This is a genomic window from Pantoea sp. XAF26B01_ASV70 (genome assembly GCF_054512635.1).
Genome location: NZ_JBTNCJ010000002.1, coordinates 459807 through 515665, shown reverse-complemented (window position 1 = coordinate 515665; position 55859 = coordinate 459807). Strand labels below are relative to the sequence as shown.

Annotated in this window: 57 protein-coding genes and 2 pseudogenes (2 of these 59 cut by a window edge); 30 read left to right on the top strand and 29 right to left on the bottom strand. The window is 51.5% G+C overall.

Going from position 1 to position 55859, the window contains the following annotated elements; all coding sequences use genetic code 11:
• Positions 1-731, top strand: the 3' portion of a protein-coding gene (locus tag ACX8ZY_RS21955) for a hypothetical protein (protein WP_459261270.1). The gene continues 196 nt to the left of window position 1, outside the view; 731 of the gene's 927 nt are visible here — the last part of the coding sequence; its start codon lies off the left edge, out of view; the stop codon is at positions 729-731.
• 227 nt (positions 732-958) lie between these two features.
• Positions 959-1375, top strand: coding sequence for a GNAT family N-acetyltransferase (locus ACX8ZY_RS21950; protein ID WP_033786822.1), 417 nt, complete (start codon positions 959-961; stop codon positions 1373-1375).
• A gap of 81 nt (positions 1376-1456) precedes the next feature.
• Here ACX8ZY_RS21950 and ACX8ZY_RS21945 read toward each other — a convergent pair whose 3' ends face one another.
• Entirely contained in the window at positions 1457-1915 is a 459-nt protein-coding gene (locus ACX8ZY_RS21945) for a GNAT family N-acetyltransferase (protein WP_073970613.1), read from the bottom strand.
• Between the two features lie 178 nt (positions 1916-2093).
• Here ACX8ZY_RS21945 and ACX8ZY_RS21940 point away from each other — a divergent pair, with 178 nt between their 5' ends.
• Positions 2094-2690 carry a glutathione S-transferase family protein gene (locus ACX8ZY_RS21940; RefSeq protein WP_158149983.1) on the top strand — a complete coding sequence of 199 codons (597 nt, stop codon included), beginning with the start codon at positions 2094-2096 and terminating at the stop codon, positions 2688-2690.
• Positions 2691-2830: 140 nt separating this feature from the next.
• On the opposite strand, the gene ACX8ZY_RS21935 is transcribed toward ACX8ZY_RS21940, so the two are convergent.
• Together ACX8ZY_RS21935 and ACX8ZY_RS21930 are read right to left on the bottom strand one after the other, a co-directional pair.
• On the bottom strand, positions 2831-3748 hold the full coding sequence (locus tag ACX8ZY_RS21935) for an arginase family protein (RefSeq protein ID WP_158132204.1): 918 nt from the start codon (positions 3746-3748) through the stop codon (positions 2831-2833).
• A gap of 144 nt (positions 3749-3892) precedes the next feature.
• Positions 3893-4102, bottom strand: a complete 210-nt coding sequence (locus ACX8ZY_RS21930; protein WP_158132205.1) for a DUF6434 domain-containing protein — start codon at positions 4100-4102, stop codon at positions 3893-3895.
• Positions 4103-4337: 235 nt separating this feature from the next.
• Here ACX8ZY_RS21930 and ACX8ZY_RS21925 point away from each other — a divergent pair, with 235 nt between their 5' ends.
• Positions 4338-4826 (top strand): DinB family protein, encoded by a 489-nt coding sequence (locus tag ACX8ZY_RS21925; RefSeq protein ID WP_033761040.1) that lies wholly within the window; start codon positions 4338-4340, stop codon positions 4824-4826.
• A 119-nt stretch (positions 4827-4945) separates the two neighbouring features.
• On the opposite strand, the gene ACX8ZY_RS21920 is transcribed toward ACX8ZY_RS21925, so the two are convergent.
• Complete coding sequence (locus ACX8ZY_RS21920) at positions 4946-5398, bottom strand: acyltransferase (protein ID WP_033761045.1); 453 nt, start codon at positions 5396-5398, stop codon at positions 4946-4948.
• A 248-nt stretch (positions 5399-5646) separates the two neighbouring features.
• A complete protein-coding gene (locus ACX8ZY_RS21915; protein WP_158132206.1) occupies positions 5647-6549 on the bottom strand; it encodes a LysR family transcriptional regulator in 903 nt (300 codons plus the stop codon).
• Positions 6550-6667: 118 nt separating this feature from the next.
• Between ACX8ZY_RS21915 and ACX8ZY_RS21910 the strand changes: the two genes are divergently transcribed.
• Entirely contained in the window at positions 6668-7393 is a 726-nt protein-coding gene (locus ACX8ZY_RS21910; RefSeq protein ID WP_158132207.1) for an SDR family NAD(P)-dependent oxidoreductase, read from the top strand.
• Between the two features lie 406 nt (positions 7394-7799).
• Here the strand turns inward: ACX8ZY_RS21910 and ACX8ZY_RS21905 are convergent, their stop codons facing one another.
• Complete coding sequence (locus ACX8ZY_RS21905) at positions 7800-8147, bottom strand: ArsR/SmtB family transcription factor (RefSeq protein WP_033768664.1); 348 nt, start codon at positions 8145-8147, stop codon at positions 7800-7802.
• Positions 8148-8198: 51 nt separating this feature from the next.
• Here ACX8ZY_RS21905 and ACX8ZY_RS21900 point away from each other — a divergent pair, with 51 nt between their 5' ends.
• Together ACX8ZY_RS21900 and ACX8ZY_RS21895 are read left to right on the top strand one after the other, a co-directional pair.
• Complete coding sequence (locus tag ACX8ZY_RS21900) at positions 8199-9191, top strand: threonine ammonia-lyase (protein WP_185964202.1); 993 nt, start codon at positions 8199-8201, stop codon at positions 9189-9191.
• Positions 9192-9399: 208 nt separating this feature from the next.
• Entirely contained in the window at positions 9400-9840 is a 441-nt protein-coding gene (locus tag ACX8ZY_RS21895) for a GNAT family N-acetyltransferase (RefSeq protein ID WP_182504906.1), read from the top strand.
• Between the two features lie 152 nt (positions 9841-9992).
• Here ACX8ZY_RS21895 and ACX8ZY_RS21890 read toward each other — a convergent pair whose 3' ends face one another.
• Complete coding sequence (locus tag ACX8ZY_RS21890; RefSeq protein WP_010259809.1) at positions 9993-10613, bottom strand: protein phosphatase CheZ; 621 nt, start codon at positions 10611-10613, stop codon at positions 9993-9995.
• 340 nt (positions 10614-10953) lie between these two features.
• Positions 10954-11637, bottom strand: a complete 684-nt coding sequence (locus ACX8ZY_RS21885; RefSeq protein WP_158149981.1) for a hypothetical protein — start codon at positions 11635-11637, stop codon at positions 10954-10956.
• 631 nt (positions 11638-12268) lie between these two features.
• Here ACX8ZY_RS21885 and ACX8ZY_RS21880 point away from each other — a divergent pair.
• Positions 12269-12598, top strand: a complete 330-nt coding sequence (locus ACX8ZY_RS21880; protein ID WP_022624631.1) for a hypothetical protein — start codon at positions 12269-12271, stop codon at positions 12596-12598.
• Here the strand turns inward: ACX8ZY_RS21880 and ACX8ZY_RS21875 are convergent.
• Positions 12570-13391, bottom strand: a complete 822-nt coding sequence (locus tag ACX8ZY_RS21875; RefSeq protein WP_421665430.1) for a DUF4225 domain-containing protein — start codon at positions 13389-13391, stop codon at positions 12570-12572. The genes ACX8ZY_RS21880 and ACX8ZY_RS21875 overlap by 29 nt on opposite strands.
• Positions 13392-13826: 435 nt before the next feature.
• On the opposite strand from ACX8ZY_RS21875, the gene ACX8ZY_RS21870 reads away from it, so the two are divergent.
• Positions 13827-14138: a cupin domain-containing protein gene (locus tag ACX8ZY_RS21870; protein WP_010259799.1), complete on the top strand. Its 312-nt coding sequence runs from the start codon at positions 13827-13829 to the stop codon at positions 14136-14138.
• Here the strand turns inward: ACX8ZY_RS21870 and ACX8ZY_RS21865 are convergent, their stop codons facing one another.
• Together ACX8ZY_RS21865 and gstA are read right to left on the bottom strand one after the other, a co-directional pair.
• Entirely contained in the window at positions 14139-14876 is a 738-nt protein-coding gene (locus tag ACX8ZY_RS21865; RefSeq protein WP_158132210.1) for an alpha/beta hydrolase, read from the bottom strand.
• A gap of 168 nt (positions 14877-15044) precedes the next feature.
• A complete protein-coding gene (gstA, locus tag ACX8ZY_RS21860) occupies positions 15045-15650 on the bottom strand; it encodes a glutathione transferase GstA (RefSeq protein WP_158132211.1) in 606 nt (201 codons plus the stop codon).
• Positions 15651-15778: 128 nt separating this feature from the next.
• Here gstA and ACX8ZY_RS21855 point away from each other — a divergent pair, with 128 nt between their 5' ends.
• Complete coding sequence (locus ACX8ZY_RS21855) at positions 15779-16669, top strand: LysR family transcriptional regulator (RefSeq protein ID WP_199267458.1); 891 nt, start codon at positions 15779-15781, stop codon at positions 16667-16669.
• Between the two features lie 196 nt (positions 16670-16865).
• On the opposite strand, the gene ACX8ZY_RS21850 is transcribed toward ACX8ZY_RS21855, so the two are convergent.
• The 4 genes from ACX8ZY_RS21850 to ACX8ZY_RS21835 form a co-directional block, all read right to left on the bottom strand.
• A complete protein-coding gene (locus ACX8ZY_RS21850; RefSeq protein ID WP_158132212.1) occupies positions 16866-18383 on the bottom strand; it encodes a hypothetical protein in 1518 nt (505 codons plus the stop codon).
• A 247-nt stretch (positions 18384-18630) separates the two neighbouring features.
• On the bottom strand, positions 18631-19599 hold the full coding sequence (locus ACX8ZY_RS21845) for a YiiG family protein (protein ID WP_062759322.1): 969 nt from the start codon (positions 19597-19599) through the stop codon (positions 18631-18633).
• 135 nt (positions 19600-19734) lie between these two features.
• Positions 19735-21612 carry a M48 family metallopeptidase gene (locus ACX8ZY_RS21840; RefSeq protein WP_158132213.1) on the bottom strand — a complete coding sequence of 626 codons (1878 nt, stop codon included), beginning with the start codon at positions 21610-21612 and terminating at the stop codon, positions 19735-19737.
• Positions 21613-21970: 358 nt separating this feature from the next.
• Positions 21971-22408, bottom strand: a complete 438-nt coding sequence (locus ACX8ZY_RS21835) for a DUF2628 domain-containing protein (RefSeq protein WP_158132214.1) — start codon at positions 22406-22408, stop codon at positions 21971-21973.
• A gap of 401 nt (positions 22409-22809) precedes the next feature.
• On the opposite strand from ACX8ZY_RS21835, the gene ACX8ZY_RS21830 reads away from it, so the two are divergent.
• On the top strand, positions 22810-23151 hold the full coding sequence (locus tag ACX8ZY_RS21830) for a hypothetical protein (protein ID WP_010670649.1): 342 nt from the start codon (positions 22810-22812) through the stop codon (positions 23149-23151).
• Positions 23152-23181: 30 nt separating this feature from the next.
• Positions 23182-23781, top strand: a complete 600-nt coding sequence (locus tag ACX8ZY_RS21825) for a hypothetical protein (RefSeq protein ID WP_421665429.1) — start codon at positions 23182-23184, stop codon at positions 23779-23781.
• A gap of 243 nt (positions 23782-24024) precedes the next feature.
• On the opposite strand, the gene ACX8ZY_RS21820 is transcribed toward ACX8ZY_RS21825, so the two are convergent.
• Entirely contained in the window at positions 24025-25143 is a 1119-nt protein-coding gene (locus ACX8ZY_RS21820) for an ABC transporter ATP-binding protein (RefSeq protein WP_052271250.1), read from the bottom strand.
• Between the two features lie 325 nt (positions 25144-25468).
• On the opposite strand from ACX8ZY_RS21820, the gene ACX8ZY_RS21815 reads away from it, so the two are divergent.
• The 6 genes from ACX8ZY_RS21815 (at position 25469) to ACX8ZY_RS21790 (ending at position 33044) form a co-directional block, all read left to right on the top strand.
• Positions 25469-26689, top strand: coding sequence for an extracellular solute-binding protein (locus ACX8ZY_RS21815; RefSeq protein ID WP_459261257.1), 1221 nt, complete (start codon positions 25469-25471; stop codon positions 26687-26689).
• Positions 26690-26730: 41 nt separating this feature from the next.
• Positions 26731-28038, top strand: a complete 1308-nt coding sequence (locus ACX8ZY_RS21810; RefSeq protein ID WP_158132217.1) for a carbohydrate ABC transporter permease — start codon at positions 26731-26733, stop codon at positions 28036-28038.
• A 10-nt stretch (positions 28039-28048) separates the two neighbouring features.
• The gene (locus ACX8ZY_RS21805; RefSeq protein ID WP_010259151.1) at positions 28049-28900 is read left to right on the top strand and encodes a sugar ABC transporter permease; all 852 of its coding nucleotides are present in this window, start codon (positions 28049-28051) and stop codon (positions 28898-28900) included.
• Positions 28901-28903: 3 nt separating this feature from the next.
• Positions 28904-30097 carry a glycoside hydrolase family 53 protein gene (locus ACX8ZY_RS21800; RefSeq protein ID WP_187512064.1) on the top strand — a complete coding sequence of 398 codons (1194 nt, stop codon included), beginning with the start codon at positions 28904-28906 and terminating at the stop codon, positions 30095-30097.
• 41 nt (positions 30098-30138) lie between these two features.
• Positions 30139-32214 (top strand): beta-galactosidase, encoded by a 2076-nt coding sequence (locus ACX8ZY_RS21795; protein WP_418795454.1) that lies wholly within the window; start codon positions 30139-30141, stop codon positions 32212-32214.
• Between the two features lie 506 nt (positions 32215-32720).
• Complete coding sequence (locus tag ACX8ZY_RS21790) at positions 32721-33044, top strand: glucose PTS transporter subunit EIIB (protein WP_010259145.1); 324 nt, start codon at positions 32721-32723, stop codon at positions 33042-33044.
• Between the two features lie 83 nt (positions 33045-33127).
• Here ACX8ZY_RS21790 and ACX8ZY_RS21785 read toward each other — a convergent pair whose 3' ends face one another.
• Positions 33128-34390 (bottom strand): maltoporin, encoded by a 1263-nt coding sequence (locus tag ACX8ZY_RS21785; RefSeq protein WP_022624645.1) that lies wholly within the window; start codon positions 34388-34390, stop codon positions 33128-33130.
• A 265-nt stretch (positions 34391-34655) separates the two neighbouring features.
• On the opposite strand from ACX8ZY_RS21785, the gene ACX8ZY_RS21780 reads away from it, so the two are divergent.
• Both ACX8ZY_RS21780 and ACX8ZY_RS21775 read left to right on the top strand, forming a co-directional pair.
• Positions 34656-35726 (top strand): LacI family DNA-binding transcriptional regulator, encoded by a 1071-nt coding sequence (locus ACX8ZY_RS21780; RefSeq protein WP_031594605.1) that lies wholly within the window; start codon positions 34656-34658, stop codon positions 35724-35726.
• A 185-nt stretch (positions 35727-35911) separates the two neighbouring features.
• On the top strand, positions 35912-36238 hold the full coding sequence (locus tag ACX8ZY_RS21775; protein ID WP_010259140.1) for a hypothetical protein: 327 nt from the start codon (positions 35912-35914) through the stop codon (positions 36236-36238).
• A gap of 101 nt (positions 36239-36339) precedes the next feature.
• Here the strand turns inward: ACX8ZY_RS21775 and ACX8ZY_RS21770 are convergent, their stop codons facing one another.
• The 5 genes from ACX8ZY_RS21770 to ACX8ZY_RS21750 all read right to left on the bottom strand — a co-directional run bounded on the left by ACX8ZY_RS21770 (position 36340) and on the right by ACX8ZY_RS21750 (position 40756).
• The gene (locus ACX8ZY_RS21770; RefSeq protein ID WP_158149972.1) at positions 36340-37113 is read right to left on the bottom strand and encodes a COG4705 family protein; all 774 of its coding nucleotides are present in this window, start codon (positions 37111-37113) and stop codon (positions 36340-36342) included.
• Positions 37114-37518: 405 nt separating this feature from the next.
• Complete coding sequence (locus ACX8ZY_RS21765) at positions 37519-38262, bottom strand: SDR family oxidoreductase (RefSeq protein WP_033761021.1); 744 nt, start codon at positions 38260-38262, stop codon at positions 37519-37521.
• Between the two features lie 54 nt (positions 38263-38316).
• Positions 38317-39420 (bottom strand): alkene reductase, encoded by a 1104-nt coding sequence (locus tag ACX8ZY_RS21760; RefSeq protein WP_089415193.1) that lies wholly within the window; start codon positions 39418-39420, stop codon positions 38317-38319.
• 52 nt (positions 39421-39472) lie between these two features.
• Positions 39473-40054, bottom strand: a complete 582-nt coding sequence (locus ACX8ZY_RS21755) for a TetR/AcrR family transcriptional regulator (RefSeq protein ID WP_029519282.1) — start codon at positions 40052-40054, stop codon at positions 39473-39475.
• A gap of 60 nt (positions 40055-40114) precedes the next feature.
• A complete protein-coding gene (locus ACX8ZY_RS21750) occupies positions 40115-40756 on the bottom strand; it encodes a TetR/AcrR family transcriptional regulator (RefSeq protein WP_421665428.1) in 642 nt (213 codons plus the stop codon).
• 234 nt (positions 40757-40990) lie between these two features.
• On the opposite strand from ACX8ZY_RS21750, the gene ACX8ZY_RS21745 reads away from it, so the two are divergent.
• Together ACX8ZY_RS21745 and ACX8ZY_RS21740 are read left to right on the top strand one after the other, a co-directional pair.
• The gene (locus ACX8ZY_RS21745) at positions 40991-41374 is read left to right on the top strand and encodes a nuclear transport factor 2 family protein (RefSeq protein ID WP_033786812.1); all 384 of its coding nucleotides are present in this window, start codon (positions 40991-40993) and stop codon (positions 41372-41374) included.
• A 433-nt stretch (positions 41375-41807) separates the two neighbouring features.
• On the top strand, positions 41808-43055 hold the full coding sequence (locus ACX8ZY_RS21740) for a sensor domain-containing diguanylate cyclase (RefSeq protein ID WP_033780070.1): 1248 nt from the start codon (positions 41808-41810) through the stop codon (positions 43053-43055).
• A gap of 358 nt (positions 43056-43413) precedes the next feature.
• On the opposite strand, the gene ACX8ZY_RS21735 is transcribed toward ACX8ZY_RS21740, so the two are convergent.
• On the bottom strand, positions 43414-43797 hold the full coding sequence (locus ACX8ZY_RS21735; protein ID WP_421665427.1) for a winged helix-turn-helix transcriptional regulator: 384 nt from the start codon (positions 43795-43797) through the stop codon (positions 43414-43416).
• A gap of 98 nt (positions 43798-43895) precedes the next feature.
• Here ACX8ZY_RS21735 and ACX8ZY_RS21730 point away from each other — a divergent pair, with 98 nt between their 5' ends.
• A complete protein-coding gene (locus ACX8ZY_RS21730; RefSeq protein ID WP_421665426.1) occupies positions 43896-44624 on the top strand; it encodes an SDR family NAD(P)-dependent oxidoreductase in 729 nt (242 codons plus the stop codon).
• 252 nt (positions 44625-44876) lie between these two features.
• Here the strand turns inward: ACX8ZY_RS21730 and ACX8ZY_RS21725 are convergent, their stop codons facing one another.
• Entirely contained in the window at positions 44877-45263 is a 387-nt protein-coding gene (locus ACX8ZY_RS21725; RefSeq protein WP_033773735.1) for a hypothetical protein, read from the bottom strand.
• Positions 45264-45608: 345 nt separating this feature from the next.
• Positions 45609-45809, bottom strand: a pseudogene (locus ACX8ZY_RS21720) (amidase family protein); the annotation flags it as partial.
• A 171-nt stretch (positions 45810-45980) separates the two neighbouring features.
• Between ACX8ZY_RS21720 and ACX8ZY_RS21715 the strand changes: the two are divergent.
• The 4 genes and pseudogenes from ACX8ZY_RS21715 to hemH all read left to right on the top strand — a co-directional run bounded on the left by ACX8ZY_RS21715 (position 45981) and on the right by hemH (position 48726).
• Positions 45981-46433: a GNAT family N-acetyltransferase gene (locus tag ACX8ZY_RS21715; RefSeq protein ID WP_022624663.1), complete on the top strand. Its 453-nt coding sequence runs from the start codon at positions 45981-45983 to the stop codon at positions 46431-46433.
• A gap of 66 nt (positions 46434-46499) precedes the next feature.
• A pseudogene (locus ACX8ZY_RS21710) lies at positions 46500-46634 on the top strand (molecular chaperone DnaJ); the annotation flags it as partial.
• A 199-nt stretch (positions 46635-46833) separates the two neighbouring features.
• Positions 46834-47124: a Bor family protein gene (locus ACX8ZY_RS21705; protein ID WP_010259114.1), complete on the top strand. Its 291-nt coding sequence runs from the start codon at positions 46834-46836 to the stop codon at positions 47122-47124.
• A gap of 630 nt (positions 47125-47754) precedes the next feature.
• The gene (gene hemH, locus ACX8ZY_RS21700; RefSeq protein WP_010259113.1) at positions 47755-48726 is read left to right on the top strand and encodes a ferrochelatase; all 972 of its coding nucleotides are present in this window, start codon (positions 47755-47757) and stop codon (positions 48724-48726) included.
• A gap of 257 nt (positions 48727-48983) precedes the next feature.
• Here the strand turns inward: hemH and ACX8ZY_RS21695 are convergent, their stop codons facing one another.
• Complete coding sequence (locus tag ACX8ZY_RS21695) at positions 48984-49508, bottom strand: VOC family protein (RefSeq protein WP_459261247.1); 525 nt, start codon at positions 49506-49508, stop codon at positions 48984-48986.
• 43 nt (positions 49509-49551) lie between these two features.
• Positions 49552-50118, bottom strand: a complete 567-nt coding sequence (locus ACX8ZY_RS21690; protein ID WP_421665425.1) for an NADPH-dependent FMN reductase — start codon at positions 50116-50118, stop codon at positions 49552-49554.
• A gap of 127 nt (positions 50119-50245) precedes the next feature.
• On the opposite strand from ACX8ZY_RS21690, the gene ACX8ZY_RS21685 reads away from it, so the two are divergent.
• Together ACX8ZY_RS21685 and ACX8ZY_RS21680 are read left to right on the top strand one after the other, a co-directional pair.
• Entirely contained in the window at positions 50246-51175 is a 930-nt protein-coding gene (locus ACX8ZY_RS21685) for a LysR family transcriptional regulator (protein ID WP_089415238.1), read from the top strand.
• A gap of 172 nt (positions 51176-51347) precedes the next feature.
• On the top strand, positions 51348-52535 hold the full coding sequence (locus ACX8ZY_RS21680; RefSeq protein WP_022624669.1) for an MFS transporter: 1188 nt from the start codon (positions 51348-51350) through the stop codon (positions 52533-52535).
• 506 nt (positions 52536-53041) lie between these two features.
• Here ACX8ZY_RS21680 and ACX8ZY_RS21675 read toward each other — a convergent pair.
• Positions 53042-54184, bottom strand: coding sequence for a phytanoyl-CoA dioxygenase family protein (locus ACX8ZY_RS21675; RefSeq protein WP_421665424.1), 1143 nt, complete (start codon positions 54182-54184; stop codon positions 53042-53044).
• 9 nt (positions 54185-54193) lie between these two features.
• Positions 54194-55024 (bottom strand): SDR family oxidoreductase, encoded by an 831-nt coding sequence (locus ACX8ZY_RS21670; RefSeq protein ID WP_421665423.1) that lies wholly within the window; start codon positions 55022-55024, stop codon positions 54194-54196.
• A 113-nt stretch (positions 55025-55137) separates the two neighbouring features.
• Here ACX8ZY_RS21670 and ACX8ZY_RS21665 point away from each other — a divergent pair, with 113 nt between their 5' ends.
• Positions 55138-55859: the 5' portion of a LacI family DNA-binding transcriptional regulator gene (locus tag ACX8ZY_RS21665; RefSeq protein WP_045140186.1), read on the top strand. The gene runs 292 nt beyond the window's last position; 722 of the gene's 1014 nt are visible here — the first part of the coding sequence; the start codon lies at positions 55138-55140; the stop codon falls past the right edge of the window.

Here is a 55859-nt window from a genome sequence, read left to right as displayed (position 1 = left end):
TTGTCGATAAACTCGAAGCATTACAGATACAGTCCTTTAATAAGGTTATTGTTCGCTGGACTAAGTCTAAAATACCGTTCATGCGCGGGCGCGTTACGGTTGACACAATTTTCGATGAGACAATAGTGCCGCGCGGTCCTCTGAGTCCGATGTATGAGGCTGCCCCTGTCGCAAGGCGAGCATTCTGGAAAAGGTATGGCGACGTGTCAGATAGCTTTATTGCTGAACGAAATGACGCAAACGTACACAACCAGACGAAGTGGTTCGGGCCCCATCGCCGGGTACTCAGTACCAAAAGCAGCACCAAATTAACGCTGGCTACCGATGGTCTCTCGACGCCCTGGGCCGGCATTTCAGACCCGGAAAACGGCGTAAAATGCGAACTTTTCATGGAGCTGGATGCTTCAGATAATACCAGCCAGCAGATTGATGATTGGGCTCATTTGTTAATTAGCTTGGGGGATCTCGTTGCCGACGGCTATCAGGTCGCTGCCGATGTTGAAAAATATAGAGCCATACTGTTTTGCTCTCATACCGACGACTATAAACCTATGTCCCGCATCATTCTCAGCCGTGATGCTCGTCAGATTGAAGGTTTGCCTTTCGGTTCAGTTCCGCTGATCCGTGTAACGCCGATAGCAGAGGCAGAGATTGAAAATCATGACCAGTCCGATGGATGGGCATCAAACGCAGCAAGGCATGCACTCGCGGAACGGCGGATAGAAGCGTAGATAATTATCATTTGGTTATTCACGTCTTCTACAGAGAAAGGTGAACCGGTCACCTTTCTTGAGGAAGATCAGCATCAAATTATCAAAATTTGTTCTGCTTTAAGTAAAGAGCAGACGTTTCACTTTTGACAGCCGAAGGTTTCCAATAGGTTGAACATAACTTCACTGTTGTGGATCATTGCTCATAAGCTTATAAAATCAGAAACCTATATGGAAATGAAGGCACTATGAACATTTCAATCAGAAAGTTACTGCCGCTAGAATGGGATCATGCTTACAGTCTGATTTCACAGCTACGGAACATTTCCAAAGAAAAATTTATCGAAAGCGTCAGAATTCAGACGTTGAACGGTTATGAACTTGTTGGCGCATTTGGCAATGAAAAAATGCTTGGCTTGATGGGTTTCCGTCCCGTTCATACTCTGGCCAGAGGATCACATCTCCATATTGATGATTTGATCGTAGATGAGGCTTTAAGAAGCACAGGGATAGGGAAAAAATTGCTGGATTTTGCCACCACTGAATCAGAAAGCAGGGATATGAACTTCGTGTTCCTTGATGCCCGACAGCAGGCGATACCGTTTTATGAACGGAATGGCTTTGTGGCTCACACATCACCTTCAATGAAAAAGCCTCTCCGATAAAACCAGATAGCCTGTTCATAGGTGGGGGTGCGGACATTATAACTTTGCATCTACACCCTTTAGCAACATAAAAACATGAAGTTAAGGAAGTTTTTTGCACATAAAAACACTCAACGGATCTGTTGCATAAGGTGGGAATGAATTGCATATCTCATAACCGCATCTACGATAAAGTGCTATAGCCGCTTGCTGGTGAATCCCTGTTTCAAGCTGCAATAGGCTCAAATTCTTTTCTGAAGCAATCGTCTCGATTGCGCTGACTATCTGTTCTCCGAGCTTCCTACGCCGATATTCCGGTCGAATATAAACCCGCTTAATCTCAGCTGAGCCATTTTCATGAAATAGCAAAGCACCACAACCTGCAGGTAAGCCACCTTCATCACGTACGATAATGCACCGGAGCAGCTCATCATTAACTTTTGGAAGATCCAGGCAGTGATTACTTTCTGCAGGATATAGTACGTTCTGAAAGGCATCGAGTTCGCTTACCAGCCACTGCAGGCCAGAATCACTTTTATCTACTTCTGAAATGCTGAACATTCGCTATCCTCGATTCAGTTTTAACTACTGAATCTAACATAATGTTCTATCTATGACGGCTTTCAGTATTTAACATAAGAGTGCATGTGCAACTTCCGCTTCTGGCTCAAAGCGGACTTTTTGACATTAACTCAACACTTATTCTATAAGGACTGCTCATAAAAAAAGGAGTTTTGAGTTGAAAATCTATACCTACCCAAAAAGCAGATCCCTTAGGGTGCTGTGGGCGCTTGAAGAAATTGGGGCAACTTACGATAACATCAGAGTAGAGCTTTTTAATCCAACTTCTGACGTGAAATCACCCCATCCTTTTGGAAAAATCCCTTTTTTGGTTGACGGAAAAATATCAATCAGTGAAACCTTAGCTATATGTATTTACCTGTGTGAAAAACATCAAAATTGTACTCTTTACCCCACTAATCCAGAAGAAAAAGCCTCCGTTAATGCGTGGTTGAGCTTTAGTCTCACCGACTTAGAAGCGCCGGTCTGGAGTTTACTGAGACAAAATGTATTCATTCCAGAAAACCAACGATCCACTGACTTAATGAATACCCTTAGAGACGAAGCAACCGAGGTCATCTCCCGGATCCGCTTCAATTCATCCCATACGTGGATCGCCGGGGACAATTTTACTCTGGCCGACATTTTCCTCTCTCATTCGTTGCTGTGGGCAAAACTATGCGGATTAGAAATTGGCAAAGAAACTGACAGCTACATAGCCAGAGCCATGAGCCGACCAGCATTCGTGAAAGCTCAGGAAATGAATAATCTCTAACAAGTTTGTAATATCATTGAGATGCATTCACGGCAGTAAAAAGCGCAACGTCCGCTTCTTGGACAAAGCGGACATCTGCATCAGGCAATGTCCGCTATGAGCGAGAAACGGACGTAGTAATCGCATTGATTGTAATTGGGTCAGATACCGTTAGTTATGCTACTGAGCATGTCCAAAATGAGCTTTGCTGCTGTCCCTTCATGATCTAAATCAGGATCATAAATGGTCACTGTGATGCCACAGCAGCGCATATTTCTGAAAAGTTCGCGACAGAGATTTACAAGTGTTTCAGAAGACAAACCGGGATTGCCGGGACAATCAACTGCAGACATTTCAGAACTGTCTAGGACATCCATATCAAGATGAATCCAGTAGGGCATTTCAGGAAAAAGGTTGAGCCGCTCGAATATCACATTGATGAGATCATGATCAGGCAACTTAAGCGCGTCAAAAATAGTTATACGCCGGATATCAGTGCCAACAATGTCAGGCCATTCATAATCTTCAAGGAGCGACTCACGCTCTCCCAGCTGAATCACTGCGTCATCCTGAACCAGGGATCCTTCGATACCGGGCCATGCAGTCAGTAATGGCTCTCCCCGACCGGTAACGAGTGCCAAATCCATTCCGGCCGCAGCGCCTGGTCGTGCTCCTGGTTCTCGCTTCCAGTTGCCGGGATGACGGAAATCGCTGTGGCCGTCAATATGCACAAGTGCAAGTTGCCCTAACTGACGCCTGCTGCCCAGCAAGGCTCCGGGCAGGATGGCGCAGTCGCCTCCGATAACAACGGGCTTTAAGTTGCGATGATGCGCCGCCTCTACTTCATCAGCCAATCGTAGATTAAGTTGTCTGAGCTTGTGACCGTTCAGGATATCAGTACCTGGCTCACATTCAGGACTGTATTCAGGGCAGGGAACAGTAACAAAGTTACAAGAGGGAAACATTTTATCGAGTCCGTGGTGCATGAGAACTGCTGGCGCACGGAATGTGCCCGGTATGTGCCCTTCATAAAGAGGGTTGAGACCAAGACCAGACGGGACAAGAATTATTTTTTCCATAAAAAACCTGATTTTAACTGGGTTGAGTACCACAGAAACTAAGCTTTCTTACGAAACAGCTTTGTCGCCGAGATAAAATTCGAGGTGTTAACCTGTGCCAGAACGCACAAGGTTCGCTATAAGTGAGAGGCTGACATCCATATTTTAACGTTTATATCGCCGTTTCCACTCATCTACGACATCACCCAAATTCTTAGGGGTAGCATTACTTATCCAGATCATAAATTCACGATTGAATCGGAAATTCTCCCCACACTCTTTGACCATAAAACGGCGAACGTTTTGTGTGTTTTTGTAATTTTTATCAATGATGGTCGAACGTGTTAGTGAGGAGCTATGCCAATTGGTTTCCATCTTTCCAGCTCCCGTAATGAGTGGTTTTAAATAAAAATTAGTACTCCACTTTAGTCAGAGAAGCTGAAATTTCTCAAGGTCCGCTTCTGGCACAAACCGGACATCGGCATCACGTAGTGTCCGCTAAGAGCGAAGAGCGGACCTTGTTTATGCTTATACTTTTTGAATTAGAACCCCTGCTACATGACCTACATAATTGATATGCTATTGAAACTGGCAAATCAGGAAGAAATTCATGGACAAGGACACACTGGTTACACTCTTGAAATTCAAGCGCTGGATTGATGCTGAAGCGCTAAAAGCAGTTAAAGCTATCAGCGAATCTGCTTATGCAGAAAAGCGTCATCTGATGCTAAGATTGATGAACCATATTCATGTGGTAGACATGATTTTCAGAGCAAATATTTCGGGACGGCAGCATGGTTACACTGCCCTGAATACCCCTGAAACACCCTCTGTAGATGAGCTTGAGGTCAAAATGGAAGACTGTACAAACTGGTATATTCAGCACGTCAGCTCAATGGCTCCGGCCGATTTAGGAGAAACAATTAAGTTCAGTTTTGTCGATGGTGGAGAGGGAGAAATGACAGCCATAGACATGCTAAATCATATGCTTTTTCATGGAACCTACCACCGTGGGGCAATAGGCTGGTTAATTTCAGAGTGCGGAGGTGTTCCTCCGAAAGATGTGCTGACGGTTTTTCTAAGGGATCATAATCACTGACAGGTAAGTTCTTCAGCCCATCACCTATCCAGCGGCTTTGAGGGCCGCTTTGGCGAGAAGCCTACCTTAACGACCTGCGATGGCGATAAGTTTGGGCTAAAAATTTTCAGAGATAATGCTTAGAGCTCTCTCAAAAGTCTGGCTGGATTGCCAGCATACACCCCTTTAATTAACACAGGCTTTGTAACCACGCTACCTGCACCAATCACCGCACCACTGCAAATGTCCGTTGTTAAGATAGTTGCTCCGCTCCCCACGGTTACCGCGTTGCCTAATACGATATGTATCCAGCTTTCTGCAGAAGCATCAGGACCGCCATTCTTGAACAGGTCGTTAGCAAAGGTTACGCCATGGCCTATAAAACAGTCCTTACCCAAGGTAACGTTCTCACAGATAAAAGTGTGAGACTGTACTCGGGTTCTGTCGCCTATAACGCATCCCTTTTGTATCTCTACGAATGGTCCTACAAAAACATCATCGCCCAGTTCACACTCATAGATGTTTACCGGCGTGATTACTTTCACATTTTCACCTTGTTTTACGTCACGAATGCCACTTTCAATAACCTTCATATGAGCTGTGTCCTTCCTCGAGATGATTCGGCTAAAAGCTTGAGCAGGTTTTGAACTTCACCAAGTGCCCAAGTTAACCTGCTTTCACTCATTCGCGCATTATGATGATCGCAATGTCCGCTCCTGGCACAAAGCGGTCTGAAACGCGGACCCATGCCTCCAGTGCGTTTTAACCTGCCACAACCTGTCAAAAAAGAGGTGAGCTTGTTAGCCGAGCTCAATATCGACTGGCGGGCCTGCTACTGCACTCAATCGAGCGGTTCAGGCATTGACTGTACCTCTTTCAGGAAATCCACAAAAGCGCGCAGAGGTGCTGACATAAAGCGGCTGGGAAAGTAGAGCCAGGGACCTTCAAATTCGGGCCACCACTCCGGAAGCACAGGCTGCAGTTCACCCGTCGTAAAGCAGGGCTGCAGCCAGTTTTCAAAGACGGCGATAATGCCCTGACCCTTTTTTGCCAGCTCAATTGCGCCTGATGCGCCATTGACACCGATCGTCAGGCGACCAGCAGGGTTGACGCTGACGGTTTCTCCGTTGCGTTCAAATTCCCAGGGTATCAGCGCGCCGCTGGAATACTTAAGGCGGATGCAGTGATGTTCGGCCAATGCCGTCGGGTGAACGGGGAGACCGCGCGAAGCAAGGTAGTCGGGTGCCGCCGCGAGAGCCAGACGCTGGCGGCGTGGGCCGACAGGAACGGCAACACTGTCCCGGGCCAGATGTTCGCCATAGCGTATGCCTGCATCGCAGCCTTCCGCCGTGGCATCAACAAGGCGATCGTCCACCATAATCTCCACCCGCAGCAACGGATGGCGATCGAGAAATTGCTCAAGCAGGGGCGGAAGAATATCGACCATCACCGCACCCGTCACGTTCAGCCTGAGTAGCCCGCGCACCTCCCGTTGAGAACTTGCCACGTCATTCATCACCGATCTCATTTCGCTCAGCAGAGGTGCCATGCGCTCGGCCAGCATACGGCCTGCTTCGGTGGGCGTTACGCTGCGGGTTGTGCGGATAAACAGCGGAACGCCCAGACTGACTTCCAGCGCGGTAATCCTCTCACTGATCGTTGAGGGTGCCAGGCCTAACGTTTTAGCAGCGGCCCGGAAACCCTGACCCCTGAAGACGGCAAGAAATATCGCGAAATCATCCATCTCAACTTCCGTTACTGTTCGCCTTTCCGAACAGCGTATTCGTATTGCGGCCTCTTATCAAACAGCTCTGAGAGATTTATAACTCAGATACACCTGCATAAATCACTGAGGCGACAACATGAAGAAGAGAACGGTTTTAATTACCGGCGCAAACAAAAGTATTGGTTTTGAAACGGCCAGACTGATGGGGAAACTGGGATTTAATGTCTGGCTGGGTTGCCGCGATGGGGGGCGCGGTCAGGATGCTGTAAGCCGGTTGCTGTCGGAAGGCATTAAAGCGCGGCTGGCTATCATTGACGTGACAGACCAGCAAAGTGTTGATGCGGCCGTCGGGCAGATAAAGTCAGAAGATGGAAAACTAGATGTGCTGATCAACAATGCGGGTATTCCCGGAACCTGGCCCATCGCGCCTGAGTCGCAGAGCATCAGCGATATTATGACGGTGTATAACACCAACGTTTTCGGCGTCATCAGAGTAACGCAGGCTTTTCTGCCGCTGCTCAAACTGGGTGAGGAACCCCGGATTATCATGGTCAGCAGCGGGTTGGGATCGCTGGAATGGGTATCTGACAAAGCGCATCCCTACTCTCAGGTAGCGGCACTGGGCTATACCAGTTCAAAAACGGCATTAAATGGCGTTACGGTGGCATTTGCCAATTCACTGTCTGAGTATGGCATCAGCGTAAACGCAGTTGACCCGGGATATACGGCCACCGATTTTAACGGACATACCGGTTACCGGACTGTATCCCAGGCGGCCAGGGGGATCGTCTGGCTCGCTGCTGAAGCATCCCAGACAATCACCGCAGGATTCTTTTTAGATGGAGAGTGCGCACCCTGGTGAATCTCGTCTAATAAAGCATTCCACCTGCCTGGATGGGGCAGGTTGGTTGACGGGTGTGGGCAGAACGCCTGGCGTGTCGTGCGCAGTCGGTTCTCAAATATGTCCGAATCATCCTGAAGGAAAATAAGCGGCTCAATGTTTCTTAGCGCATCTGAATGTAATTAATGGCCGCCTCAGGCACGGATCGTACAGAAAATTAGGTCATAAGGTCCGCTTTGAACGAAAGCGGACCCAAACCTACAGGCTGGTCATCAGCCGGGGTAGTTTCTGAAGTTAAACGGCAGTTTTACAGAAGATGACAACAGATAACGATGACCGAATAAATTTATCTGAAAGGCGGGCACGCCAGGAGCGAGATACACACACACACTGGATTTACTGCCCTGTAAATACACATACTGCCCAATTATGGCTGTTCATGTGAACCAGGCGCCAGCTTCCCATATCCAGACAACATTGCCGTAGCTTCATCCATCCGTTGTCGATCAAGTTTATAGAACACCCAGTTCTTGATACGTTTCGATGTCACAATCCCAGCCTTAGCAAGAATTTGCAGATGGCCTGTCACGGTGGGCTGACTCAGACCAATTTTTTCGGTGATAAATCCGACACACACACCATCCTTAACCAGATCGCCGTCCTGCTGCACCGGAAAATGTGACTCTGGATCGGACAGCCATTCAACAATCACGAGCCGATGCTCATTACCAAGGGCACGAAAAATATCGGCCATTAATGTCTTTGAGTTGTGCATATAGTCAATCGCCTATATAGTCATTTTCTTATATAACTTTAGGGGCATACTATGACAAACCACAGACAAAGGCTAACAGACAGTGTCACGCTGAAAGATATTTATGCCGCTTCCGGGCGAATTAAATCAACAGTATGCAAAACTCCACTGGAGCCTTCCCACTCGCTGTCTGCTCTTGTCGGGACGGAGGTCAGGCTTAAGATGGAAAATCTTCAGCATACGGGTAGCTTTAAGCTGAGAGGTGCTGCAAACGTTCTTGCCAGTCTTAATGCAGACCAGCGACGTGCCGGCGTCATCGCCCCGACGGCAGGGAATCATGGTTTAGGGCTTGCCTGTGCGGGACATGCGGCAGGCATACCCGTATCCATATTCTTACCGTTTTCAGCAGACCCGATTAAGGTTTCTGCAATGAAAAGTTATGGTGCGCAGGTTACGTTTTTTGACGACATTGAAGACGCAAGGCAGGAAGCCATTGTCGCAGCGCAACAGTCCGGCGCAACGTTCGTCTCGGCCTATAATAATCAGCAGATGATTGCCGGAGGCGGCACCGTCGGTCTGGAAATCATGGAAGACTGGCCAGACGCTGACGTTATTCTCGTGAACATTGGCGGCGGCGGGCTGGCCTCCGGTATCGCAACAGCCATCAAGGGCATAAACCCTGCAGCCGAAGTGTGGGCAGTGCAGAGTGAAGCAAGCCCGACGTTTGCGCGCTGGAAAGAAGCTGGTGAGGCGATCCCAGTGGAAATATCGTCGTCAATCGCCGAAGGCATAAGTGGCTATATAGAGCCTGAAGCGATGACCTGGCCACTCATACGCGATCGCGTCGATCGTGTTCTTCTGGTTTCAGAAGCCGAAATTAAAGCAGCGATGCTGTTAATGCTTAATCTGCACAGCCATGTTGTAGAGCCTTCAGGCGTACCCGCAGTTGCGGCAGCCATCCGTTATGCAAAAGAACTGAGCGGGCGTAAAGTTGTCTGTGTGGTGAGCGGTAGAAACATATCGGGTTCCCGCTATCTCAAATTAGTTAATGAGGCGTCACTATGAAGAAACAGAGCGGAGTTAAGGTCGGCTGAGCTCATATTGCACAACGTTCTTATCATAATGGCTTCATTCATTACGCAGGCTTTGAGGTAGTGCCGCCTTTGACGGCCTGCCGTTTAACAGCCTTTTTGCTCAAGATTCTATGGTTCGTTTAAGGGAATGTCAGGCATCATCATCAAGAAATATTTTTGTCATACAAGGAGTAAGACTAATGAATATAAATATAAGAACAGCCCGGGCTTCTGATGTTGACAGTATTTTCGAAGTCAGAACCTCAGTGCTCGAGAATTATTTGAGTCGTGAAGAAATGCGTCAGCTGGGGATCACCGAAAGCGTCGTGGCCGATATGATTGAAAAGAATTTATGCGCCTGGGTTGCGGCTGAAAGCGAAAAAATAGTCGGCTTTTCAATGATTTTACCGGATGAAGGCTGTCTTTTTGCGGCCTTTGTTCTCCCGGAATATGAAGGCCAGGGGATAGGTCGCAGGCTGGTTTTTCTCGCCGAGCAGGAATTATTCAAACATCATGAGATTGCCTGGCTGGAAACCGATAAAAATAGTCGCGCGGCGAAATTTTACATGCAGCTCGGCTGGGGTAATAAAAAAGAGATTAACGATACCGATATCAAACTGGAGAAGCATCGCAGCGTGTAATCCACTGCCATTTTCATAAACGTCTGCCTCTGGCACAAAGCGGACGTTTAGCCAAAATAACATCTTTGCTGTCAGCAAGACCGATTGGGTGGCCTGGCGAAAACGCTTTAATCATTAATCGTCCGTTCTCAGAGCGATTTTATTACGTCGGCTTACATTCCCAGACTGGCCAGCAGGTCGTCCACATCATCCTGACTGGCAGGAGTCTCTGGTGCGGAGGAAGGTTTAGACGGCGCAGTGCGCTCGGCGGTGCTGTGTGAGCCGGTATTATCGCGGATGACCTGTATCAGCTGCTGCTCAGCCTGATTCAGCACGGCCATCATAGCCTGCACAATCTGTCCTGTGAGGTCCTGGAAGCCCTGTGACATCATAATCGCGTGTAACTGCTGTTGCGTCAGACCCGTGACGCGGGGGACATCATTCAGCAAGGCAACGGTATCTGCCGCTAATGCCTGGGTCTGTTCTTTGTCTGACAGCGTACCGGAAGTGGCATCCCAGCGTTGCGAGAGTTTCTCCGCTTTTTCTCCCAGATCGGTTTGCAGAGGCTGCGTGATTTCCACGCTGTTGATTACGCCCTCTGCTGCTTCGCGGGTCATTGTGACGACATAACCCAGCCTTTCACGGGCGTTAGGGATGCTTCCCGCCACATCGGCGATGGTTTTATCAAGCCCCAACTGTTGCAGACTGTCGCGAAGCTGCCGCAGGATGAAGCCAGCACGCGCCGTAATTTCGCCAATTTCCTGATGCTTACTATGGGTGTCGGATGGTGACATGGATGTTGTTTCCTGCGTACAGAGTTTCGATACCTGAGGTTATCGGCAGCTCGCGGCGGTTTTTTAAATTTCCTGAGGTTTTTACTGGTGTAAAAAGTGACATGATGTGAATGAGACACCATAGAGCTAACGACATCAGGGTTGTAAAAGGCAGAAAGTGTTGCGCGCAGGCCCTGTTTTTTCAGCCGGAGGGGGGAGTCAGGTATAGAGCGGAATGTGTGCGGGTTAATGACTGTTATGAGCGAAAAAAGGGGCGTATTACCCACTTCTGAAACGTTTACGCGAGGGCAGGCAGTGGAAACTAAGACATCTTATTTATCATGTAATTACTTCGTCTTAATTAATCCGCCAACGGATAACATTTTGTCCAGTTGTAGTTAACCCTCGCCAGTTTTAATTCTCCATCTACATCCCCAAAATTAATGGTCTGACGTTCAAAAATAAACTCACGTACTGGTGCAGGTAAAAAGTCAGCGCCGTAGCGCAGGATAGTGCTATGCCAGAAGGGTGCCGGTAATGGGCTGCCGTTATGACGCATCAGCAACTCATTTTTCCAGTGCGAATCCAGAACTTTTTCGCAGAATGAGTGGCGCATGGCTATTGCCGAACTATCAGGGATCCCCGCAAGCAATAACTGACTGGGCAATGCAACTAACCGCAGATCTCTGATAACAATTTTTATCGCATCAAATTCGCTCCAGATATTCGTCAATTCATCGATTTTTTCGGGCAATGACTCGTTATCGTTATAGAGCGGCAGAGTCAGGGGCAGGAAGGTAAAATGGAAACCCTGTATGGGCAGAATATCGGCAAGGGGATCATCCTTTGTGAGCTGCTGTAATTCACAAATAAGACGTGAGACATCAAAGGTCACCGGCGGCTGAATGCCCGCTGCAAGAGCCAGCCTTACAGGATCGTAGTAGTTCCCCTCTTTAACAGCCCCAACTCCTGCATTTTCCGACCAGATGGAGAGGGTGTTCTCGTTGGCAGAGCGATACAAGCTTTCCAGATTTATCGATTTCATTACAGACCTTTGGCATTGGTATGAACAGAGGCGATTCGTCATTAATAGTATTTCTGTCTGGTATTTTAGGCTATTCGATTAATTTTTAAGGGATAATAAGGATTTGAGAAGTGAGTTGTTATTACTGCCCATAACTTATCAGGCATATCCCCTTTGCTGACCGCAAACATATCACCATATGTTCAACGTCTCGCACATCTTTAAGGATAGCGTTGCGTCGATTCGTCCAGTTCACAGGAGATGGCGAACGCAGTCTACCCGTACAGTGGCCACTGATGACCAGTTAGCGACCAGATTTAAACGATTGTATTACATGGTTATTCATGGTCAGGATGACGGGTCAGGGCTGGCTGATGAGTTGGCAATCCCTCAGTAAATGCCAACAGTATCTGGAAATCCCGATTAGCCGCAGCTGTTTCGCGGTCAGGATTACATCCACAAGGGGCACTATCTGATAGATCAGGAAAAGCGCACTGGTACATCATGCTGATCCCAGCTAACCACCCGCTCTGTGGATAATGGACGTTTACACGTATCACGCGACAGAAAGCCTGCGCTTCACGGGTTTTTTAGTGCCGTTTTCAGGTAAACTTGCTTAAGCTATTCAGGTAATTTTTAAGGATGAAAATCTATGAAAGTGAGTGAAAAAGCACTACTGGAATCCGGCTTTAGTCATGCAGATCTACTAAAACTGAAAAACAATATGGCTAATTATGGTGGCTCACTGGATTCCATGATCCATGATCTTGCTAACCGCTTTAACGCCTCGAAGTGGATTACTATTATTGCCTTTATCATACTTGCTCTTACGCTGATGCTGGCATCCGTAGATACCAGCATCACGCTGGCGGCCACACTTGCGATTGTATTGCCTTTTATATGGTATTTAGCCCCAGCAAAGCTTGCATACAAGTCATGGCGCTATCGCAGAATCACGGCTCATTCAGAGCAGCATCAGTGACATACATAAGGTCAAATATGACCTTAGCTTTAACACCATAACCGACTATATTCATTGTGAGTTTTGGACGGCTCATAGTGCTGACTTTCCTGAAATAATCCGCGGGCAAATATCTGAACAGACGCCAGGTTCCAGGGCGTCTGAACAGACCGAATACGCTATAGGCATTTGCAACAAGCGAGATTGATTTATAGATTCCCAGCCCGCTATCAGGGCTGAACCCCATGAATGCAGCAGTGGACATAGCGGCATCAGCAACCAATCCTTCAGACTGTTTGTTATCCATTACATAGTGCGCAATTTCTTTGCTTCTGCCGTTCGCACCATCAGTAACTAAAACTGCACCGGCCAGAACGCCCAATGGTGTCATAGTTCCTATAAGGGTCAGGCCAGCAGCTATTTCAGCCCCCGACAAAACTACATTTACAGCCGAAATGACATACCCGACAATTTTATTATTTTCCCTGACGAACTCCACTTTGGCATAGAGTTTCGCCGTTTTCATGCGCAGCATTCTGTCCTGCTTCTGAAGGTTTTCCGTTTCTTCCCTCAGATTTTTAATACAGGCTATGCATTCTTCTTCTGATTTTGCACGTCGGGCAGACGCAAACTGCTGCTCAACCAGATCTCTGATCTCCTGAACAAACTTCACCTGAGTCATGCCATTCGAAAGATGGACTGAGGACACATGATTAGCTGTATTAATCAGCTTTCTGGCCTCAAGGTTAATCATTTTTTCAGCCCAGTTTTTACTTCTGCCTGAGCGCATCATTTCGATCAATGCTACATCCATTTATCTTCTCCCTGTACATAATATCGCCGATAATACCCCATTATTTACAGGTGTAAACCGTCGTTACAGTTGAAAATATGTTGCTTCGGATAACACGTTAGAGGATGAACTATCAGGATTTATTTCAAATGATCGTGGCTCTCACACTTATACAGAGGCCATTCGCATGACAGCGAAAACCGACCCAAAGCGAAACTCATGCAATTGAGATCGCCAGCGCATCGGCCGCGTTACGCTTTATCAGCATGTCGCGCCTGTCTGGCTAAGTCAGTAAAAGAGGGCAGGTCATACTGATTGTCACAACCCCGCTCTGCCCCTAAACGGACAACCAGAGGACAGATCAGGACAACAGATGCCTGACGTATAGAATCGATCAACTCTCTCTGATATTGATGATGTCGATGGCGTTAAATCACTCCTGTTGAGAGAGCTAAAATGAATTTTTATTGCAGTAAGGAATTTACCGGTTCGAAGGCCTGGGACTCACAGCATATTGCCAGCTTCGATAATGTCAGCGTGAAACTTCACTGGACCGATCAGCCTTATAAGTGGCACATCAACGATGGTCAGGAGGTTTTTGCTGTCATGGATGGATGCGTTGAAATGCAATATAAAGAGCAGGGCGAAGTTAAAAGCCGGGTACTCAACGCTGGTGATATTTTTTATGCCAGTGAAGGGACAGAACATATTGCGCGTCCACAGGGCGTCGCCCGCGTGCTGGTGATTGAAAAAGAGGGATCGGTTTAATTAAGGTGATTCATTATCTGGCTGAGCCATCCAGCCAGTGACAAAACGGGCAATCTCTTCTCCCAGATTGATAAGAAAGGCGTCGCGTGATGGGTGGGTGTCAGTGATATGCGGCGGCAGGATGTTCATGAAGGTGAAATGCCCGGCATCTTTAACCACGCAAAGTTTTGTCTCAGTTCGAATATCTAATTCTTCTTTGATGAACAGCGCTTGCGATGGCGGTGTCAGGGTGTCCTGCTCGCCAGTCCAGATCCTGACAGGCACTTTCACGGAGGCGAGGGCCGAGGGTGCTCTGAAAAAATCCGCAGGTGGCGCTAACAGCACCAGTTGATTCAAATCCTGTCTGCCTGCATATGTCACCTTCTCTCCGGTGCGAGTCCAGGCCTTCGCCCCGGCGTGCATCAACAGAATCACGGTGCCGAGTGAGTGCCCGACGCCGGTAATCGAGGCATAATGTTGACAAAACGCATCGCGGGCGAGGGCCAGCCTTTGGCTGCGTTCCAGTAAGTCAGCCTTTGAGGGCGTGGAAGAGGTTAACCGTTCGAAATGGGGCGCTACCACTGAAATACCATTGCGGCTAAAGGTCTGCAGAAGCTCAAGATGACGCAATGGACTTCCGCCAGCACCTGCTGCAAAAAGGATACACTGGCTGGCCTCATTCACCTTCAATAACGTGACGTCAAAATTCCTGTCGGCATGCCTGATGACAGAGGTTTCCGCCCTGGTATTGTTAATCATAAAGCCGACTCCCCGCTAAAAGGTCAGTCTGGAGATACTAACCCGTTCCCGGTGAAACGATAAATTTCCGTCTGCTTCTGGCTCCAGACTACCGTTACGCAAGGCGCCAGCAGCAGATCAAGGATCGGTTATTCATACTCTGGCATCAGGCCACCAATCTGTCCGCGCTTATTGCGTCGCCTCTGCCCATAATGCCGCCTGTACAGCAGGGCGCGCACTGATATTTGCTCTGTATGCCACCAGCGCAGGCCAGCGATCCAGTTCAATGCTGAAGAACTTACACCAGCCCAGTACGGTGAAAAGGTAGGCGTCAGCAACGCTGAATGATGGCCCCATCAGAAACGCTTTTTCGGCGAGCGTATCCTGCAGAAAGTCGAACCGCCGGAAGAGCTTTTCACGAAACAGTGACAGGACAGCGTCGGGCAGTGCCTGGTTAAATAACAGAGCGGAACCCGCGTGGATTTCACTGGTAATGAAGTTCAGCCACTCCTGCAGTTGAACACGCGCCCAGCTGCCTGCTGGCGGTGCCAGCCCGGTTTCCGGCCTCAGGTCGGCGAGGTACTGCACAATCGCCGGCCCTTCAGTCAGTATCTGCCCGTCGTCCAGTTCCAGTGCAGCAACATAGCCCTTGGGGTTGATAAGGCGAAAGTCGCGTCCGTCAGAGGTGAGCTTGCTCCTGTTATCCACTTTAACCAACTCAAACTCCAGTGCGAGTTCACGCAGCACGATATGGGGTGACAGCGAACAGGTATCCGGGGCGTAATAAAGTTTCATGTCTTCTCCGTTAACATTGAAAGCGATGTGAGATTCTCTTTGTCGTTACGGAACAGACTGTGCTTAACGCAGAGAATTCTGTAAAATTAATGCTTCAAAGTTAACTATTAGCTGAGCTACTGATAACCATGATGAATCTTCTGCACTGGCGCTTGCTGGTGGCGGTGGCCGATGCCAGCAATATTTCGCGTGCTGCTGAAACGACAGGCATGACACAGTCCGGTGCCAGCCAGGCTATCGCCCAGTTAGAGTCATCACTCGGGTTCGCGGTATTCGTGCGTGAGCGCCGGCACATCGGTGTTACCGCGCTGGGAGAGCAGGTCATTGAACATGCCAGAATTATGCTGTCGCAGTTCAGCGCGATCCGCGTGCTGGCTGATGAGAGCCGGGGTTTAAAGGGCGGACGCATTCGGCTTGCCAGCTTTCCCTCTGTGACGTCCACTCTCCTGCCTGGCCTGTTGCGTAACTTCCGGCGTCTGCATCCGGGCATGGAAGTGGTGGTGCTGGAAGGGACGGATGAAGAAGTTGAGGAGTGGCTTGCAGCAGACACCGTTGAACTGGGGGTGGTAATGAACCCGGCACCCGGACGTGCTGAGGTGATACTGGGAAAAGACGCCTGGGTCGCCGTCATGCCAGCCAGCGCTCCGCACATCGGTCAGTCAGGCGCGAACGGTATAACCCTGCAGGAACTGGCAGACCAGCCCTTTGTGCTTGCAACAGGCGGATGCGTCGTTAATGGCAAAAGCCTGATGGAACAGTCAGGATTCCACCTCTCTGACGTGCGCGTAAAAGTCCGCGACTGGATCAGCGCCTGCATGCTGGTACGTGAAGGCATGGGTGTCGCGCTGGTGCCGGAATCAGCCCTGCCAGCGGAACGGCGCGGCCTGTCAGTGATGCCGGTCATCCCGCCTCTGCACCGGGAATTCGGGCTGGTTTGTTCGCCTTCCGGAAAAGCTTCTGGCGCGACGCAGGCACTCCTGAACGGACTGCGTAAAGGACAGGGTAATATCTCCGGATAATCCCACTGCACAGCTGACTTTAACCGCCGTTACCCGATCATAAACAGCAGAATGGCTGGCCGGGAAAGAGAGATCGGCAGACTCTCCTGCCCGCGATCCTTTCTCAACTCGCGTCTTAACGCTTTGCCGCATAAGGTGATCGGGGCGAACAACGGTTTTCTGACGTGGCGGAACACGCCTGAATCATCGGGATGGCTCAGAATTCGCGTAACTGGTCGAACAGCTGATACAACCGAGGCTGATCCACAAGCGTGGCGCCTTGCTCGCCCAGTTTCTTCTCCAGCGGGTTCAGAACATCGCACAGCACGCTGTAGATCTCCTCACGCTCGACCGTCTCAATCGCCTTTGAACGCCGGTCGATGAGATTAAAGGCTTCGGTGTAGGCGGTTACGGCGGCAGTTAGCAGGCTCGCCACATCCATGCTGCTATCGATGTTGTTCGTGGCAGCCCGCAGGTTTTTGTAAGCCAGCGCTGCTTTTTTGGCATAAGTGGCCGAAATATGTTCGCGGCCATCCCAGTCCCGGAACGGATTGTGCAGATTCTCAGCCAGCCATTCCGGCTTGCGCGCTTTACTCAGCGAGAGATCCAACCCCTGAGTTGTCGCCTTTTTATAAGCGGTTCTGACAGAGCTGATTACGTCAAGCGGGACGCTGGTCATCCACAGGCATGAGAGATTGGGCAACGCTTCTGGTGAGGGAAAGTCAGCCGCGCTGAAGCCAAACAGGTTGAAGAAAGTCAGCATCTGCAGCTGTGGCAGTGCGGCAATACGATGCATATTGCTGGCTACGCCGGGATTTCCCCAGATGCGCAGCTCAGTTAAGCAGGTAAAGCGCTCAACGACTGGCGCCAGGTCAATCTCTTTAACGCCTGTCAGTGACAATGCCCTGAGCCGGTCAATACCCTGCAGCACAGGCAAAGTCTGCGAACATTGCAGGCACAGATTGCGTCCCTCCTGATCAGCCGCTACCTGAAAGCCTGAAGAAGGCGTTGCGGTGAGTGACAGCAGGGAGAGATCAGGATTCAGACGCACGCAGCTGACGCCTTCAGGGTTCAGAATAAAACGCGACAGACGGGTCGCCCCGACATCGATTTCGCTGACGACAGCGGATTGCCAGTGCAGCTCATTAATGAAGTCATGCTGCTGTATATAGGCCATCAGTTCCGGGGTGCCATGGCGGGTTTCGATGGTCATCAGGCAGGGCAGGCGATCCAGTTCAGAGAGATCGGTCAGGGTTTGCAGGAGGTGGTCATTGATACGGGTGGTGTCCTGGCGAAGTGTGTGGCCGCCGACAACCACGTTGTGCGCGCCTGAAGCAGCCTTGAACCGCGCACGGCTGGCCGGGTCGATCTTCTCCCAGTTTCGCTGACGGACAAGACTCTCTCCCACGTCCCAGCCGAACTTGTAGGCGTTTACTTCCTGATCTGCCAGCGGCGGCAGGTTGGCAATTAATACATGTCCCGGTGGGACATTGGCGGAGACATAACCGTGATCGAAGCTGTCTTTGACAAAATAGTAGCTACAGCGCAAAGGCTGCATACGGCTGGCTTCCGCCCTGTCAGGCAAATGATCACCTGCCCAGTCGAGCTGGAGTATGGCTGCAAGGACTTTACCTCTGGCATTAGCAGGCTGCTGGAGGTGTGTCACCTGACAGGCGACGTACTGCTGCAACTGCGGGGAATACACGCTGTAGATATCGCCGACCTTTGCTTGCACTCTCGCTCCTCTCAGTCAAAAATTTTACAGTCAGAAAATCTGATATAGCGCGCATCCTGCTCAGGGGTGCGCTTTGCCACGGATCTCAGATCCATCCAGCACACTAGCCTGGCATAACGTTTTAACGAAATGCTGGCGCGTGAACATTTTTATTTTTTTTTCGCGGCAGGTGACAGCGTCAGTCGGGTTGCACGCAGCAGCCCGACTGACGAAGCCTGCCCGGAGGCATGCGGGGCAGGTATTCAGCTTACAGGCGGTTACCGGCCTCAACCAGTTCGTTATAGGATTTTAAAACACGCATCGGTGAACCCGATACCATCCAGCCTGAATTGCCGCTTCCTTTCAGCAGACTCTGCTCACCCGTGCTGTAAGGTGTTTTATCGCGAATCCGACGCATGCGATCCTTGCAGTCTTTCAGGAAGGTTCCGGCATTATCCTGGAAGATGGACCAGGTTAATGGCTTGCCCGCTTCGCTGGCCGTTGCCTTTTCTGCCTCACTCAGCAGCGTACTGTAAGCATCAATCGCTTTTGTCATCTCTGTCACGTCGGGAGCGGAAGAGGTAAACAGGGTCGCCAGCGGTTTGGCCTGTGTGACTAATGCCAGGCGGTAGTAGCGACTATGACGGCCCTCAGACTTTTCAATCTCAACGAGTTGCGCAGCAACGACCTCATTGTTCTCTTTTTCAACTTCGGCACCGAACTGGTCGCTGGATTTCATAAAGCTGTTAAACGCCTTCATGAGTGGCGGATGCATTTGTTTGGCTTTCGCGAAGCCATCATCCTTGTAATCTTCCTGACTGTAGTAAAGATGAGCCTGCGAAACCAGCGGCTGCAATGTCGTTAAATCCGCCAGATACTGTGTTGCTGCAGCATCCAGCGCCGGTAACGTCGGTTTGGCCTTCGATGCCTGGTTGATGGCTTTAGTGCAGCTCTCCAGTTCATAAGGCGTGACCTCGCCCAGTACGTTGACGCTGCGCTCTTTGCCGGTTGGCCCCTTTTCAGCATTCGCCATCCAGCTCACATAGCGCAGGGCACTATCGCGAACCGATCCATCCGTAGTGTTAAAGCAACCCACATAGGCGTTTAATTTTGTGGTGAGTTGCGCAGCGCTATCCTCCGCAACAGCCTGGGGTTGACTCTGCGGGGCGGGTTTTGCATCCGCTTTGTCACTGTTGTCACATGCTGCCAGCGGCAGCACAAGGGCAGTCAACAGCATCCCGGGTATCATGGCCCTGCTTGCTCTTTTAAACACAATCGTTCCTTTATTTATGTGGTCAGAAATAGAGAATGAAAATAAATGTTCGCATTGGCTCCCTTTTCAGCTGCGAGGAGGGAGCCGATGACAAACGGGTTATGCGCTTTGCGTCGCTGCCGCCGTTTCTTCTTTCAGCAACGCCCTGACTGTCTGATGACGATGCCAGTAATAGCCGAGGGTGTTTTTAAAGGCTTCAATCTCCTTTTTCAGGCCCGGCAGAGGGATCTCACTGCGTTTTTTTCCCTGCGAGTTTGGCTGCACATGTTGCACGTAGAGCTTATCCCGGCCGAAGCTACGAATGACGTTGATGTTTTTAACGTTATCCCACTCCAGCACTTCGCCGGTTTTCGGCGACACGATGCCCTGCCAGGTGATGACGATCTGCGAGCCATCTTTCAGGGTATAAGGAACATTGGGGAAATGCTTCAGCACCAGCGCGGTTTCCATTTCACCGTCAGGCTGATAGCGCCAGGCCAGGCTCTCTTCATGCACAGAAGAGAAGTCGCGCTCATATTTCTGCCACAACTGCTGTTCAATCTCGTTGGCAACCGGCATCAGATCGACCCAGCTCTGGGCCGGGAAATCGGCGGCGATGGCTGCATAGTCAGCTTCGTTAATCTCATACCCTACGTTACGCATCCTTTCCGCCAGAGGCGGGTGTGAATCAAACGGGTGCGGCACATTCTGCTCACGGATGACGCTGATAAAGTTCGGAGAGGCGACATGTTCTGGCAGACCGGCAGCAATAGCTTTACTGATCCCCAGTTCATTTTCGTGCAGTGTCTGATTATTAAAGAAGTTTCGTTCAACTTCATTCCGGTAGCTGGCATACGCAGATACTTTGATCAGTGATTCGATAATCGCGGCAGGGGAGACCAGCGTTGATGCATTGCGATCCGCGACAAACTCACGTTCACGGCTGTTACGCTGCCACGCCAGTTCAAACAGCATGCGATAAAGATAGAGCGGATAGAAGACGATCAGCGTGGCCACATTCTGACCCATCAGCTGCATATAGAGATCAAACCGATGCAGTTTCGGTCCCAGTAATGCGCCGGAGGCGGTGTCGCCTTCATGCAGGTGGGTCAGCTCATGGACCATCACGCCATCAGCCTGCGCAACGGTGAGCTGACGCAGGAGCGGAATACTGACATAGAGCTTACGGCCGGTGAGCGGATTCCCATTCACGTTCAGCGGAGCTTCGGTCACGTAGAAGTTGGTGTCGATACCCGCAACAATATGATCGGGTGGCGTGGTGCCCACTCTGGCGGCGAGCATATCAATCTGTGACCAGAGTGCCGGTGCCGCTTCGCGGGTCACGACTTCGCCTTCAATACTCTCTTCCGGTGGGAGTTTTTTGAAGATGCCTTTAATCATGTAATACATACCGGCCAGCACCAGCAGTCCTACTGCCATCACCAGTTTGGGATAGTAGGTCTGCGTGAAGAAGGCGGTGCCCCAGAATGAGAGCCATACCAGCATGCCGCCCTGTACCATGACTTCCAGCGAACAGGCCAGCATCAGGAACTTGCGGGCCAGCGCCAGACTGATAACCTGTCCCTGGCGGCTTTTAAAGGCCAGCGCACTGAACAACAGCACCATCAGCAGGACAGCGCCGCTGCCGATCAGTGTCCAGAATGCCACTTTATCCATCATGTAGAACTGCCACAGTTCGGATTGCGGTTCGCAGACGGCGTTTTTGTAATCCTGCAGATTTTCATCTACCGGGCCGCAGACACTGGAAGGCGGGTTCTGCTGCAGAAACGCCTGTAGTTTGTCCGTATCCTGATGTTGTTCCCGCGCATCGTCCATGAAGAACTGCGTGTATTGCTGATCAAGTTGTTTGTTGCCATATTCAGCAAAAAACAGGGTAATGACAGGGACGAGAAACAGTGTGAACAGCAGCCAGAAAAATACCTTTAGATAACCCTTTTTCAATTCCGTTAATGTATTCAAAATAATAACTTCCTGCATGTCTATGAAAGGGAGAAGCTGCTGCTATCAGGAAATTCCGAAAAGAATATCCTGGCCCCGGTTAAACGGTGCGGAAACATTTATGCGAGCTTCACGATATTATAATTATTGCAGAGCGATTATAAGCCAGCCTGAACCCGTTTTGAAAAGGTATAGACGGATATTTTCGGCGATTTTTTCCTTTTCCGTCAGGTTATTTTTGTGGCGGCTTCCGGTGGTTCTGCCACGACAGCACTAATTTGAGTTAGTGCTCATCACTTATTGTGTCCGATCTCCTGACCGAGGGCTAATCCCCGCCATCTGTCTGCATCCGATACACCATAATCCTATATTTTACCATCAGAGCGGTGCGAAAAAATTACCAGCGCATCCCTTTGAAGGGATTCCAGCCGTTATCGCCTTTTTTCTCTTTCAGGTAATAACTGTAATTGGTGCTCATGCCGTACAGGGCATTAAAACCATAGCCCAGGCCAACCTGAAGATACCGTGGAAATTCCATGCCCGCTATCGCTAAGGCGATGATCAGAATAGTATAAACAACTACCATAATTAAAATCAGCATGATGTTCTTCTTCCACAGGCCGAGTACGAACAGATAAATCGGGCCGAAAAGGAAGGCAATTAAATTCATGTTCACTTTTAATTTTTGCCTGAAAGGCAGTTGTTTCAATGCCTGTCTGAAGCCTGGTGTACTGGGAGCACCATGAAGGTCGAAAAAATCAAAGCGGGTCTGCCATTTCGCACTGTACTCTTTGGTCGTGTTTACTTTATTATAATTTTCAATAGGTTGATTCATGATTACCTCAATATCCTGCGCAGAAAACTACAGAGACCGACACTGTTTCAGACGGATGACAGCCGCATGAATGGTGCTTATCGACCGCCAGAACAGCGCATACGAATTTTAAAAACAGGGAAGCCGCCTTAATTCGCACGAAAATAATATCGGTACGGTACAAAAAGCCATGCTACACCCTGGGTGCGCTATTAGCTGCACGGGTGCCGGATTCAGGTTAAACAACAATATTTGAAAATAAATCCATCAGAATCAGTAATGTGAAAAATACACAGACCGGACATCTCCTGCGCTGGATGTAATTGATATTAGCACCAAAGAAAATATCGCCACAATGATAAAAATATGTTAATTTTCAAAAAAAATATTCCTCGTTCCTCACACCTTAGAAGGATATAAAGATGATCGCATGGAGCGGAGTGGGTTTTTTCGTCGCAGTATTAATTTCTGCCGCCTACCTCCTGTGTAAATGGCTGTTAGATATTTATTACTACGACGGTTTCTTTGTCTCCCATCTATGGGCGACAGGGGCTACGCTGATCGTTTCTGCCCTTTTTTGTGCGGCCTTTGTCTGGGTGCTCCGGCAGGAAAAATGGCTGGACTCCCTTGCACAAGCAACGAAAAGCCAGCCAATGATGGCCCCCGAAAAAACCCACAACTTCTTTTTTATTCCCGTTCTCTACTGGCCGATTATTCTGTTTCTGCTCGGCTCAGGGATCTGTATTTACGACCTGACCCGATAACACTTCACATCACTGATACAGGCCATACTGATGCTGTATCAGCGAAATGGAAATATCATCAATACGAAGGAGTTCATGGTGAAATTAAGAAAATCATTAAACATTATGGGTGCGATCTGCCTGGCAACTGCCATCGGGGCTACTTCTCTGATGGCATCAGCCGCTGAGACAGCACCAGCTGCAAACACGCAGACTCAGACGATCTCTTTGCTGGATGGCAAACAGACGTTCAAACTGCAGGGCTATGAAAAGCAGCCTGTGCCGGGCGGCGGACCAGGCACCATGTATGTGAACAAGCAGGAAAAACGCGTATTGATCATTGGCGAAGAAGAGATCCCATTGATTGCGCGCGGTGGCAGTGACGCTGATTTTCTTGAAGGCGGGAAGTCTATCAAAGACAAGCAGAAGCAGGCTTCACCTTCTTATACGGTGATCAGTGAGAAAACTGAAAATACCAACGGTTTGCCGGTCTATCATATTGAAGCCACCGACAAAATGGGTGGCAACGATGTGCAACAGGCGACGCTGCTGGCGGTCGCCAACCAGAAATTCACCGTTATTCAGGTGATTTCAAACCACAAAGACAAGGCTGGCCACCTGAAAGCAGTAAACAATATCCTCGGTAAGTAAGGCCTCAGTCGCTAAGCCCGGTTAGCTGATCGACCCGGATAAGGGGTTGCCGGTGGGGTTCATGAGTTTACTCAGAACACACCTGCAATGCCTTGTCTGAACAATGCACAGGCTGACGCTTCTGCGCGTCATCACGGCTTGCACGCAAACCCCTTTCCTGCCTCTTTCTTCAGGCGTTATGCCAGGCCTGAAAACAGAAAAGGCCGTCTCCGGCCTCTCGTTAACTTTATGCAAACATCTACTTCAGGCTGCGCGAACCTGCGGCATCGCTATATCCGCGCTGATACGAGCACCTTCAGCATCAAATACCATGCAATGGTGCGGATGGAAGGTGGGGCGCAGCGTCTGATAAGGACGGAAATGCACATCGCCGGGCAGCAGCATCTTGAAGCCGTCGTGGCCGTGGCTCTGACCAAACAGATAGGTGTTGTTGCCAAGTCGCTCAACCACTTCGCAGTGGAAGTTGATATTCAGTGGCGCATCGCCGTTGATCTGCAACTGCTCCGGCCGGATACCCAGCGTGATCTCATCACCAGGCTGCAACTGGCGGATGGGCGAGGGGAGCTGCAGCCGATGTTCGCCGTCATTGATCAGGGCGACAAGGCCAGCAGGGCCGCACTGCTCCACGCGCGCAGGCAGGAAGTTCATCTTAGGTGAGCCGATAAAACCGGCGACAAAGCGGTTAATCGGGTTGTAATAGAGCGCCATCGGTGAACCCACCTGTTCAACCTTGCCGTAGTTCATGACCACAATCTTATCGGCCAGCGTCATTGCTTCCGTCTGATCGTGCGTCACATAGACCATGGTGGTTTTCAGCTCCTGGTGCAGCTTCGCAATGTGTAGCCGCATATCGACACGCAGCTCCGCATCCAGGTTCGATAAGGGCTCATCAAACATAAACACCCGGGGATTTCGCACGATTGCGCGACCAATGGCTACACGCTGACGCTGACCGCCGGAAAGCTGCTTTGGTTTACGATCCAGCAGATGCGCAAGCTGTAGCGTCTTCGCCACCATCTCTACCTGATGCTGAATCTGTGCTTTCGGCAGGCCGTTCACCTTCAGTCCGTAACCGATATTTTCCGCTACCGTCATATGCGGGTAAAGCGCATAAGACTGAAACACCATTGCCACTCCACGGTGCGAGGGTGCGACATCATTCATGACCTCATCACCAATCAAAATCTCACCGTCACTGATCTCTTCCAGCCCGGCGATCAGCCGCAGCAGTGTGGATTTACCGCAGCCTGACGGACCGACGAAGACCGCAAACTCACCGGCCTCAATATCAAGCGCGATATTTTTCAGCGTTTCTGTTTTACCAAAGCGTTTGGTGACGTTTCTCAATCTGATGCTGGACATGCTGATCCTCGTGGCAAGGGATTTGTCGGCTAAAATGTACGACGTATAACAGTTTGTCTTTTTACACCTCAGCCCTGATGGTGCCTGCGCTGACTATATCGTTCCGCCAGGGTGCGCCCTACCGCTGATTTTGATTTCTGTAATAGCGATCACACATTGATGCGAACGGGCTGGAGCGTGGTGCGCATTCCGCGTAGCGTATGGCTCAAATGCGATACGTTATTCACACTTCATATGCTCAATAATTCCTTGTTCAGCATGTGCCTGAAAAAAGAACATCAGCAAATGACAGCTTAAAATGTCATACCTTCACACGAGGCCAGTAATGAAAATCAAAATCAGCGTTACGCTACTTCTTTCCGCATTGATGCTTAATCAATCCGCCTGGACCGCTCAGCAACTTACCGTCTGGGAAGACATTAAAAAATCAGACGGCATCAAAACGGCGATCGCCGATTTTCAGAAACAGTTCGGCGTTGAAGTGAAAGTTCAGGAGATGCCGTTTGCACAGCAGATTGAGAAGCTGCGTCTGGATGGCCCGGCGGGTATTGGCCCGGATGTCCTGGTGATCCCTAATGACCAGCTCGGTAGCGCGGTCGTACAGGGATTACTGGCACCGCTGAAAATTGATGCAGCAGAGCAGAGCGCTTACACCCCCTCAGCAATGGCGGCTTTCACACAGAACAGTGTGGTCTACGGCGTACCCAAAGCGGTGGAAACGCTGGTGCTGATCTACAACAAAGATCTGCTGCCGTCGCCACTGAAAACGCTGGAGGAATACCGTGCCTTCTCCCAGAAGCAGCGTGAGGCGAAGCAGTATGGCCTGCTCGCTAAGTTTGACCAGATTTATTACAGCTGGGGTGTGATGGCTCCGATGGGCTCTTACATCTTTGGCAAAGACGCCAAAGGCGCAATTAACACTCAGGATATCGGTCTGAACACCCCGGGCAGCGTTGAAGCGGTGACTTATCTCAAGCGCTTCTTCAGTGAAGGATTGCTGCCAGGCGGCATCATGGGCGACAACGGCCTCAACGCCATCGATTCGCTGTTTACCGAGAAGAAAGCGGCGGCGGTGATCAATGGGCCGTGGGCATTCCAGCCTTATCAGGCTGCCGGAATCAACTATGGCGTGGCACCGCTGCCGCTGCTGCCTAACGGCAAGCCGATGAGCTCCTTCCTGGGCGTCAAAGGCTATGTGGTCTCTACCTGGAGTAAAGATCAGGCGCTGGCGCAGAAGTTCCTCACCTTCATCAACCAGCCGCAGTACGTGAAAGAGCGTTATCAGAAAACCCAGGAGATCCCACCGGTCACCGCGATGATGAACGATCCGATTATCAAAGATGATGAGAAGGCCAACGCGGTCGCGGTGCAGGCGGCGCGTGCGTCAGCGATGCCTGGCGTGCCGGAAATGCAGGAAGTGTGGGGGCCAGCCAATGCTGCGCTGGAGCTGAGCGTATCCGGCAAGCAGGAGCCAAAAGCGGCACTGGATAATGCAGTGAAGCAGATCACCATGCAGATTGAAGCGATGCAGGCCAGCAACCAGTAATGCAGGTTCACGGGATAACCGTACAGGATAAGGATCAGGGTGTGGCTATATCTTCCGATGAAAATCTGGTGACGGCTAAGCGTCCGCGTCGTCATGCGACCTCCGGTGCGCTGTTGGCACTGCTGCCTGGCTTCGGCCAGTTTTACCACCGCCAGTGGGCTAAAGGGCTCTGTTTTCTGATTTTGCTCAGCAGTTTTACCGGCGTCTTCCACGATTTTCTGCGTGAGGGATTCTGGGGGCTCTATACGCTGGGCGAATCGGTGCCGCGTGATAACTCCATTTTTCTGCTGGCAGAGGGCATTATCAGCGTACTGATTGCCGCCTTCGGCGTGGCGGTCTGGGGAGTGTCAATGCGCGACGCCTGGGTCAATGGCGTCAGGCGCGACAAGGGTCAGCAGCTGAACAGCGTGCGCCAGCAGTATCAGTTACTGCTGCGCGATGGCTTCCCCTATCTGATGATTTCGCCAAGCTTTATTCTGCTGGTGTTTGTGGTGGTGTTTCCGATTCTGTTCGGTTTCGCCATCGCCTTCACCAACTACAACCTCTATCACACGCCACCGGCGAAGCTGGTGGACTGGGTGGGGTTCAAAAACTTCATCAACATTTTTACCCTGTCGATCTGGCGCTCCACCTTCTTTGACGTGCTGCAATGGACGGTGGTCTGGACACTGCTCGCTACTACGCTGCAGTGCACCGTAGGCGTCATGCTGGCGATTCTGGTCAATCAGAAAGACCTGCGCTTTAAGCCGCTGATCCGCACCATCTTTATTCTGCCGTGGGCGGTGCCGGGCTTCGTCACCATTCTGGTCTTCGCCGGAATGTTCAACGACAGCTTTGGGGTGATCAACAACGCTATTCTCGACTTCTTTGGCATTGCACCTAAAGCGTGGATGACCGATCCATTCTGGACCAAAACCGCGCTGATTATGATGCAGACCTGGCTCGGTTTCCCGTTTGTGTTTGCGATGACTACCGGCGTCCTGCAGGCGATCCCTGACGATCTCTATGAGGCGGCGATCATGGACGGTGCCAGTGCCTGGACGCGGCTGAAAACCATCACGCTGCCGCTGGTGCTCTACGCCATTGCGCCGATCATCATCACGCAATACACCTTCAACTTTAATAATTTCAACATCATCTATCTGTTTAACAACGGCGGTCCGGCGGTGGCGGGGTCGAATGCCGGAGGAACCGATATCCTGGTGTCGTGGATCTACAAGCTCACCATGTCGTCGTCGCAATATGCTATCGCCGCCACTATCACCATTTTGCTGTCGATTTTCGTGGTAGGTCTGGCGCTGTGGCAGTTCCGCGCGACCCGGTCGTTTAAACAAGATGAGATGGCGTAAGGAAGCAGTTATGGCGAAGTCCGGCAGTATTAAACGCGAAAGGTGGATACGCCTGTCGCTGACCTGGCTGGTGGTGCTGGCCGTCTCGGCCATCATTATCTATCCGCTGGTCTGGACAGTAGGAGCATCCCTGAATGCAGGTAACAGCCTGCTCAGCAGTTCGATCATTCCGGAGAATGCGTCGCTGCAGCACTACCGCGACCTGTTCAATGGCACGGTGCCTTACCTGACGTGGTACTGGAATTCGATGAAAATCAGTTTCCTGACCATGGTGCTGACGTTGATCAGCGTCAGCTGTACCGCCTACGCTTTTTCCCGTTTTCGGTTCAAGGGGCGGCAGAACGGACTAATGCTGTTTCTGTTGTTACAGATGATCCCGCAGTTTTCGGCGCTGATCGCGATTTTCGTGCTGTCGCAGCTGCTGGGGTTGATCAACAGCCATCTGGCGCTGGTGCTGATCTACGTTGGCGGGATGATCCCGATGAACACCTGGCTGATGAAGGGTTATCTCGACTCGATTCCCAAAGATCTCGATGAGTCGGCGCGCATGGACGGTGCGGGCAACTTCCGCATCTTTGTTGAGATCATTATGCCTCTGTCGAAGCCGATCCTGGCGGTAGTGGCGCTGTTCTCCTTCACCGGCCCGCTGGGTGATTTCATCCTCTCCAGCACCATTCTGCGAACGCCAGAGCAGTTCACGCTGCCGATTGGCCTCTATAACCTGGTGTCGCAAAAAATGGGCGCCAGTTACACCACCTATGCCGCCGGTGCTGTGCTGATCGCCGTGCCGGTGGCGGTGTTCTATCTGGCCCTGCAGAAATACTTCGTTTCTGGCCTGGCCTCAGGCAGTACTAAAGGATAAATCATGACGCCAAAAACATTGATTCTCGCCCTGGCACTGGCCTGGGCGACACCGCTGCTCGCCGCCGATCAGCCTGTCATCGGCTCTGCCGGGCCGTGGCCAGCCGATTTTATCAAAGGTGCGGATATCTCATCGCTGGCTGAACTGGAGAAGCAGGGTGCGAAATTCTACAACGCAGATAACCAGCAGCAGGATGCCATCGCCATCCTGAAAGCCAGCGGCATCAATACCATACGGCTGCGGCTGTGGGTGGATCCCCGCGACGGCAGCGGTCAGACCTACGGTGGTGGCGGCAACGATCTGACGACCACGCTGGCGCTGGCGAAGCGCGTTAAAGCGGCGGGCCTGAAGCTACTGCTGGATATCCACTACAGCGACTTCTGGACAGACCCAGGCAAGCAGTTCAAGCCCAAAGCCTGGCAGTCGCTGCCTTTTCCGCAGCTGGAAACCCAGATTCATGACTACACCCGCGACACCATCGCCCGTTTCAAAGCGGAAGGTGTGATGCCGGATATCGTGCAGATTGGCAATGAACTCAACGGTGGCATGCTCTGGCCGGAAGGCAAAAGCTGGGGCCAGAACGGCGGTGAGTTCGATCGGCTGGCCGGTCTGCTGAAAGCCGGGATCAGCGGGGTGCGTGAGAATCTCAGCGACCCGCATCAGGTGAAGATCATGCTGCACCTGGCTGAGGGCACAAAGAACGACACGTTTCGCTGGTGGTTTGACGAGATCGTTAAGCGTGATGTGCCATTCGATGTGATTGGCCTGTCGATGTACACCTACTGGAACGGCCCCATCAGCGCCCTGAAAGCCAACATGGATGATATCTCCCGGCGCTATGACAAAGACGTGATGGTGGTGGAAGCGGCCTACGGCTACACGCTGGAAAACTGCGATAGCGCGGAGAACAGTTTCCAGGCCAAAGAGGAGCAGGCGGGCGGCTATCCCGGCAGCGTAGCGGGCCAGGCGGCTTATCTGCATGACCTGATTAAAGCGGTGCTGGCGGTGCCGGACCATCGCGGCAAGGGTGTCGTCTACTGGGAACCGGCGTGGATCCCTGCGCCCGGCAATACCTGGGCGACGCCCGCTGGCATGAAATATATCCACGACGAATGGAAACAGGGTAACGCCCGCGAAAACCAGGCGCTGTTTGACTGTCACGGCAAGGCGCTGCCTTCGCTGCAGGTTTTTCATTAACCATTAGCGCAAACGCTGATGTCTACCTCTGAGGAACAGGTATGAATAAATTTCCCCCGCTCAGCGCCCGGGTTAACCGGCTGCTGCATGGTGCTGACTACAATCCCGAACAGTGGGCGCACCAGCCGGGCATTATTGATGACGACGTCATGATGATGAAGCAGGCGAACTGTAACGTTATGTCGGTGGGTATTTTCAGCTGGGCGAAGCTGGAGCCGGAAGAGGGGCGCTATGAATTTGGCTGGCTGGATGAGGTGATTGATACGCTCTGGCTGCAGGGGATTTCTGTGTTTCTTGCTACACCAAGCGGGGCCAGGCCAGCCTGGATGTCGCAGGCGTATCCGGAGGTGCTGCGTGTGGGGCGCGATCGCGTGCCGGCTCTGCATGGTGGTCGTCATAACCACTGCATGACCTCGCCGGTGTATCGCCAGAAAGTGCAGGCGATGAACAGCCGGCTGGCGGCGCGTTATGCGCATCATCCGGCGGTGCTCGGCTGGCATATTTCCAATGAGTATGGCGGAGAATGTCATTGTGATCGCTGTCAGCAGGCGTTTCGCAGCTGGTTGCAGCGCCGATATGAGACGCTGGAGAACCTGAATCTCGCCTGGTGGAGTGATTTCTGGAGTCATACCTACAGCGACTGGTCACAGATTGTGTCGCCAGCGCCACAGGGTGAGATGTCGATTCATGGTCTGAATCTGGACTGGCGGCGGTTTATGACCGATCAGGTTACTGACTTCTGTCGTGAGGAGATTAAACCGCTGAAGCAGGCCAATCCCGATCTGCCTGCGACCACCAATTTTATGGAATATTTCTACGACTACGATTACTGGAAGCTGGCACCGGCGCTCGATTTTATCTCCTGGGATAGCTACCCGATGTGGCATAACGAGAAGGATGAGACCACGCTCGCCTGTTATACCGCGATGTACCACGATTTGATGCGCACCCTGAAGCAGGGCAAGCCTTTCGTGTTGATGGAGTCGACGCCGAGCGCCACCAACTGGCAGCCGACCAGCAAGCTGAAGAAGCCGGGGATGCATATTCTGTCGTCACTGCAGGCGGTGGCCCATGGTGCGGACGCGGTGCAATATTTTCAGTGGCGTAAGAGCCGGGGTTCGGTCGAGAAGTTTCATGGCGCAGTAGTCGATCATGTGGGTCATCTTGATACGCGCACCGGTCGTGAAGTGAGTGAGCTGGGCCGGATGCTGGCCGCGATGACGCCGGTGATGGGCAGCCGGGTTGAGGCGCGGGTGGCGATTATTTTCGACTGGGAGAGTCGCTGGGCGATGGATAATGCGCAGGGGCCGCGCAATCTCGGACTGCATTATGAGCGCACAGTGAACGAGCACTATCGTGCTTTCTGGGAGCAGGGCGTGGCGGTGGATGTGATTAACGGCGACTGCGATCTCAGTGGTTACGATCTGGTGATTGCGCCGATGCTGTATATGGTGCGGGATGGTTTTGCGGCGCGGGTGGAGCAGCATCTTGAGCGGGGCGGGCATTTCGTTGCCAGCTACTGGAGCGGCATCGTGAATGAGAGCGATCTGTGTTATCCCGGTGGCTTCCCGGGGCCGTTGCGGCCGTTGCTTGGCATCTGGTCAGAAGAGATCGATAGTCTGACTGATGAGGAATTCAATGGCGTACGCGGGGTGCGCGGCAATGAGCTGGGTCTGAGTGGGCCTTATCAGGCGCGAGAGCTTTGCGAGCATATTCATCTGGAAGGGGCAACGGCGCTGGCCAGTTACGAGAGCGATTTTTATGCCGGTACCCCGGCGGTGACGGTGAATCGCGTGGGTCAGGGCAAAGCCTGGTATATCGCGTCGCGTAATGATCTGTCGTTCCAGCGGGATTTTTATGGTGCGTTGATTAAGCAGCTGGCGTTGCCGCGCGCGCTGGCGATTGATCTGCCACCGGGTGTGGTCGTTCAGCGGCGCACTGATGGCGAACAGGCGTTTCTTTTTGTGCAGAATTTTACCGGTCAGGTGCAGCAGCTGTCGTTGCCTGCTGGGCTCAGCGATTTGATCGATGGCTCGGTTGTGGGGGAATCGCTGGTGCTGGCGCCGTGGGGATGTCGCGTTCTGAGTGTGATGCTAACTGAAGGCGCAAGCCTTTGACGTTAGTTTAATGCCGTTTGCTGGCAGGTTTAGCATCGGCTCAGGGGGCCAGTACCTTCCGCAAAGACGCAAAAGATGGCATCCCTGCCAGCTCAGCACGGGCAATTACGCACCTCATCCCTGAGGTGCGCCCGTTCCCGGGCCAACGCGTTGCGTTGTTCAAAAACGCTCCCGGCGTTTTTGTCCGTGGCCCGTGATGCTTTGCTCCAGGCATATGCCCCCATCGCTTTGAGTTTGGGCATTGTCTGTGGCAGGAGGGTGCGGGAACTGTGGATAATGAGCAGGTTTGGTTAAATTTGTTGGCAGGCTGAGCTTTGAGCATGAGAGTTGTGTGTGGGAAGTTCTGCCGTGGCTTTAATTGCGGACTTTGTGGCAGAGGAATAGGGTTTGAGGGCAGGAAGAGTGTATTTTCTGTGAGTGCCCTGAAGCCATTCCCCCTCGTTTTCGTTTATCAGTCGTGAGTGGCGGGCAGCAGCCCGCCTTTTTATTATCTGGAGGAGAACAACATGGTGAGTCTGAAATCGTTTAAGCAATATTTCAGTCGGCAGCCGCTGACGGCGGAAGAGGTTGAGATAGACAGTGCGCTGCTGGAGCGTCTTGTAGAATGCTTCGGCGGGCGTGAAAATATTCAGCAGGTGGACGCCTGTTTAACCCGGCTGCGGGTGAAAGTGACATCGCTGAGGGCGGTAGATACGGCAGGATTACAGAAGGCGGGGGCGATTGGCGTGGTGATTCTGGGGCAGGAAGTTCATGCCATCTTTGGTACGCAATCCGACCAGCTGCGTCAGTTGCTGGAAGCCCGATTCTTTAAGCCGCTTCAGCCGGAGTAAAAAAAATGGATAACCGTCGCCGGTTATCCAAATAAGCCCCTGCATAAGAGCTTAACAATGATCACAATGAGGAGACTGCTTGGTTACCACCAGGCTTCGACCTGTACGCCGAAGTTCCAGGTGTTGTTACTGGTGTTGTCCTGGAAACTGTGTCCGTCTTCTGAGTCATTCAGGTAAGAGGCAAACAGACGCAGTTCCGGGCGTGACATAAATTCGGGACCGGCTGCAAGACCCAGCGCCAGCGTATATTTCTGACCCGCCTGTTTGTAGTCGCTGCCCACTTTGTTCTCATCTTTCTGCCAGAAACTACCCACTTCGCCGATGCCGCGGACATACTGCGTGAACTGATATTGACCACGACCCACCAGCGACAGCAGGGTGCTTTTGCTGGTCTGCGCGGTGACGTCATCCGCTGAACCCCAGGTAAAGACCTGATTCAGGGAGAACTTGTCGGTGATCGGCAGCAGGCCGGTATTGATTACGCGGTATCCGGTGGCATCGCGGGTATCGTTCCACATGTCATACCAGCCACCGCCCTGTGAAATCATATTTTGTGCCAGGCCTTTGTTAGCGTACTGGAACACCAGTTTCTGATAGCCGCCCCACATATCCTGACTGATTTCACTGGTGAGCATAACGCCGTTTTCCGCATCATACAGGCCACCATACTCTTCCTGCTTTTTAGTCGTGTTCGGCATGGCGTAATCAATACCAAACTCGGTCCAGGCGCCGCTCCACGGTTTCCAGCCAGCATACCGAAGATCCAGGTAGTTAATGTTGACGTCGTTATCGCCATCGACCCGGTAATCGACGTCATTGGCATCGCCACGGATCCAGGCAAAGGAGATCGCGCCCGGGCCCAGAGTGTAATTTTCGATACCCGCACCGGAGCCGGAGATATTCCAGTATTTGGTATCAATGATGTGCAAATCGTGACGCTGGTAGTAACGTTTACCGCCCCAGATCACCGCATTCTTGTCACCCGGCACCAGCCCTTTAATCTGCAGATTGAGCTGGCGCAAACCAAACTGCGCATCGTCACCGAAGGTGGTTTCGTTATCGTTAGAACCGTCGGAGAACATGCTGACCATGGTGTCGACGTAAAAACTGACGTCATCCTTTTTGTAGACTTCGCTGCCCAGCTCAACCTCGCCGTAGGTGTCGGCTTCATTGCCGAGACGGCCAATCTTGTTCTTTTGATACTCTTCAATACCGCCATCCTGCGATACGCCAACGCCACCACGCAGATAGCCATGGAAATCAATGTTGTCGATAGCAGCATAGAGCGTCGGGGAGGTCAGGGCCGCAGCGAGCGCCACAGCAGCAGTACGTAACCTTGTTTCCATGTTATCCTCAATTTTATTTGTAATACGTTCACATGACAGCGGCAGTTAACGCTTTTTGTCAGATGGGTGACAAACAAAATCGCGATAATGTGTGATGCACTGCAAATAAAGTGGCGGTATTTGTAACGATTAGTGAATCAGATCACCAAACCTCGTGATGTGAAGGTATGACTTTTACTTTTTATTTGCGCAATGTGACTGCGGTAACCTGGCTTATTCGGCTGCTGTGATACCATTCCGCCATCGGTAATCAGGGATGCGAATTATGAAATCAAAAAATGCCACCTTAGAGGATGTCGCCCGCCATGCTGGCGTCTCTTATCAGACGGTTTCGCGGGTTTTGAATAAGTCGGCAAACGTCTCAGAATCAACGCGGCGCAAGGTGGAGAACTCTATTGAAACCCTGCGCTACGTGCCAAACAGACTGGCGCAACAGCTGGTGGGTAAGCAGAGCACAACGCTGGGTCTGGTGACCACATCGCTGGCGTTGCATGCTCCTTCGCAGGTGGCCGCTGCGGTTAAACGATATGCCAATGCCGCTGACTATCAGGTGCTGATCGCCATGATTGATGAGAACGTCAATCAAAGTCTGCAGAATTGTATCAATGAGCTGAAGTCGCAGCGCGTGGATAAGGTGATTATCAACGTCCCGCTGGAGAGCAGTGATGCGGAGCGGATCGTGCAGGAGAACGACGATATCCTGTGTCTGTTTCTTGATGTTGATCCGTACAGCGCGGTGTTTAACGTTTCGTTTAACCCGGCTGACGGTACCCGTGCCAGTGTCAAATATCTCTACGAGCAGGGGCATCGGGAATTTGCTCTGCTGGCCGGGCCAGAGGAGTCCGTTTCTGCCAATCTGCGGTTAAAGAGCTGGCTGGATACGCTGGAGAGCTATCGTCTGAAGCCGGTCAGCGTCAGCCACGGTAACTGGGATGCGCAAAGTGGTTACAACGGCGTGCTGCAACTGCTGCGTGAAGCGCCGGAGTTCAGCGCGCTGCTGGTGGGAAATGATCAGATGGCACTGGGAGTGCTGAGCGCGCTGCATCAGCGCGGTGTAGCGGTGCCGGGGCAGATTTCGGTGATTGGCTACGATGACACCTATGAAAGTGCCTTCTTCCATCCGGCGCTGACCACGGTGTCGCTCGATCTTGATTTACAGGGCAAAGAGGCCGTTGCGCGTCTGTTGTTAGCCAGTGAGCAGGATGAGCAGCGTTCCTCTTCTATCCTTCCGGCAAAACTGGTGGTACGCAGCTCGACGGGTATCGCCGGTCAGCAGCAGCGTGATCTGAAGCAGATTGCTGAGCAGCTGCGGCTGCTCGCCAGTCGCCTTGAGTAGCAGAACACCGCAAGCAGATAAAAAAAGCATAAGAACGCGCCGCTGCTATGCTCAGATCAGGATAACGATTCTGCACGTCGGAAAAATTATCCGATCACTAAATCGGTCAGTGAACGGGCATTCTGCTTCGCGGTAATGCAGCCGACACGTTCAGCCCGGTTTCTCTACTCTCAGGGAGTGACATTATGCTGTGGCTTGAACAGGGGCTTTACCTCAGGATTGAAGAGTTAGCGCATGGCCCCAGGCCACTGCCGCTTTCCAGCGGTTTTACCCCGCAGACGGCTTATCGCGCGCTGGGCTGTTTTAACCCCTCTGAAACATCAGATGCTTACTACATTCTTTCAAATGACCGCGATGAAATATGGTTCATCTGTAACCGTCATCTGAGAACCGTTTTCCTTGATGCCAGCAACACGGCGTTTCGGGTGAAAATGCAGGAGCCAGCAGAGAGTCTGCCAGTACTCTCTGCTGCACCCGATGGTCAAATCGTCTCATTTGAGCGCTCTGTCTGATGTAGCCTGTTACGCATCAGATAATAAAAAAGCCGCCATCGCTGGCGGCCCTGATTACGTTTAAGTCGATGCGTTATCTGTACATTTGCCAGTAACGTTTTTTAACTCGCCGTGGCGGTCTTCATTGCCGGACGCTGTGGCAGTATCACCAGAAGAGCGATGATGATTAGCGCCAGCGTCAGTGAGGCACCGTAGCGGCTTAGCGCGAGTCCGCCTGAGGCAAGGGGTTTGTCCAGAAAGTCGCCGACCACGGCACCCAGTGGTCGGGTCAGGATAAAGGCCGCCCAGAAGAGCCCCGTACGCGAAAGTGATGTAAAGCGACTGGCCGCCCAGATGATTGCCAGCGCGCCAACAAACAGCAGGATCCCGCCATCGTAGCCCAGCCCTTCAGTGTCTGCCGTCCAGTCACCTAAGGCCGTGCCCAGGGTTTGTGAAAACATAATAGTGACCCAGTAAAAACTCTCTGTGACGCCGTTGCTCACTGAACTGACCGCAACCGTACCGCAGGTGATTTTCCACAGGAAAAGCGAGAGGATAAGCAGGGTGCTCAGCAGCACGGTGCCACCTAAATACCCTATGCCCAGTGAGCGATCGGCAAAATCTGCCATCGTCGTGCCAACGGTGGTTGTGGCCACCACGGTGAACCAGTAAATCCATTTGTTGAAACTGTGGCGATTTATCTGCACCACCACCGCGACCAGAAAGATGATGGCGAAAATCAATGTCCCGGTCAGGTAACCGAGATTCATCGACATGGTCACCGCATCGCCGCCGGTTTCACCCAGGGTAGTCGCAGCGATTTTGGTTAACCAGAAAGCCGCGGTAACGGCCGGAACTTTACTGAGAGCGTGAGAAGCTGTGTTGTTATTTTGCATAGGGTGATACTCCGGAACAGCCCAACATGGGCTAATACAGAGACGATGTTATAAGATTAATCTTAAGAAAAGGTTAAGCTAAAGAAAACTATGACAGGATTTTTGATCACAGTTTGTCAATCACTAAACCGGCATTTACCCTATGATTTAATGTAATATTTGCTCTGTCGGAGTGCAGTGTTTGGGCTGTTTTCCCTGTTAACCTATAAGAATTAATTCTGAGTTACTCTGTTTTCTTCTTAATTTTCAGGCGATGCAAAGAGTGATAGCCCGGCGGCTTAATCAGGCGAAAATTGAAGGAAAGTAGCATCAGGGCGTGCGAGCCATGCCGGGGCAGTATTGCCCTGATAATCAGCATCAGGGCAGGGTGGATGGCGTGGCAACCCCGACGCTGTTATCCGGATATCACCAGTTTTGTCTGGTGGGAGAAACGATCAGGTCGTTGACGGTAACGTTCTGCGGCTGATTAAGTGCATACACCACCGCATTAGCCACATCCTGTGGGCTGATGGCTAATTTATTGAGTTCCTGAGCCACTTTACGGCCCTGAGGATCGCCGACTTTATCGGCCCAGCCGGTATTGATTACGCCAGGGCTGATGGTATTGACGCGTATCCCGTTATTAACCCCTAAGTCTTTGCGCATCGATTCTGTCATGGCATGGACGAAGAATTTTGTTGCACTGTAAACCCCTGCACCCGCATCCACCTGATGACCTGCAACCGATGCCATATTCAGGATCTGTCCCTCATTTTTCTTCAGCATAACGGGTAACACAGAGGCAATGGCGTTCAGATAGCCTTTGATATTGACGTCGACCATTTTGTTCCACTCTTCCCATGCAACGTCACTCCAGCTTGAGAAAAGCATCAGGCCCGCATTGTTAATCAGTATGTCTATGGAGCCGAAGGTGTCACTGGCGAACTTCACCAGCGCCTGGGTTTCTTCCAGACGCGTAACATCGGTTACCAGGCCGACAGCGCGTCCCCCTTCAGCTTCAATCTGACGTACCAGCGTATCGAGGCCATCCTGGTCCAGTGCTGCCGCCACAATATTCACGCCATGACGCGCAAGTTCCCGCGCGGTAGCCGCACCAATCCCGGAGGATGCACCCGTAATAATGGCTGTTTTCTGTTGCAGGTAATTCATTTTTAATTCTCCTTCTGGTGAAAGGGGCGGGTAGTCACCCGCCATAAACCGTTATCAGCAGCTGGCTTCCGGCCAGTCGGTATAACCCTCTGCACCACCGCCGTAATAGGCTTCTTTCGGCGCGATGGTCAGCGCGGCACCGTAACGCAGACGCTTAACCAGATCCGGGTTGGAGATGAACAGGCGTCCAAAGGCAACCGCATCAATAATTCCGGCGTTGCGGCGGCTGATGGCCATCTCAAGGTCATAGTTGTTATTGCCAATAAACGGACCGTTGAACTGGGCGCTCAGCGCGTCCATGTCCACATCAGCAGGCACATCACGAGAGGTGGCCGTCGCGCCTTCAACGAAGTGCAGATAAGCCAGGTTGAACCGGTTAAGTTGCTGAATGAGGTAGCCGTACATCGCCATAACATTGCTGTCTGGCGGGGTGTTACCGGCATCAGGCGTGACCGGAGAGAGGCGGATACCGACTTTGTCATTGCCCCAGATGTTGATGATGGCTTCTGTCACTTCCAGCGTCAGGCGGGCGCGGTTTTCAATAGAGCCACCGTAGGCGTCAGTACGGTGATTGGTGGAATCACGCAGGAACTGATCGAGCAGGTAACTGTTGGCGGAGTGCACCTCAACGCCGTCAAAACCGGCACGCAGGGCATTTTCAGCTGCACGTTTATATTGCTCAATAATGCCGGGGATTTCTTCTGTTTCCAGCGCCCGCGGCGTCGATACCGGCACAAAACCGTTTACGGTGTAAGTCTGTCCATCAGCTTTAATAGCAGAAGGTGCAACCGGACGCTGGCCCTCAGGCTGCAGTTCCACGCTTGAAAAACGGCCCACGTGCCATAACTGGCAGACGATTTTGCCGCCTTTGGCGTGGACTGCCCCGGTGACTTTTTTCCATCCAGCCACCTGCTCTTCGCTCCATATCCCCGGCGTAGCGGCATAGCCGCGTCCCTGCGGAGAGATGTTGGTGGCTTCAGAAATAATCAGGCCAGCCCCGGCACGCTGTGCATAGTAGGTAGCATGGAGTTCATCAGGCACACCCTCTTCACCGTAACGGCTACGCGTGACCGGTGCCATGACAATGCGGTTTGACAGCTGAAGGCTGCCCATCGAAACAGGTGAGAATAAATCGGTACGGGTACTGTTGTCAGTCATATAAACCTCTTAATAGTTGACCGGTCGTCTAGTAATTGGATAAAAAAACCGGCTACCCGAGTAGCCGTGTTGTTGCGTTCATTGCCTGACTGAACGCTTTGTCAGGATCGTGGATTTTCGCCATCAGGGAAGCCCCCAGCCAGAGCTGATAGAGTTCTTCTGCCAGTTCAGTGGCATCCGTTACGGCGGGCAGGGAGCCATCTTCCTGACCGAGCCGGAGGCAGGCAGCAATTTTGAGCACAATTTCATGGGTGCCCGTTGCCAGCACATGCCGCATGTTATCGTACTGGTCGCAGACTTCCGCCCCCAGCTTGACCACGAGACATTTACTTTCAGGCAGGTCTGCGCCCTGGGTGGTTTTCCAGAAGGTAAAATAGCGCAGCAGTCGCTCTCTCGCCGTTCCTGTTCCGCCTAGCTGATGCTCTACTTCCAGCAAATAGTGGCTGAAGTAGTGCTCCAGCAGCGCCTCTGCAAACGCTTCCTTCGACGGAAAGTAGTAATAGAACGAGCCTTTTGGGATATCCGCCGCTTTTACAATCTCGGAAATCCCGACGGCGCTGTAGCCCTTATGAGTAATGATCGCCCTGGCCACATCAATGATGTGCTGCCGCATATCTGTCACGTTTCTTTTCATAATGTGCACACTCTAGTGAAAAACTGACCGGTCGTCTAGTAACTTTTAACCTGTTTCATGCTATCTGTTTCTGATTGTGAGCGGGTGAAGCAGTCGGGTGGCGTACTGGCCGATCAATTTCAGGCTCTGAAGCGTCGCACCGTCTTTCGCCTCTATCGACATGCCTTCCAGCAGCGTATTCAGAACGGTAGCCAGCGCGACGGTGTTGGTATCTGCGGGCAGTTGCTTCTCCTGAACCGCTCTGACCAGCCTTTTTTCAAACAGATCTTTCCCTTCCTGTCTGAGAACGCTAACCGCCCTGACAACGTCCGTCGATTCTGCTGAAACATTGATGGCTGCCAGTACCACCATGCAGCCGCAGGGCGCTGAAGGGGAGAGCAGAATATCGGCTGCTTCGCTAAAGAAACCGTCAATCGCTTCACCAATATCCTGCCTCTCCTCAAGCCGCAGCCAGGTCGCTTTCCAGTACTTCGTTTCGTAGTAGTTCACGGCCTCCAGAAAAAGTTTTGCCTTGTTGCCAAAGGCGGAATAGAGGCTGGGTGGGTTGATTTCCATGGCGGCGCAAAGTTCGGCAACCGATGCCGGCTCAAAACCTTTGCGCCAGAACAGATCCAGCGCTTTCAGCAACGCTTTATCACGGTCAAAGCTTCGTGGCCGGCCTTTCGGCTTTTCAGTCACGGCAGGCTGGTCAGGCATTTTCATAGACGGCCTCAATCATTCTCTTGACACATTACATAGTGATCACTATACAATAATACTATTACGTAGTGCTCACTACAGAATTAAATCGACACAGTGGCTCGCCTTTTATCCCGCCTGCGCTCTCCCCGGCAGGCTGCTGTCGCGCTGAGTCGGTACGTGTCTGTGTCAGAAAATATCACCCAAAAGCGGGGTGTCTGAAGGGATACCTTATTAATCAGAACGGAGAGAAAACAGATGAATAACACGACCTATGTACAGGACTATAACGCCATCGTGGCAGTGCTGAATCAGTATAACGAGGGAGGAAAGCAGGCGAAAAGTGAGCTCATGAAGCCCGCTTTCAGCGACAGGGCGACCATTTTTGGTCTCGACAGTGACGGCAACCTCAGCGGCGGTCCAATTCAGGGATTGTTTGACACCATCGACACCGCATTCCGTCCTTCACCCGAAGCAAAAGCGGCTATCGTGCGCGTAGATATTGTTGGGACTGCCGCCAGTGCCCGCATCGACACTGACGACATTTCTGGTTTCCGTTTCACTGATTTTTTTAACCTGCTGAAAGTGAACGATCGCTGGACCGTGGTCAGCAAGATCTATCACACACATACGGCAGACTGATTGCAGTCTGGTCAGCTGACCGTTGCAGCCTGCGTTTGCTACGGGCTGCAAAAATGGATTGTGACGACTAAAACAGTAAGGTGATTTTACGCCTGATTATCCGGTTGCTATTAATCAACATAATCATACCCCAGCGCTTATGGCAGAGGTGGCATCATTAAAGATTCTGGCCCGATCGGCCGATAAACACTGGCTCATACTTCTGACACTGAATCCCGGGTTCGCTCACTCTTGTGCGGGCAGGGCGGCACCTCAGCAGCTGCAGACGGATAAGCGCAGCGTCAGCCGCCGTCAATGGCGGGTATTCTCGCAATGGTGAACCTGTCTCCGGATCCTCCTTCAGCTACAGGCGGACATTAACGGTTATAATCAGGTCTGTAGCGACGAGTATTGAGCCTGTTTAATATCGTCAGCTACGTCGGAGTCGGCCGCCATGAACACAATGATCAAACCCTCTTTTACCGCTGTCTGGTCTACAGACGCCCAGGGTATCTGCGTCGCCAGTCAGGAAAGCCCTGCTGGTCTGATGCCTGAACTGAAGGGTGTGACGCTGAGTTCATGGCTGAGACTGGCACAGGCCGATGACGATGCAAAGATCGCGCTGCAACTGACCGCCGCGCTTGATTTCCTGACGCCTTTTCATATTGAAGTGCCGATCAACTGTCTGGATGGCAAGACGCGTCGGGTTATTGTATCTGGCCTGCCGGATCGCCAGCCTGGTACGTCCCGTCTGCAGTATAACGGCTTCATTCTGGATGTGACCGGACAGCGTAAAGCGCTGGAAGATGCGCTGCGCACGGCGGCAGAATATCGTCTGTTAATTGAAAACAGCACCGATCTGATTGCCCATTGCGACGCGGATGGCCGGTACGTTTCAATCTCGCCCTCTTATAGCGAAATGATTGGCTGGACAGCCGAAGAAGTTGTCGGTCAGCTGGTGGTGGATTTCCTGCATCCCGATGACCGCGGCCCCGCCTCTGAAGCACTCGCCTGCATCTTCAACGGGGGAGTGCTGCCGGACGTCGTTGAGGTGCGCAAGCTGCATCGTGACGGCCACTACATCATTCTGGGCACCAAAGCCTGTGGCGTCATCAATCCCTCTACCGGCAAAAATATCGGTGCAGTTCTGGTGTCGCGCGACATTACGCGAGACAAAGAGAGGATGCGCAATCTGGAGAAGCTGGCAACGCTGGATACGCTGACCGGGCTGCATAATCGTACCTGGATCAACGACCAGGTTGGGCGCATGCTGGCGAAGGTGGATGATGAGGCCTACACGACGGTGATGTTTATCGATCTTAATGGCTTTAAGGCGGTGAACGATTTGATGGGCCACGCGACAGGGGATGCCTTGCTGCAGCAGGTCAGTGAACGGCTGCAACGCTGTATGCGTCCGGGCGACTCACTGGCGCGACTGGGCGGAGATGAATTTGTTGTGGCGGCAAAGTGCAGAAATCGCGATACAGCCGCTGCCATTGCCCTGCGTATTATTGAAAGTCTGCACGCGCCATTCGCCATTGATAATATGGATGTGCGCATTGGCGCGGCTATCGGTATCAGCCTTGCCCGCTTTGGGACGGCATCGGCCAAAATATTATTCGAAAACGCGGATAAAGCGATGTACCAGGCCAAAGCCCGACGTGATGGGTCGTATCAGTTTTTTGAGTCAGAAGAGCCTTAGTCGATGCATATGATTGCTGGTATGACCTTCCGGATTTGAAGGTAATAGATCTTACGTTTAACGCTTTGCCGCCTGTTCCCGCAAGGATACATTTCCTGAACGCCTGATTAACCCGCCTAATATTCTGAAACCGCGTGCCACAGCAGAAAGATTTTCTGTTTCAGGCTCAAAAAGAAGTCTGTTGCTGATGACCAACATCTATGTGCGAGACAGGCACCTGTATTCACTCAAACGTCTGTGATGGACTGGCCTGAGTGACTTTACGGATCTCCGCGTACGGTAACTCATTATTCCTGCTGGAATCATCTGGTCATTAACCTGACGTTATCGACATGCAGGAACGCCACCCGGGCGGAGTTTATACAGACTCATCGATATCCCGTCCATTATCATAAACCGTCTGCGCCTGTTCCATCACTCCCCCATGTTGCTTTGCCCAGCTCACCAGCGCGACAAAAGGATCCTGCAACGTTCGGCCCAGCGGCGTAATCGCATATTCCACCGCCACAGGGGAGGAGGCAATCACGTGGCGGCTCACTAATCCGTTGCGTTCCAGTCGTCGTAATGCCTCCGTCAGAGACTTATGTGTGATGGGGTCGAGCCTGCGCTTGATGGCGTTAAAACGTGAGGGCTGGGAGCACAACACGGTCAGGATCAGTACTGACCACTTGTTTGCCACCTGTTCCAGGATAGGGCGCGTGCTGTTGATCTCGGCCAGCACTACGGTGATATCAGTGGTCATTTGGTTTCCTTGAGGATATCTGGTGTACATCAGGTGCGTAATTGACACTAAATATAATAAATATACCATGAGGTGTCTAACCCCTATCCGGAGTGGTAATGATGAAACTAAGTGGAAAGATAGCCCTGGTCACCGGTGGTAGTAGCGGTATTGGCCTCGCTGTTGCTCGCCGTTTTGTTCAGGAAGGCGCACGGGTTTTTATAACGGGCCGACGTGAAGCACAGCTGGCTGAGGCTGTAGCGCTGATTGGCGGTGAGGTCGAGGCGATTGCGGGTGACATCACCCACACAAGCGACCTTGAGCGTCTGTTTGAAACCCTCAATGCCAGGGCTGGCAGACTTGATATCCTCGTCAACTCGTCTGGCGTGTCAGAACCTGCGAGACTGGAAGAGACCACGGAGGAGCACCTTGATCGCATCTTTGATCTGAATGTGCGTGCCATGGTGTTGACGGTGCAGCACGCGGTACGGCTCATGGGGGAGGGCAGCAGCATCGTGCTGGTGGGGTCGATCGCGGGAAGCATTGCTAATCCTGGCTATGCTGCCTATTCCGCCAGCAAGGCAGCGGTGCGATCCTATGCCCGCACCTGGAACAGCGAGCTGGCACCGCGTGGCATCAGAGTTAATACACTCAGCCCTGGCCCAACGGATACGCCGATGTTTAGCCAGGCCAGCGATGAAGTCAGGCAGACACTCAGCGAACGGATCCCGGCAAAGCGGCTGGGTAATCCTGATGAAGTCGCGGCTGCGGCCCTGTTTCTGGCCTCCGATGAAAGCAGTTACGTCAGCGGCACCGAACTGGTGATTGATGGCGGGATGACTGCATAAAGGATTAGCGGCGGACGTTGCGGGGTTGCTCGATGGCATGGCGGGGAGGGTTTTGACTCATTGAGAAGCTCTCCCCATGCTATTCCAGCTAAGAACATTTCTAAGACTGGTATTTCATTCCTGGATTTGTTCTGGTCCCCCTTTATTGTTCAGATTCAGAAATAACTTCGCAGCGTAAAATCATATTGCGTCAGTTTATTATTTCTATTGGATTTTCACTTTCGGGAGACCAAAATTTAGTACTCATTGTATTCATTGTGAGGCAGAACGCCGGTCCATGATTTCTTTCACGTAATGCTCTATAACAATGTGATGTTCATGGCTTATCTGAGAAATGAATGTTTGCAGGAAATCGGGTGTGGAGTGAAGGGTGTTCGTGACCAGTTTATCGAAGTCTTTCTGGGTAAAGCGGTCATAGCCTTTTAGCGTCGAACGCTGGAGCAAGGTATGCGCAGTAATTTCGAGCACGGCACGTCTGTAATCATCGGAAAGCAGAATATCCAGATCGTGCCGGCTGATCTCAAAGGCAAATTCATAGCTGATAAAACCAGAATCGACAGGCAATGAGTAGGTCAGTTTACCTTCCTCCTGTGTCACATGAGGTTCGTATCCGTCACCCATGAGGCGAACTGATTGCATATTAATCCTCCTTCTATTTCAGCCCTGAGTTGTTACTTCAGCAGATTAAAACCACCGATATTGATATTATTCCGCTTCTGACGACGAGCGCAAATACTCACAACATCAGATCGTTTGATAGCGTAAGTTCCCGGTTGTTCACCTGTTCGCTAACGGCAAAACTGACAAAGTGGTATGCCTGTTACGGAGGGTCATGTCAACCGTGAGCAGTGAGCTAAAGTTTTCCAGGTGTCTTTATGAGCCGGTCGCCTCTCCCCGCTATTGTCGAGACAAAAAATAGCAGAGAGGAGGTCATCGCTTACACGTCCTGGAAAAAAGCATCGGGCGATGCTTCTGAAAGGGTCTTTAGCGACCAGCCCACACCGCTGGTTTTCTTGTCTGCCACGGATAGGCGCTTTCAAGCTGACCCGCCAGTGCCAGCAATAAATGCTCCTGATTAAATCCTGCACAGAACTGCATGCCAATCGGCAGATTACGGGAAGAAAGGAAGCCCAGAGGAACAGACATCGCGGGGGTTCCGCACACGTTCGCCAGCGCAGTAAACGGTGACTGATTGAAAACGTGATGTTAGCGCATCGACTGGCTGCTTTGAGCGAAAAGCGGACATGACATCCCAAGGATGGTTTGAATAATTGTTGTCCCATCACCCGTTTTAGGCTGATGCTTTCCTTAACAGGATGCTTTAAGTTGGTCACATTTATCCTGCAGGATATAACCATGATAACAGTAGAAAAATCAGATCCATTTTCGTCAGAGTCCCATCGCTTAGTCGAAGTTCTATCAGCAGAACTTGCCGCTATTACTGGTGATAACGGCAAAAGCAATTTCACCGTCGAAGCAATGAGTGATGACAATGCTTTATGGGCATTAGCAAAGAATTCTCAAGGCAAAGCTTTGGGATGTGGTGCTATACGGCCATTAACTAAAAATATAGCCGAGATTAAAAGGATGTTTTCAGACCGAAGTGCGTCAGGGATTGGCGTTGCTTTACTCACTTTTCTTGAAAAATCTGCAAAAGAGATGGGATATATCGAAATTAGGCTGGAAACCCGACACATCAACTATCGTGCTGTAAATTTCTACATGAAAAATGGTTATGTCCCTATCGAGAATTACGGCCCATATATAGGCAGGGCAGAAGCTGTCTGTTTCTCAAAGGCATTACGCTGACTATATTAATTGGAACTGATGTCCGCTTCTGGCACTAAGCGGACTGACGGCAGCCCAGGGTCCACTATGAGCGAGAAGCATAAGTCGCTGCTGCGTGAGCCGGAATAGTGCTTTGGTGGTGCGGCGGGCGAGAAGAACAGTCCGCATTCAAAAAGCTTTCTCGATGGCGTCAAAAAGTTCTTCTACGATTTGACTCGCTAAGCGGAAACGCTGCGGTAAACATAAAAAGCTCCTGCTGTGCAGGGGCTTTTTTTATTGCTGTACTATTCAGCAAAACGTATCCGTTAGGGGTACTTAAAAATTTTTCTCATGTTTCCGCTTTCGTTGTCGATAACCTGATTGCTGGCTGAGTGATGATTTCACTCAGCATTTTTTTTCATTTCAGGCGATAAGGATATTTATGAACAAGCTTTGTGTTGCGGCGTTGTTGGCTCTGAGTTTAACCGGCTGTGCGCAGCAGACTTTCGTAATGAAACAGAATCAAGTTGGTGCGGCGACGAAAACCACCAGCCAGCCGTTCTTTGTTTCAGGTATCGGTCAGCGTAAGAGCATTGATGCGGCGCAGGTGTGCGGCGGCCAGGAAAAAGTTAACCGGGTTGAAGTGCAGCAGACGTTTGTTAATGGCTTACTGAGCGTGGTGACGTTTGGTATCTACACGCCACGTGAAGCGCGCGTTTATTGCGCCATCTGATAATGCCTCAGGCCGGTTCGCCGGCCTAATCCTGCGCCTGTTATTAAATCGCATTAGTATATTGTAACTATTAAATTCTGCTCTCGCACCGCTGCGCGGCTCGCCTGCTGACGACGATATCCGAAACGAGTTCAGGCAACGTCGTCCAGCCTGGTAAAAGCAGTGGTAAGCTGTTGATGCGTGTCAGTCCGCTTTGAGCGAGTAACGGACATTGCTAAAAGCGTTCTGTAAGGATTAACAGGGAGCAGGTCAGTCGCCTTCATCACTTATACGCATAAAAAGATCAAGCCTAAGGCATGCATCTGCGCGGGCATCCAGATCCGGTTTTTCTCACCTCCTCCAGCTAACTCCTCCACACCCCGACTTCAATGATGACGTCGCGTAGCCCCGCACCGGTTAAATCTGACGATAGAGAAAGTAATGTTTTCACTGATGATATGTCCTAAAATCATGATCATCGAGTAAAAACGATGGCTGCAATCAGATTCATAGCATCATAAGCCGTGAAACAGTCAATCTGCATTTCAATTATTTCTACAAAATGAGGTCAAATTGAGGCCTTTAAGACAAGCTGCTACGGAGTGACTGGCATGAGTGAGTTAGTGACAATGGCTTTGAGGGTCCCACCTGATGACGAATAAACAGGGTGTTTTGATTGTTAACCTTGGAACACCAAAAGAACCAACGCCTGTTGCGGTAAAGAAATTTTTATCTAAATTTCTGCATGACTACAGAGTGGTCGACTTACCAAGAATCATCTGGTGCCCCATTCTACATGGCGTGATTATCCCATTACGTGCAAGGCGAGTGGCGAAATTATATTCTTCGATTTGGATGGAGGAAGGTTCCCCTCTTATGGTTTACAGCGTCAGGCAAGCCCGTGCGCTTGAAGAAGTGACAGGTATGCCCGTCGAGCTGGGGATGAGTTATGGCGAGCCCAGTATAGGTGGTGCAATTGACAGGCTACTGGAAAAAGGCGTCGATAAAATTATCGTCATTCCTTTGTATCCCCAGTTTTCATCTTCGACCGTTTCTTCTGTTTGGGATAGCGTGAGCCGTCACCTGCAGATAATGAAGAACCGGTATACACCCTCCATAAATTTCATCAATGACTATGCCGATCACCCTGCCTACATTGAAGCGTTAAGAGCATCCGTTCAGGCATCTTTCGAAGCTAACGGCGTTCCAGATGCATTGTTAATTTCATATCATGGTATACCGGTAAGGTTTGTCAAAGAGGGGGACCGATACCAGGAAAGATGTGAGTTAACGACAAAATTACTCATTGAAGCAATCAATATGCCGTCATTGAAAATATTGATGACGTTCCAGTCAAGATTCGGCAGAGAGCCATGGTTAACGCCTTTTACTGATGAGACAATTAAAAATCTACCGAATGAAGGAATAAAAAGCCTGCATGTAATCAGCCCGGGGTTCGCATCAGACTGTTTAGAAACGCTTGAGGAGCTTGATGAGCAGAACAGGGAGATTTTTATGCATGCGGGTGGTACATCGTTTACTTATATACCGGCGCTTAATGATAAACCGATTCATATCGAGATGCTGCGACAACTTGTGAACCTTAATCGGTTTCAGGGATGATTTTCACACTCTTGGGAGCAGGATGTTGCAGGTGTCAACATTCATAGTGAAACCAGAAGTGGGCCCTCCCGGACATGTATGTGATACGTGCCGGGGCGGCGTTATAGGGGCCGCCTGGAAAACCAGCCACTCCAGCTGCAAGCAACTGTCTTGTACGTGGGTATAAGTCGGAGATTATTCGTGGGCAAGTCAGCTATGAGCGAGGAGCGGACGTTTAGTATTTACGGGTACGCCTGCGCTGGCGCACCCGGTTACACTCAGGGCTTCCAGCGGCGCAGAGAGGTATGGTCTTCATACGGCAGCTTTGAAGGTAAAGAAATCAGTTCAATGACGCTACCCCACGGCGTGCGGCCGTAACAGAAAAAGTTATTCTCTCCCACCTCAGTTGGAAACATCAGGGGCTGAGGAGAAGTAAACATTTTCCCGCCAGCCTGCTCGAACAGGCTGATAGCCTCGTTGATGTCATCAACGTAAACAGCAAAATGCTGCAGGCCATAATCGCTGGGTCGCACGGGCTGACTTTGCTCTGGCCCCTTCATTTCAAAAAGTTCCAGTCCCGGGCCGTGCTTCAGCTTCATCATTCTGACCGTGGTAATTTTCGTTCCCGGGAACAGGTTCAGAATATTTTCCGTTTCTTCGCCTTTTACGTCATCGTCTGAAGGCGAGACGGAGTCATAAATAACTTCTGCACCAAAGGCGTCAGAAAAGAAGCGGGTAGCCTCATCAATATCAGAAACGGTAATGCCGACATGGTCCATAGCGCGAATAACGTTGGTAGACATAGTTTTCTCCCTGTGGTTGTTCAGATGTGAGTAATGTTATTAATCAGCCCTGGCGGGCCGCCATTGTCGCGAGCGCACTAAGCTGAGCCGAAATATGGTCACGGGTGTCCGCATCCGTTATGCGGCCGGATTTCGGATCAAGCCGGGATGAGGCCTGTCCAATCATGACCTCTGGCTTGTTAAGCACTCTGCCGTCAAGAAAGACCAGAATCTGACGCAGGTGATACTGCACCCTTGCACCACCTATGGCACCGGGTGACGCAGTGATTATGGCGACGGGCTTACCGGCGACAGGGGTATCCGGAAGACGTGAAAGCCAGTCCAGCGCATTTTTCAGGGCACCCGGCACAGAATAGTTATATTCAGGTGTGACAATGATCAGGCCGTCTGCTGCCGCTATCGCTTGTCCCATTTCAACAACCGATTCAGGAAACCCCTGAGCCTGCAGGTCAGCGTCGTAATGCGGTATTTCCCCGACAGAGCTGAGCGCGCTGACATCCACGCCTGCCGGCGCCAGCAGGCTAAGATTGCGGGCTACGACGGCGTTAAAAGAATCCGTACGAAGACTGCCCAGCAGTGAGACAAATTTCAAAGGTCTTGTCTGTGACATGACTGCTCCCTGTGTTTTTAATATGGATACGCCGACAGGTGCCGGCACTTTGTTTTCGAACTGACTTAAGCCTGGTATAGAATTACACATCGATAAACACGCTATGAGTCGCCAGAGAGTCAACTTTATGTCTACCGGGTTTACAGCCGAATCCTTGCGAGGGATCACGACTTTTGTCACAACGGCCAGGTCCAGCAGCTTTACTGAAGCTGCGGAGCAATTGGGCATTACAAAATCTGCCGTCGGAAAAAGCGTGGCGCGGCTTGAGGAGAGGCTGGGAACGCGTCTGTTTCACCGCTCAACCCGTAAGCTAAGCCTGACCAGTGACGGAGAGGCCTATCTCACCAGTTGCCTCTCTGCGCTGGAAATTCTGGACTCGGCTGAAAATACGCTCAGCCGGCGGCAGGACAATCCTGCCGGAACGGTGCGTATAGACATGCCGGCATCATTCGGACGCAACCTGATGATGCCGGTGCTGCTTGAAGTGATGAATCGTTATCCAGCCCTGCGTCTGGTGTTGACCTTTAACGACCGTCTGATTGATCCGGTTGAGGAGGGCGTTGACCTGGTACTGCGCCTGGGCGAACTGCAGAGTACCGATGAGCTGATTGCGCGTCGTCTGAGCCGGCAGCGCCTCATGCTTTGCGCATCTCCCGCTTATGTTGAGCGGCATGGTCAGCCCTTTGATGTCGATGCGCTAAAAAAACACTGCTGCATTATGGGGTACCGGCGGGGGGCACCGCTTGCCTGGCGGCTGCGGCCAGCCGGGGAGCGGGAAATAAAGTTTATCTCGGCCTCGGCACACCAGATAAGCGACGGAGACGCCATGCTTCAGGCCTGCCTGGCAGGAGCAGGTATTGCCCAGTTTCCGGAATCGATGGTGAACAGCCATATTGATGAGGGCAGGCTTGTTGCTGTTATGCCCGATCATATGCCCGTACCCGTCGGGCTGAACGTTGTCTGGCCCCGGACAAGGCATCTGATCCCCAGGGTCAGGCTTATTGTCGATGAACTGCTGAGTAAGGCCGAAAAAGGATACTTTGGCACTCTTAAGTAGAATTTTTATCACCACTCAGGCGATTTCAGGGCTGTTTATCAACTCTAAGCAAGCTTATATCCTGTCTGTCCTGCTGCCATCACCGTGTCATGTGCCGGTTCTCTAAACGAAAGCCGGCACGTGTTATGCGCAGCTCAGACAAAAAAATAGGTTAACTGACAGGATATTTGTTATGCCACTTGCTCTCTGGGCGCTGGCGATTGGTGCATTCGGTATCGGTACGACTGAATTCATCATTGCCGGCCTGCTTCCCGTTATTGCGGCTGATTTCAACGTTACTATTCCCGTGGCCGGAAATCTGGCAACGGCTTATGCGCTGGGTGTTTTTGTCGGCGCGCCGGCCCTGATTATTCTGGGCTCAAAAGTGCCCCGAAAAGCCATGCTGGTTTTTCTGATGCTGCTGTTTGTGGCGGGTAACCTCGTTACGGCCTTTGCGCCCACGCTGGGCATTGCCATTCTGGGCAGGATCATCACGTCGCTGACTCACGGCGCCTTCTTCGGTATTGGTTCGATCATTGCTGCCGATATGGTTGCGCCGTCTAAGCGGGTAAGGGCGATTGCATTCATGTTCATGGGACTGACCGTAGCAAATCTTATTGGTGTTCCCGTCGGTACCTGGATCGGGCAGCATCTTTCCTGGCGAGATGCTTTTATGGTTATTGCCGCAATTGGAGTTGTTACGGTTATCAGCGTCGGTATGCTTATCCCGCATCAGCCCCGTCCGGAGAACCATAATTTCGCACACGAGTTTAATGCCTTCCGCAACGTCAATGTTCTGCTGGCGATGGGCATAACGGTCTTTGGGCCGGGTGCATTTTTTACCTCCATTACCTATATCGCACCCATGATGATCGGGCTGGCCGGATACAGCGAAAGCAGCCTGGCATGGCTGATGCTGCTGTTCGGTCTGGGGCTATTTGTCGGTAATCAGCTGGGCGGCAGATATGCCGATCGCGCGCTGATGCCGATGCTTTACGTCACCCTGGCCGCTCAGGCCGTAGTCCTGCTGGTATTTAACTTTACGGCCCACAGCCAGGTCATGTCAGCGGTCTGTATTTTTCTGATGGCTGCGTTTGGGTTTGCGACCGTGTCCCCCATCCAGAAACTGGTGATGGACAAAGCGCGGGCGGCAGGGGCTCCGACGCTGGCTGCAGCCGTTAACATAGGCCTCTTCAATCTCGGTAATGCCCTGGGTGCATGGCTGGGAGGGGCAGTTATAGCGGCCGGCTTTGGTCTTCAGTCGCCTGACTGGGCAGGCGCGATACTCTCGGTTATAGCGCTGATTCTGGCAGTTATATCCGGACTGACTGACAAAACCGGGCATAGCGCTGCTATGCGTTCAGCTTCTCACAGTGAGTAACGTCCGCTTCTGGCACAGAGCGGGCATCTGGCAGTCTTCGCATAGAGACTCGATACTGAGGACGTCTGGGAGGCAATGAAAAATTCAATAGCTGAATGCGCGCCGCACTTTACCAGACAGCAGGAAAAAGAGATGCGGGCGCTTATCCGGAGTACGCCCGCACTGTTCGCACAGAAGCTTGAGATATTTGAAAGTCTGGTTTCTGAGGCCACGGACTTTTATGTACTGCATCTTGCTGAAACACTGAGCAGGAACAACGTAATTCCTGCGATTCGATCCTGTTTTGCCTGTCTTCAGGCTGTCCAGGGGGAAGAGCACTGAAATAGCTTCAGGGAAAGCTTTTATCACCCTGATGGCAGAAATGAAGCCTGTACTCCTGACCATGTCCCGATAACCAGATGAATCAGGAACAGAGTCAGAAAAAATGAGCCACTAAAGCCCGATTCTATCGACATGACGTAACGCATCTGTTGGTGAGTTACGCCATGCCTGTAACCCATGTAAAACTATGCTTTTCTCTTACTCTCGTGATTTGCCAGTTGCCGGCTAAACTCGTCAGCCGACCAGCCTTGTTGTAACGCTTCAAGCAACAGCTGCTGTTGCGTTTTGGGCACCAGACCACCCAGCGGAGGATCGGTATCAAGATTAGTCGGGAAGGAGTAGCCTTCGCCGCTCGCCGCCACAACGGCCTGTCGCTGCTCATCGCTTAATGGCTTACTCAGCAGAGTAGAATAGATTGCCTCCATCACCTTGACATGATCCACTTTTTCCATGGTTTTGCCAAAGGCGGATGAGACCTGTAGCAAATTAGCAGTGCGTACATGGTCCTGCGTAACGTTATTTCCCGCGGCATGGAACAGCGCCGGATTGAAAAATAATCCGTCGCCTTTTTTCAGTGGTAACTGAATGGCATGCTGCTGGAAAAATTCAATAAAACGCGAATCGCGCCAGGCCAGATAGCCCTCTGCATATTGTTGCGACCAGGGTAACAGCTGGGTCGGCCCTGATTCTATCGGCATATCGCTGTGCGCGACCGCACCCTGAAGCGTCAGGTATTGCGACAGAATATGCAGCGGCAGCGGGAAGCGGGCGACGACATCATTAAGCTGAAAGCCAAGGTGGTAATCCCGATGCGGCTGTTGCGCTTTGCCGCCGGGACGAACCTGATTTACCTGCGCCGTAATTTCATAGCCGGGGCCAACCCAGGCTTCGCAAATTAGCGCCAGCAAAGGGTTGCTGTAGTATGCAACGAAGACATCGGCATCACGCTCCGCTACTTTTTGCAGCGCATTCCAGATACGCCCATTACTTCCGGCTTTGGCAAAGTGGTCGCCACCACCGCCGTTTTCCGCTTCGCTGGCGAGAATATCCTCAAACACCTTATTGCTGCTGTCTATAGCGGAAACGTCGCTGTATAAGCCCTGAACCACGAACACTCCTGGTCCGCCAGAGAATGCGTGATGCAGTTCACCCAGCAGGGACTGACGATCGGTTTTGGCTGCTGCCATCAGATCGTCATGATGATAGATAAGCACATTTTTATCGACGGAATGCGCCAGTGGGAAATCGTCTTTGCGCAGCGTCTGCGAGCAAAGCGTAGCAAACTTATCGAGAGAAATATGACTGTCATTTATATAGATGCTGTTCATGTTTTTACCTCAAAGAGTCAGAGCATGTGATGGCTGAAAACCACCGTTGTCACCGCAACCAACCACACTTTGATCAAAATCGATCACCGCGCCTGTCATCATTCCCGACTCCCCGGAAAGGAGAAACGCTACGGCCCGTGCGACTTCAGTTGACTTCAGCAGACGGCCAAAAGGTTGCGCCTGCTCAGCTTTGGTCAGCCAGTTTTCTTCAGCATTATGATAGTGCCGCTGGATGTCGTGCTCATGAGGCGTGTCCATCCAGCCAATGTTCAGACCGTTCACCCTGATACGATTGCGCATGGCGCTGAAAGCAACGTTTTTAGTGAGTGTAACCAGTGCGCCTTTCGATGCGGCGTATGCGGTCAGGAAGCTCTGACCGCCATGGGAGGTCATGGTAATGATATTGACAATGCTGCCTTCAACGCCTTTGGCAATCATCATCTTGATTGCCGCCTGCATCAGAAAGAAAGGGGCACGAATGTTGACCGCCATAATGGCGTCAAATAGCTCCGGGGTAGTGTCGAGGATAGTGCCTCGGTCGGACATGCCTGCACAGTTCACCAGTCCATGCAGGGTGCCAAACGCCGATTCTGCTACCTCCACCACTTTCATGCAGGCTTCTGGCGAGCTGATATCCGCTTCAACAAATATCACCTCGCACCCGGGGTGGCTGAGGGTTTCCGCCTGTTCACGTCCGGCTATCGCATTACGTCCGCAAATCACGATGCCCCGCGCCCCACGCTCTGACAGCAGACGGGCAACGGCTGCGCCCAGCCCCTGGGTTCCGCCGGTAACGACGAACACTTTATGGTTAAAACTGCCGCTTTCATTCAGGTCCATTTGTTGTCCTTTCTTAGTCAGGAGAGGTAAGGTCTGCCCGCTTGCTAACACTGACCTTAGCAATTACATTCGGTTAACAATATGTCCACATAACCTCAAAGAGACCTCAATTTATGGTCAGGTCATTCTCCATCAAACAAATCGCGGCACAGTCCGGCGTCAGTAAAGCCACTGTCGACAGAGAATTGCACCAGCGAGGCAGCGTAAGTCCTCGTACTGCCCGGCGCATTGCCCAGGCAATCCAGGATCTGGAATTACAACAACGCGCCAGCCTTGCCAGTGGACGCACGTTGCCCATTGACCTGGTGATGCACACGCCGGAACGCTTCAGTTCACTGACTGTGGCGGCGCTGCTCAGTCAGATTAAAAGCTTTGCACCTTTCCGGCTGACACTGCGCTGCCACATCTTTGAAGAGGTCACACTAGAAGAGTTGCAACGCGAGCTGCGTCGCTGCAGTAATGACAGCTATGGCGTATTGCTCAAAGCCAGCGATCATCAGTTGCTCGAGGGAACTATCGCAGAGCTGGCGGAGCTTAACGTTCCGGTGGTCACACTGGTTACAGACCTGCCGGACAGCAGGCGTATCTGCTATGTGGGAATGGATAATGTCGGTGCGGGGCGAACGGCAGCATGGCTCCTTTCCCGATGGCTTTTGAGGACGGCACAAACAGTCGCGATAGTGATCAGCAGTACGGATTTTCGTGGAGAAGAACAGCGCATGGCAGGCTTCATACAGGCGCTTAATCAGCGTGCGCCGTATCTGAAGACCATAACCGTCAGTGAAGGATATGGTATCGATTCACTGACTTTTACGCAGATGTGCAAGGCGCTGGA

Coding starts and splice junctions, on each gene's coding strand:
- ACX8ZY_RS21775 (WP_010259140.1), top strand. CDS start 35,912: ATGCTGTGGCTTGAACAGGGGCTTTACCTCAGGATTGAAGAGTTAGCG.
- ACX8ZY_RS21885 (WP_158149981.1), bottom strand. CDS start 11,637: ATGAAATCGATAAATCTGGAAAGCTTGTATCGCTCTGCCAACGAGAAC.
- ACX8ZY_RS21800 (WP_187512064.1), top strand. CDS start 28,904: ATGACGCCAAAAACATTGATTCTCGCCCTGGCACTGGCCTGGGCGACA.
- ACX8ZY_RS21865 (WP_158132210.1), bottom strand. CDS start 14,876: ATGATTAACAATACCAGGGCGGAAACCTCTGTCATCAGGCATGCCGAC.
- ACX8ZY_RS21945 (WP_073970613.1), bottom strand. CDS start 1,915: ATGTTCAGCATTTCAGAAGTAGATAAAAGTGATTCTGGCCTGCAGTGG.
- ACX8ZY_RS21745 (WP_033786812.1), top strand. CDS start 40,991: ATGAATAACACGACCTATGTACAGGACTATAACGCCATCGTGGCAGTG.
- ACX8ZY_RS21725 (WP_033773735.1), bottom strand. CDS start 45,263: ATGCAATCAGTTCGCCTCATGGGTGACGGATACGAACCTCATGTGACA.
- ACX8ZY_RS21815 (WP_459261257.1), top strand. CDS start 25,469: ATGAAAATCAAAATCAGCGTTACGCTACTTCTTTCCGCATTGATGCTT.
- ACX8ZY_RS21765 (WP_033761021.1), bottom strand. CDS start 38,262: ATGAATTACCTGCAACAGAAAACAGCCATTATTACGGGTGCATCCTCC.
- ACX8ZY_RS21900 (WP_185964202.1), top strand. CDS start 8,199: ATGACAAACCACAGACAAAGGCTAACAGACAGTGTCACGCTGAAAGAT.
- hemH (WP_010259113.1), top strand. CDS start 47,755: ATGACGAATAAACAGGGTGTTTTGATTGTTAACCTTGGAACACCAAAA.
- ACX8ZY_RS21820 (WP_052271250.1), bottom strand. CDS start 25,143: ATGTCCAGCATCAGATTGAGAAACGTCACCAAACGCTTTGGTAAAACA.
- ACX8ZY_RS21840 (WP_158132213.1), bottom strand. CDS start 21,612: ATGCAGGAAGTTATTATTTTGAATACATTAACGGAATTGAAAAAGGGT.
- ACX8ZY_RS21760 (WP_089415193.1), bottom strand. CDS start 39,420: ATGACTGACAACAGTACCCGTACCGATTTATTCTCACCTGTTTCGATG.
- ACX8ZY_RS21785 (WP_022624645.1), bottom strand. CDS start 34,390: ATGGAAACAAGGTTACGTACTGCTGCTGTGGCGCTCGCTGCGGCCCTG.
- ACX8ZY_RS21870 (WP_010259799.1), top strand. CDS start 13,827: ATGAATTTTTATTGCAGTAAGGAATTTACCGGTTCGAAGGCCTGGGAC.
- ACX8ZY_RS21910 (WP_158132207.1), top strand. CDS start 6,668: ATGAAGAAGAGAACGGTTTTAATTACCGGCGCAAACAAAAGTATTGGT.
- ACX8ZY_RS21780 (WP_031594605.1), top strand. CDS start 34,656: ATGAAATCAAAAAATGCCACCTTAGAGGATGTCGCCCGCCATGCTGGC.
- ACX8ZY_RS21805 (WP_010259151.1), top strand. CDS start 28,049: ATGGCGAAGTCCGGCAGTATTAAACGCGAAAGGTGGATACGCCTGTCG.
- ACX8ZY_RS21755 (WP_029519282.1), bottom strand. CDS start 40,054: ATGAAAAGAAACGTGACAGATATGCGGCAGCACATCATTGATGTGGCC.
- ACX8ZY_RS21735 (WP_421665427.1), bottom strand. CDS start 43,797: ATGACCACTGATATCACCGTAGTGCTGGCCGAGATCAACAGCACGCGC.
- ACX8ZY_RS21930 (WP_158132205.1), bottom strand. CDS start 4,102: ATGGAAACCAATTGGCATAGCTCCTCACTAACACGTTCGACCATCATT.
- ACX8ZY_RS21835 (WP_158132214.1), bottom strand. CDS start 22,408: ATGAATCAACCTATTGAAAATTATAATAAAGTAAACACGACCAAAGAG.
- ACX8ZY_RS21740 (WP_033780070.1), top strand. CDS start 41,808: ATGAACACAATGATCAAACCCTCTTTTACCGCTGTCTGGTCTACAGAC.
- ACX8ZY_RS21670 (WP_421665423.1), bottom strand. CDS start 55,024: ATGGACCTGAATGAAAGCGGCAGTTTTAACCATAAAGTGTTCGTCGTT.
- ACX8ZY_RS21880 (WP_022624631.1), top strand. CDS start 12,269: ATGAAAGTGAGTGAAAAAGCACTACTGGAATCCGGCTTTAGTCATGCA.
- ACX8ZY_RS21750 (WP_421665428.1), bottom strand. CDS start 40,756: ATGAAAATGCCTGACCAGCCTGCCGTGACTGAAAAGCCGAAAGGCCGG.
- ACX8ZY_RS21925 (WP_033761040.1), top strand. CDS start 4,338: ATGGACAAGGACACACTGGTTACACTCTTGAAATTCAAGCGCTGGATT.
- ACX8ZY_RS21935 (WP_158132204.1), bottom strand. CDS start 3,748: ATGGAAAAAATAATTCTTGTCCCGTCTGGTCTTGGTCTCAACCCTCTT.
- ACX8ZY_RS21695 (WP_459261247.1), bottom strand. CDS start 49,508: ATGTCTACCAACGTTATTCGCGCTATGGACCATGTCGGCATTACCGTT.
- ACX8ZY_RS21685 (WP_089415238.1), top strand. CDS start 50,246: ATGTCTACCGGGTTTACAGCCGAATCCTTGCGAGGGATCACGACTTTT.
- ACX8ZY_RS21920 (WP_033761045.1), bottom strand. CDS start 5,398: ATGAAGGTTATTGAAAGTGGCATTCGTGACGTAAAACAAGGTGAAAAT.
- ACX8ZY_RS21855 (WP_199267458.1), top strand. CDS start 15,779: ATGATGAATCTTCTGCACTGGCGCTTGCTGGTGGCGGTGGCCGATGCC.
- ACX8ZY_RS21845 (WP_062759322.1), bottom strand. CDS start 19,599: ATGCTGTTGACTGCCCTTGTGCTGCCGCTGGCAGCATGTGACAACAGT.
- ACX8ZY_RS21890 (WP_010259809.1), bottom strand. CDS start 10,613: ATGTCACCATCCGACACCCATAGTAAGCATCAGGAAATTGGCGAAATT.
- ACX8ZY_RS21715 (WP_022624663.1), top strand. CDS start 45,981: ATGATAACAGTAGAAAAATCAGATCCATTTTCGTCAGAGTCCCATCGC.
- ACX8ZY_RS21905 (WP_033768664.1), bottom strand. CDS start 8,147: ATGCACAACTCAAAGACATTAATGGCCGATATTTTTCGTGCCCTTGGT.
- ACX8ZY_RS21950 (WP_033786822.1), top strand. CDS start 959: ATGAACATTTCAATCAGAAAGTTACTGCCGCTAGAATGGGATCATGCT.
- ACX8ZY_RS21770 (WP_158149972.1), bottom strand. CDS start 37,113: ATGCAAAATAACAACACAGCTTCTCACGCTCTCAGTAAAGTTCCGGCC.
- ACX8ZY_RS21895 (WP_182504906.1), top strand. CDS start 9,400: ATGAATATAAATATAAGAACAGCCCGGGCTTCTGATGTTGACAGTATT.
- ACX8ZY_RS21705 (WP_010259114.1), top strand. CDS start 46,834: ATGAACAAGCTTTGTGTTGCGGCGTTGTTGGCTCTGAGTTTAACCGGC.
- ACX8ZY_RS21730 (WP_421665426.1), top strand. CDS start 43,896: ATGATGAAACTAAGTGGAAAGATAGCCCTGGTCACCGGTGGTAGTAGC.
- gstA (WP_158132211.1), bottom strand. CDS start 15,650: ATGAAACTTTATTACGCCCCGGATACCTGTTCGCTGTCACCCCATATC.
- ACX8ZY_RS21795 (WP_418795454.1), top strand. CDS start 30,139: ATGAATAAATTTCCCCCGCTCAGCGCCCGGGTTAACCGGCTGCTGCAT.
- ACX8ZY_RS21915 (WP_158132206.1), bottom strand. CDS start 6,549: ATGGATGATTTCGCGATATTTCTTGCCGTCTTCAGGGGTCAGGGTTTC.
- ACX8ZY_RS21825 (WP_421665429.1), top strand. CDS start 23,182: ATGCTGTATCAGCGAAATGGAAATATCATCAATACGAAGGAGTTCATG.
- ACX8ZY_RS21830 (WP_010670649.1), top strand. CDS start 22,810: ATGATCGCATGGAGCGGAGTGGGTTTTTTCGTCGCAGTATTAATTTCT.
- ACX8ZY_RS21690 (WP_421665425.1), bottom strand. CDS start 50,118: ATGTCACAGACAAGACCTTTGAAATTTGTCTCACTGCTGGGCAGTCTT.
- ACX8ZY_RS21675 (WP_421665424.1), bottom strand. CDS start 54,184: ATGAACAGCATCTATATAAATGACAGTCATATTTCTCTCGATAAGTTT.
- ACX8ZY_RS21790 (WP_010259145.1), top strand. CDS start 32,721: ATGGTGAGTCTGAAATCGTTTAAGCAATATTTCAGTCGGCAGCCGCTG.
- ACX8ZY_RS21680 (WP_022624669.1), top strand. CDS start 51,348: ATGCCACTTGCTCTCTGGGCGCTGGCGATTGGTGCATTCGGTATCGGT.
- ACX8ZY_RS21875 (WP_421665430.1), bottom strand. CDS start 13,391: ATGGATGTAGCATTGATCGAAATGATGCGCTCAGGCAGAAGTAAAAAC.